The organism is Escherichia sp. MOD1-EC6842 (assembly GCF_002965705.1).
Taxonomy (GTDB): domain Bacteria; phylum Pseudomonadota; class Gammaproteobacteria; order Enterobacterales; family Enterobacteriaceae; genus Escherichia; species Escherichia ruysiae.
In genome coordinates, this window is sequence record NZ_PTRF01000017.1 from 57672 (window position 1) to 107588 (window position 49917).

47 protein-coding genes (1 of these 47 cut by a window edge) are annotated in these 49917 nt (G+C 51.1%); 24 read left to right on the top strand and 23 right to left on the bottom strand.

All coding sequences use genetic code 11. The features are described 5' to 3' along the window. From hslU to rraA, 3 genes are all read left to right on the top strand, one after another. Positions 1-745: the 3' portion of an HslU--HslV peptidase ATPase subunit gene (gene hslU / locus A7Z29_RS18135; protein ID WP_001293348.1), read on the top strand. 587 nt of this gene lie to the left of the window's left edge; only the last 745 of its 1332 coding nucleotides appear in the window; its start codon lies off the left edge, out of view; it ends in the stop codon at positions 743-745. A gap of 66 nt (positions 746-811) precedes the next feature. Next, positions 812-1738, top strand: coding sequence for a 1,4-dihydroxy-2-naphthoate polyprenyltransferase (menA, locus tag A7Z29_RS18140; RefSeq protein WP_105290589.1), 927 nt, complete (start codon positions 812-814; stop codon positions 1736-1738). Positions 1739-1830: 92 nt separating this feature from the next. Next, positions 1831-2316: a ribonuclease E activity regulator RraA gene (gene rraA / locus A7Z29_RS18145; protein ID WP_000872912.1), complete on the top strand. Its 486-nt coding sequence runs from the start codon at positions 1831-1833 to the stop codon at positions 2314-2316. A gap of 83 nt (positions 2317-2399) precedes the next feature. Here rraA and zapB read toward each other — a convergent pair whose 3' ends face one another. Next, positions 2400-2645 carry a septal ring assembly protein ZapB gene (gene zapB / locus A7Z29_RS18150; RefSeq protein WP_001296623.1) on the bottom strand — a complete coding sequence of 82 codons (246 nt, stop codon included), beginning with the start codon at positions 2643-2645 and terminating at the stop codon, positions 2400-2402. A 424-nt stretch (positions 2646-3069) separates the two neighbouring features. Between zapB and glpF the strand changes: the two genes are divergently transcribed. From glpF to fpr, 4 genes are all read left to right on the top strand, one after another. Then, positions 3070-3915 (top strand): glycerol uptake facilitator protein GlpF, encoded by an 846-nt coding sequence (gene glpF / locus A7Z29_RS18155; RefSeq protein ID WP_000084260.1) that lies wholly within the window; start codon positions 3070-3072, stop codon positions 3913-3915. Positions 3916-3937: 22 nt separating this feature from the next. Continuing rightward, positions 3938-5446, top strand: coding sequence for a glycerol kinase GlpK (gene glpK / locus A7Z29_RS18160; protein WP_000136801.1), 1509 nt, complete (start codon positions 3938-3940; stop codon positions 5444-5446). Positions 5447-5674: 228 nt separating this feature from the next. Then, positions 5675-6685 (top strand): class II fructose-bisphosphatase, encoded by a 1011-nt coding sequence (glpX, locus tag A7Z29_RS18165; RefSeq protein WP_001250654.1) that lies wholly within the window; start codon positions 5675-5677, stop codon positions 6683-6685. A gap of 96 nt (positions 6686-6781) precedes the next feature. Continuing rightward, positions 6782-7528, top strand: a complete 747-nt coding sequence (gene fpr, locus A7Z29_RS18170) for a ferredoxin--NADP(+) reductase (RefSeq protein ID WP_032226782.1) — start codon at positions 6782-6784, stop codon at positions 7526-7528. A gap of 4 nt (positions 7529-7532) precedes the next feature. Here the strand turns inward: fpr and uspD are convergent, their stop codons facing one another. The 3 genes from uspD to A7Z29_RS18185 all read right to left on the bottom strand — a co-directional run bounded on the left by uspD (position 7533) and on the right by A7Z29_RS18185 (position 8924). Further along, on the bottom strand, positions 7533-7961 hold the full coding sequence (gene uspD, locus A7Z29_RS18175; RefSeq protein ID WP_000323549.1) for a universal stress protein UspD: 429 nt from the start codon (positions 7959-7961) through the stop codon (positions 7533-7535). A gap of 11 nt (positions 7962-7972) precedes the next feature. Beyond that, positions 7973-8272 (bottom strand): DUF406 domain-containing protein, encoded by a 300-nt coding sequence (locus A7Z29_RS18180; protein WP_000655995.1) that lies wholly within the window; start codon positions 8270-8272, stop codon positions 7973-7975. A gap of 211 nt (positions 8273-8483) precedes the next feature. After that, positions 8484-8924, bottom strand: coding sequence for a DUF805 domain-containing protein (locus tag A7Z29_RS18185; RefSeq protein ID WP_000155269.1), 441 nt, complete (start codon positions 8922-8924; stop codon positions 8484-8486). 100 nt (positions 8925-9024) lie between these two features. On the opposite strand from A7Z29_RS18185, the gene A7Z29_RS18190 reads away from it, so the two are divergent. Continuing rightward, entirely contained in the window at positions 9025-9624 is a 600-nt protein-coding gene (locus A7Z29_RS18190) for a YiiQ family protein (RefSeq protein WP_000834910.1), read from the top strand. A 107-nt stretch (positions 9625-9731) separates the two neighbouring features. Further along, positions 9732-10499 (top strand): triose-phosphate isomerase, encoded by a 768-nt coding sequence (tpiA, locus tag A7Z29_RS18195; RefSeq protein ID WP_001216323.1) that lies wholly within the window; start codon positions 9732-9734, stop codon positions 10497-10499. A gap of 55 nt (positions 10500-10554) precedes the next feature. Here tpiA and cdh read toward each other — a convergent pair whose 3' ends face one another. The 5 genes from cdh to cpxP form a co-directional block, all read right to left on the bottom strand. After that, on the bottom strand, positions 10555-11304 hold the full coding sequence (gene cdh, locus A7Z29_RS18200) for a CDP-diacylglycerol diphosphatase (RefSeq protein ID WP_032226783.1): 750 nt from the start codon (positions 11302-11304) through the stop codon (positions 10555-10557). Between the two features lie 104 nt (positions 11305-11408). Continuing rightward, positions 11409-12398: a sulfate/thiosulfate ABC transporter substrate-binding protein Sbp gene (sbp, locus tag A7Z29_RS18205; protein ID WP_001045694.1), complete on the bottom strand. Its 990-nt coding sequence runs from the start codon at positions 12396-12398 to the stop codon at positions 11409-11411. A 313-nt stretch (positions 12399-12711) separates the two neighbouring features. Continuing rightward, on the bottom strand, positions 12712-13674 hold the full coding sequence (gene pfkA, locus A7Z29_RS18215) for a 6-phosphofructokinase (protein ID WP_001355350.1): 963 nt from the start codon (positions 13672-13674) through the stop codon (positions 12712-12714). Between the two features lie 180 nt (positions 13675-13854). Continuing rightward, positions 13855-14757: a CDF family cation-efflux transporter FieF gene (gene fieF, locus A7Z29_RS18220; RefSeq protein WP_001076752.1), complete on the bottom strand. Its 903-nt coding sequence runs from the start codon at positions 14755-14757 to the stop codon at positions 13855-13857. Between the two features lie 148 nt (positions 14758-14905). Next, on the bottom strand, positions 14906-15406 hold the full coding sequence (gene cpxP / locus A7Z29_RS18225; RefSeq protein ID WP_016158830.1) for a cell-envelope stress modulator CpxP: 501 nt from the start codon (positions 15404-15406) through the stop codon (positions 14906-14908). Between the two features lie 149 nt (positions 15407-15555). Between cpxP and cpxR the strand changes: the two genes are divergently transcribed. After that, a complete protein-coding gene (gene cpxR / locus A7Z29_RS18230; RefSeq protein WP_001033722.1) occupies positions 15556-16254 on the top strand; it encodes an envelope stress response regulator transcription factor CpxR in 699 nt (232 codons plus the stop codon). After that, on the top strand, positions 16251-17624 hold the full coding sequence (gene cpxA / locus A7Z29_RS18235; protein ID WP_000580416.1) for an envelope stress sensor histidine kinase CpxA: 1374 nt from the start codon (positions 16251-16253) through the stop codon (positions 17622-17624). Before cpxR ends, cpxA begins: the two co-directional genes overlap by 4 nt. A 100-nt stretch (positions 17625-17724) precedes the next feature. On the opposite strand, the gene yiiM is transcribed toward cpxA, so the two are convergent. Continuing rightward, positions 17725-18399 (bottom strand): 6-hydroxyaminopurine reductase, encoded by a 675-nt coding sequence (yiiM, locus tag A7Z29_RS18240; protein ID WP_105279439.1) that lies wholly within the window; start codon positions 18397-18399, stop codon positions 17725-17727. A 152-nt stretch (positions 18400-18551) separates the two neighbouring features. Here yiiM and A7Z29_RS18245 point away from each other — a divergent pair, with 152 nt between their 5' ends. Next, entirely contained in the window at positions 18552-19442 is an 891-nt protein-coding gene (locus A7Z29_RS18245; protein ID WP_000139747.1) for a dihydrodipicolinate synthase family protein, read from the top strand. Positions 19443-19498: 56 nt separating this feature from the next. On the opposite strand, the gene kdgT is transcribed toward A7Z29_RS18245, so the two are convergent. After that, complete coding sequence (gene kdgT, locus A7Z29_RS18250; RefSeq protein WP_024191187.1) at positions 19499-20482, bottom strand: 2-keto-3-deoxygluconate transporter; 984 nt, start codon at positions 20480-20482, stop codon at positions 19499-19501. Between the two features lie 259 nt (positions 20483-20741). Next, a complete protein-coding gene (sodA, locus tag A7Z29_RS18255) occupies positions 20742-21362 on the bottom strand; it encodes a superoxide dismutase [Mn] (RefSeq protein ID WP_010345169.1) in 621 nt (206 codons plus the stop codon). Between the two features lie 284 nt (positions 21363-21646). Here sodA and rhaT point away from each other — a divergent pair, with 284 nt between their 5' ends. Then, positions 21647-22681, top strand: coding sequence for an L-rhamnose/proton symporter RhaT (gene rhaT, locus A7Z29_RS18260; protein ID WP_000063528.1), 1035 nt, complete (start codon positions 21647-21649; stop codon positions 22679-22681). Here rhaT and rhaR read toward each other — a convergent pair. Both rhaR and rhaS read right to left on the bottom strand, forming a co-directional pair. After that, positions 22678-23526, bottom strand: coding sequence for an HTH-type transcriptional activator RhaR (gene rhaR / locus A7Z29_RS18265; RefSeq protein ID WP_105290591.1), 849 nt, complete (start codon positions 23524-23526; stop codon positions 22678-22680). The genes rhaT and rhaR overlap by 4 nt on opposite strands. A 72-nt stretch (positions 23527-23598) precedes the next feature. Continuing rightward, a complete protein-coding gene (rhaS, locus tag A7Z29_RS18270) occupies positions 23599-24435 on the bottom strand; it encodes an HTH-type transcriptional activator RhaS (protein ID WP_000382766.1) in 837 nt (278 codons plus the stop codon). 287 nt (positions 24436-24722) lie between these two features. Here rhaS and rhaB point away from each other — a divergent pair, with 287 nt between their 5' ends. The 5 genes from rhaB to rhaM all read left to right on the top strand — a co-directional run bounded on the left by rhaB (position 24723) and on the right by rhaM (position 30325). After that, positions 24723-26192, top strand: coding sequence for a rhamnulokinase (rhaB, locus tag A7Z29_RS18280; RefSeq protein ID WP_105290592.1), 1470 nt, complete (start codon positions 24723-24725; stop codon positions 26190-26192). Next, on the top strand, positions 26189-27448 hold the full coding sequence (gene rhaA, locus A7Z29_RS18285; protein ID WP_000211489.1) for an L-rhamnose isomerase: 1260 nt from the start codon (positions 26189-26191) through the stop codon (positions 27446-27448). Before rhaB ends, rhaA begins: the two co-directional genes overlap by 4 nt. Positions 27449-27969: 521 nt before the next feature. Then, complete coding sequence (gene rhaD / locus A7Z29_RS18290) at positions 27970-28794, top strand: rhamnulose-1-phosphate aldolase (protein WP_105290593.1); 825 nt, start codon at positions 27970-27972, stop codon at positions 28792-28794. A gap of 71 nt (positions 28795-28865) precedes the next feature. After that, complete coding sequence (gene fucO, locus A7Z29_RS18295) at positions 28866-30014, top strand: lactaldehyde reductase (protein ID WP_105290594.1); 1149 nt, start codon at positions 28866-28868, stop codon at positions 30012-30014. Then, positions 30011-30325 carry an L-rhamnose mutarotase gene (gene rhaM / locus A7Z29_RS18300; protein WP_000619490.1) on the top strand — a complete coding sequence of 105 codons (315 nt, stop codon included), beginning with the start codon at positions 30011-30013 and terminating at the stop codon, positions 30323-30325. Before fucO ends, rhaM begins: the two co-directional genes overlap by 4 nt. Positions 30326-30365: 40 nt before the next feature. Here the strand turns inward: rhaM and A7Z29_RS18305 are convergent, their stop codons facing one another. The 8 genes from A7Z29_RS18305 to A7Z29_RS18340 form a co-directional block, all read right to left on the bottom strand. Continuing rightward, positions 30366-31760: a carbohydrate porin gene (locus tag A7Z29_RS18305; protein WP_105290595.1), complete on the bottom strand. Its 1395-nt coding sequence runs from the start codon at positions 31758-31760 to the stop codon at positions 30366-30368. Between the two features lie 768 nt (positions 31761-32528). Beyond that, positions 32529-34067 (bottom strand): aldehyde dehydrogenase AldB, encoded by a 1539-nt coding sequence (aldB, locus tag A7Z29_RS18310; protein ID WP_000183978.1) that lies wholly within the window; start codon positions 34065-34067, stop codon positions 32529-32531. Positions 34068-34231: 164 nt separating this feature from the next. Continuing rightward, entirely contained in the window at positions 34232-35383 is a 1152-nt protein-coding gene (gene yiaY, locus A7Z29_RS18315) for an L-threonine dehydrogenase (RefSeq protein WP_105290596.1), read from the bottom strand. 188 nt (positions 35384-35571) lie between these two features. Beyond that, a complete protein-coding gene (selB, locus tag A7Z29_RS18320; protein WP_105290597.1) occupies positions 35572-37416 on the bottom strand; it encodes a selenocysteine-specific translation elongation factor in 1845 nt (614 codons plus the stop codon). Next, the gene (gene selA / locus A7Z29_RS18325; RefSeq protein WP_000206252.1) at positions 37413-38804 is read right to left on the bottom strand and encodes an L-seryl-tRNA(Sec) selenium transferase; all 1392 of its coding nucleotides are present in this window, start codon (positions 38802-38804) and stop codon (positions 37413-37415) included. The genes selB and selA overlap by 4 nt, the downstream gene beginning before the upstream one ends. A gap of 97 nt (positions 38805-38901) precedes the next feature. Then, positions 38902-39510 (bottom strand): glutathione S-transferase, encoded by a 609-nt coding sequence (locus tag A7Z29_RS18330; protein ID WP_000779792.1) that lies wholly within the window; start codon positions 39508-39510, stop codon positions 38902-38904. A gap of 70 nt (positions 39511-39580) precedes the next feature. After that, a complete protein-coding gene (locus A7Z29_RS18335) occupies positions 39581-40717 on the bottom strand; it encodes an HlyD family secretion protein (RefSeq protein ID WP_000364946.1) in 1137 nt (378 codons plus the stop codon). Between the two features lie 2 nt (positions 40718-40719). After that, complete coding sequence (locus A7Z29_RS18340; RefSeq protein ID WP_000479623.1) at positions 40720-41082, bottom strand: DUF3302 domain-containing protein; 363 nt, start codon at positions 41080-41082, stop codon at positions 40720-40722. Positions 41083-41618: 536 nt separating this feature from the next. On the opposite strand from A7Z29_RS18340, the gene mtlA reads away from it, so the two are divergent. From mtlA to mtlR, 3 genes are all read left to right on the top strand, one after another. Further along, on the top strand, positions 41619-43532 hold the full coding sequence (mtlA, locus tag A7Z29_RS18345; protein ID WP_000093249.1) for a PTS mannitol transporter subunit IICBA: 1914 nt from the start codon (positions 41619-41621) through the stop codon (positions 43530-43532). 229 nt (positions 43533-43761) lie between these two features. Continuing rightward, positions 43762-44910, top strand: a complete 1149-nt coding sequence (gene mtlD, locus A7Z29_RS18350; protein ID WP_000645415.1) for a mannitol-1-phosphate 5-dehydrogenase — start codon at positions 43762-43764, stop codon at positions 44908-44910. Further along, positions 44910-45497, top strand: a complete 588-nt coding sequence (gene mtlR, locus A7Z29_RS18355) for a mannitol operon repressor MtlR (RefSeq protein WP_105290598.1) — start codon at positions 44910-44912, stop codon at positions 45495-45497. The genes mtlD and mtlR overlap by 1 nt, the downstream gene beginning before the upstream one ends. Before the next feature lie 10 nt (positions 45498-45507). Here mtlR and yibT read toward each other — a convergent pair whose 3' ends face one another. Beyond that, complete coding sequence (gene yibT / locus A7Z29_RS18360; RefSeq protein WP_000517102.1) at positions 45508-45717, bottom strand: protein YibT; 210 nt, start codon at positions 45715-45717, stop codon at positions 45508-45510. A gap of 269 nt (positions 45718-45986) precedes the next feature. Here yibT and A7Z29_RS18365 point away from each other — a divergent pair, with 269 nt between their 5' ends. The 3 genes from A7Z29_RS18365 to A7Z29_RS18375 form a co-directional block, all read left to right on the top strand. Next, a complete protein-coding gene (locus A7Z29_RS18365) occupies positions 45987-46349 on the top strand; it encodes a YibL family ribosome-associated protein (protein WP_000665680.1) in 363 nt (120 codons plus the stop codon). Between the two features lie 490 nt (positions 46350-46839). Further along, positions 46840-47523, top strand: a complete 684-nt coding sequence (locus tag A7Z29_RS18370; protein WP_000867584.1) for a SadB/YajI family lipoprotein — start codon at positions 46840-46842, stop codon at positions 47521-47523. A 43-nt stretch (positions 47524-47566) separates the two neighbouring features. After that, a partial coding sequence (locus A7Z29_RS18375; protein ID WP_286135394.1) for an ESPR-type extended signal peptide-containing protein occupies positions 47567-49917 on the top strand: 2351 nt, incomplete at its 3' end.

Below are 49917 nucleotides of genomic sequence, written 5' to 3' on the forward strand. Positions count from 1 at the left end.
CAGCCAGCTGCAGTCCATGTTCCAGAACCTGGGCGGTCAGAAGCAAAAAGCGCGTAAGCTGAAAATCAAAGACGCCATGAAGCTGCTGATTGAAGAAGAAGCGGCGAAACTGGTTAACCCGGAAGAACTGAAGCAAGACGCTATCGACGCCGTTGAGCAGCACGGGATCGTGTTTATCGACGAAATCGACAAAATCTGTAAGCGCGGCGAGTCTTCCGGTCCGGATGTTTCTCGTGAAGGTGTTCAGCGTGACCTGCTGCCACTGGTAGAAGGTTGCACCGTTTCTACCAAACACGGGATGGTCAAAACTGACCACATTCTGTTTATCGCTTCTGGCGCATTCCAGGTAGCGAAACCGTCTGACCTGATCCCGGAACTGCAAGGTCGTCTGCCGATCCGCGTCGAACTCCAGGCGCTGACCACCAGCGACTTCGAGCGCATTCTGACCGAACCGAATGCCTCTATCACCGTGCAGTACAAAGCACTGATGGCGACCGAAGGCGTGAATATCGAATTTACGGATTCCGGTATTAAGCGTATCGCGGAAGCGGCATGGCAGGTGAACGAATCTACCGAAAACATCGGTGCACGCCGTTTACATACCGTTCTGGAGCGTTTAATGGAAGAGATTTCCTACGACGCCAGCGATTTAAGCGGTCAAACTATCACCATTGACGCAGATTATGTGAGCAAACATCTGGATGCGTTGGTGGCAGATGAAGATCTGAGCCGTTTTATCCTATAATCGCGTTCAATCATTTTCATCATTGTTTGATGGGGCTGAAAGGCCCCATTTTTATTGGCGCGTATTATGACTGAACAACAAATTAGCCGAACTCAGGCGTGGCTGGAAAGTTTACGACCTAAAACCCTCCCCCTCGCCTTTGCTGCAATTATCGTCGGGACGGCGCTGGCATGGTGGCAAGGTCACTTCGATCCGCTGGTCGCCCTGCTGGCACTGATTACCGCCGGGCTATTACAGATCCTTTCTAACCTCGCCAATGATTACGGCGATGCCGTCAAAGGCAGCGACAAACCTGACCGTATCGGACCACTACGTGGTATGCAAAAAGGGGTTATTACCCAGCAAGAGATGAAACGGGCGCTCATCATTACCGTCGTGCTCATCTGTCTCTCCGGACTGGCGCTGGTCGCAGTGGCGTGCCATACGCTGGCCGATTTTGTCGGTTTCCTGATTCTTGGCGGGTTGTCGATCATTGCCGCTATCACCTACACCGTGGGCAATCGTCCTTATGGTTATATCGGTCTGGGTGATATTTCCGTACTGGTTTTCTTTGGCTGGTTGAGCGTGATGGGGAGCTGGTATTTGCAGGCGCATACGTTGATTCCGGCATTGATCCTTCCGGCGACCGCCTGTGGCCTGCTGGCAACAGCGGTTCTGAATATTAATAACCTGCGTGATATCAATAGCGACCGCGAGAATGGCAAAAATACACTGGTGGTGCGCTTAGGTGCAGTAAACGCGCGTCGTTACCATGCCTGCCTGCTGATCGGCTCACTGGTGTGCCTGGCGCTGTTTAATCTCTTTTCGCTGCACAGCCTGTGGGGCTGGTTGTTCCTGCTGGCAACGCCGTTACTGGTGAAACAGGCTCGTTATGTGATGCGTGAAATGGATCCGGTAGCGATGCGACCAATGCTGGAACGCACTGTCAAGGGCGCATTACTGACTAAATTGCTGTTTGTTTTAGGGATATTCCTAAGCCAGTGGGCAGCATAACTGACAAATATCAATTAACAATTGATGATTTTGCCAACAACCCACATAGCGCGATATACTGAAAATTCTCGCAGCAACTGAATGTTAAGCCTATGAAATACGATACTTCCGAGCTTTGTGACATCTATCAAGAAGATGTCAACGTCGTGGAACCGCTGTTCTCCAACTTTGGTGGACGGGCGTCGTTTGGCGGACAAATCATCACGGTAAAATGTTTCGAGGACAACGGGTTGCTGTATGATCTGCTCGAACAGAATGGTCGTGGTCGTGTTCTTGTCGTCGATGGCGGTGGTTCTGTTCGTCGCGCACTGGTCGATGCTGAACTGGCGCGTCTGGCAGTACAAAATGAATGGGAAGGCCTGGTCATTTACGGCGCGGTGCGTCAGGTAGATGACCTGGAAGAGCTGGATATCGGCATCCAGGCGATGGCGGCAATTCCGGTCGGTGCTGTTGGCGAAGGCATTGGCGAAAGCGATGTCCGCGTCAACTTTGGCGGCGTCACCTTCTTCTCCGGCGACCATCTCTATGCCGACAATACCGGGATTATTCTTTCTGAAGATCCGCTGGATATCGAGTGATAAAAAAGGCACCGCAAGGTGCCTTTTTTCTGCGTTACCTGTTGCCTACACAGTAAATCAATTACGCGAAAGATGAAGCGTAATCAGACCTCTTCCATGCGACCCAGCAGGGCCTGCAGACGTTCCTGCCAGCCGTTCTGCTGTTCTTTCAGATGGTTGTTCTCACGCTCCAGCTCTTCGCGCTGATGCTGGGCATTTTGAACTTCCTGCGACAGTGAGTTGTTCTTTTCTTTCAGCTCTTCGATTTCCATCTGCAACAAAGTGATGGTATCAATCGCCTGCTGTACTTTTGCTTCCAGTTTCTCAAACACTTCTAATGACATTGTCATACCTCTCCTGAATTGCAAGGCGTTGATGGATATATATCCTCGTCCCGATTATCGGTGACGCCTTAATAAATACGTGCACGTTTTCGTTAGCTCCGATTGTATGAAGCCGCGCCATCTCTGTCCAGCAGCACGCCTTGCAGATTCCGGTTTGCCACACTTTTCATCCTTCTCCTGGTGACATAACCCACGTGAATCGAAAATGTTAAAAAATTTGTTGCAAGAATGATTTAACAAACGTGCATCATGTAAGAAGATGTGAAACAAATGGCGCGATAACGCTCATTTTATGACGCGGCACACACATTTTGATTTCGATATTTCTCGTTTTTGCTCGTTAACGATAAATTCACAGGATGCCTACAAGCATCGTGAACGTCAGTGACTTTCACGCTTACAACAAACATTAACTCTTCAGGATCCGATTATGAGTCAAACATCAACCTTGAAAGGCCAGTGCATTGCCGAATTCCTAGGAACCGGGTTGTTGATTTTTTTCGGTGTGGGTTGCGTTGCAGCACTTAAAGTCGCTGGTGCGTCTTTTGGTCAGTGGGAAATCAGTGTCATTTGGGGACTAGGGGTGGCAATGGCCATCTACCTGACCGCAGGGGTTTCCGGCGCGCATCTTAATCCCGCTGTCACTATTGCGTTGTGGCTGTTTGCCTGTTTCGACAAGCGAAAAGTTATTCCTTTTATCATTTCACAAGTTGCCGGTGCTTTCTGCGCTGCGGCATTAGTTTACGGGCTTTACTACAATTTATTCCTCGACTTCGAACAGACCCATCATATTGTTCGCGGCAGCGTCGAAAGTGTTGATCTGGCGGGCACATTCTCTACTTACCCTAACCCTCATATCAATTTTGTGCAGGCTTTCGCAGTTGAAATGGTGATTACCGCTATTCTGATGGGGCTGATCCTGGCGCTCACGGACGATGGTAACGGTGTACCGCGTGGGCCATTGGCACCGTTGTTGATTGGTCTACTGATTGCGGTCATCGGCGCATCTATGGGTCCATTGACGGGCTTTGCCATGAACCCAGCACGTGACTTCGGTCCGAAAGTCTTTGCCTGGCTGGCGGGCTGGGGCAAGGTCGCCTTTACCGGCGGCAGAGACATTCCTTACTTCCTTGTGCCGCTTTTTGGCCCTATCGTTGGCGCGATTGTAGGTGCATTTGCCTACCGCAAACTGATTGGCCGCCATTTGCCTTGCGATATCTGTGTTGTGGAAGAAAAGGAGATCACAACTCCTTCAGAACAAAAAGCTTCACTGTAATGTGACTACGGGACAATTAAACATGACTGAAAAAAAATATATCGTTGCGCTCGACCAGGGCACCACCAGCTCCCGCGCAGTCGTGATGGATCACGATGCCAACATCATTAGCGTGTCACAGCGCGAATTTGAGCAAATCTACCCAAAACCAGGCTGGGTAGAACACGACCCAATGGAAATCTGGGCCACCCAAAGCTCTACGCTGGTAGAAGTGCTGGCGAAAGCCGATATCAGTTCCGATCAAATTGCAGCTATTGGGATTACTAACCAGCGAGAAACCACTATCGTCTGGGAAAAAGAAACCGGCAAGCCTATCTATAACGCCATTGTCTGGCAGTGCCGTCGTACCGCTGAGATCTGCGAGCATCTCAAGCGCGATGGCATGGAAGAGTACATTCGTAATAACACCGGTCTGGTCATTGACCCGTACTTCTCTGGCACCAAAGTGAAGTGGATCCTCGACCATGTGGAAGGCTCCCGCGAGCGTGCGCGTCGTGGTGAACTGCTGTTTGGTACGGTTGATACCTGGCTAATCTGGAAAATGACTCAAGGTCGCGTTCACGTGACCGATTACACCAACGCGTCTCGCACCATGTTGTTCAACATCCATACTCTGGACTGGGACGACAAAATGCTCGACGCACTGGATATCCCGCGCGAGATGCTGCCTGAAGTGCGTCGCTCTTCGGAAGTGTACGGTCAGACCAACATCGGCGGTAAAGGCGGCACGCGTATTCCGATCGCCGGGATCGCGGGTGATCAGCAGGCGGCGCTATTCGGTCAGTTGTGCGTTAAAGAAGGGATGGCGAAGAATACCTATGGTACAGGCTGCTTTATGCTGATGAATACCGGTGAGAAAGCGGTGACATCAGAAAATGGCCTGCTGACCACCATCGCCTGTGGCCCGACTGGCGAAGTGAATTATGCGCTGGAAGGCGCGGTATTTATGGCGGGCGCGTCCATTCAGTGGCTGCGCGATGAAATGAAACTGATTAGCGACGCCGACGATTCCGAATACTTTGCCACCAAAGTGCAAAATACCAACGGCGTATATGTCGTTCCGGCCTTTACCGGCCTGGGCGCGCCGTACTGGGATCCGTATGCGCGCGGGGCGATTTTCGGTCTGACTCGTGGGGTGAATGCTAACCACATCATCCGCGCGACGCTGGAGTCTATTGCTTATCAGACGCGTGACGTACTGGAAGCAATGCAGGCCGACTCCGGCATTCGTCTGCACGCACTGCGCGTGGATGGCGGCGCGGTGGCGAACAATTTCCTGATGCAGTTCCAGTCTGACATCCTCGGCACGCGCGTTGAGCGCCCGGAAGTGCGCGAAGTGACCGCATTGGGTGCAGCCTATCTTGCTGGTCTGGCGGTTGGCTTCTGGCAGAACCTTGACGAGCTGCAAGAGAAAGCGGTGATTGAACGCGAGTTCCGCCCTGGCATCGAAACCACCGAGCGTAATTACCGTTACGCAGGCTGGAAAAAAGCGGTTAAACGCGCGATGGCGTGGGAAGAACACGAGGAGTGATGCCAGGCATCTGAACGATTGCCTGATGCTGATCGCCTGATGCGACGCTTACGCGTCTTATCAGGCCTACGAGCCGATGCCATTTTGTGTAGGCGGGATAAGGCGTTCACGCCGCATCCGGCATCATGCAGACTCTGAAACCGTGCGGGGGCAACCCCGCACACATCAATAATCCCTCCCTTCCCCTGTGCTACACTTCGCGCCATTCCTTACTGCTTAGAGTTTGCTATGAGACGAGAACTTGCCATCGAATTTTCCCGCGTCACCGAATCTGCGGCGCTGGCTGGCTACAAATGGTTAGGACGCGGCGATAAAAACACCGCTGACGGCGCGGCGGTAAACGCCATGCGTATTATGCTCAACCAGGTCAACATTGACGGCACCATCGTCATTGGTGAAGGCGAAATCGACGAAGCACCGATGCTCTATATTGGTGAAAAAGTCGGTACTGGTCGCGGCGATGCGGTGGATATTGCTGTTGATCCGATTGAAGGCACGCGCATGACGGCGATGGGTCAGGCTAACGCGCTGGCGGTACTGGCTGTGGGCGATAAGGGCTGCTTCCTCAATGCGCCGGATATGTATATGGAGAAGTTGATCGTCGGACCTGGTGCCAAAGGCGTCATCGACCTGAATCTGCCGCTGGCGGATAACCTGCGCAATGTTGCGGCGGCACTCGGCAAACCGTTAAGCGAACTGACGGTCACTATTCTGGCGAAACCGCGCCACGACGCGGTTATCGCAGAAATGCAGCAACTCGGCGTGCGCGTATTTGCCATTCCTGATGGCGATGTCGCAGCCTCGATTCTCACCTGTATGCCAGACAGCGAAGTTGACGTGCTGTACGGTATTGGCGGCGCGCCAGAAGGTGTGGTGTCTGCGGCGGTGATCCGCGCATTAGATGGCGACATGAATGGCCGTCTGCTGGCACGTCATGACGTCAAAGGCGACAACGAAGAGAATCGTCGCATTGGCGAGCAGGAGCTGGCGCGCTGCAAAGCAATGGGCATTGAAGCCGGTAAAGTACTGCGTCTGGGCGATATGGCGCGTAGCGATAACGTCATCTTCTCTGCCACCGGTATCACCAAAGGCGATCTGCTGGAAGGGATTAGCCGCAAAGGCAATATCGCGACAACCGAAACGCTGCTGATTCGTGGTAAGTCACGCACCATTCGCCGCATTCAGTCGATTCACTATCTGGATCGCAAAGACCCGGAAATGCAGGAGCACATTCTCTGAGTCATTTGATCGATTGAGCCTTCCAGTCCTTCGGGACTGGAATTTTTTTGTCCGGAGAACGAAGATAAGGCAAGTCAATCAAAACAGGAGAGAAACATGGCTGATTGGGTAACAGGCAAAGTCACTAAAGTGCAGAACTGGACCGACGCCCTGTTTAGTCTCACCGTTCACGCTCCGGTACTTCCATTTACCGCCGGACAATTCACCAAACTTGGCCTTGAAATTGACGGCGAACGCGTCCAGCGCGCCTACTCTTACGTTAATTCTCCCGACAATCCCGACCTGGAGTTTTATCTGGTCACCGTCCCTGATGGCAAATTAAGCCCGCGACTGGCGGCGCTAAAACCGGGTGACGAAGTGCAGGTGGTTAGCGAAGCGGCTGGCTTTTTTGTTCTGGATGAAGTACCAGATTGCGAAACGCTATGGATGCTGGCAACCGGTACAGCGATTGGCCCTTATTTGTCGATTCTGCAATTAGGCAAAGATTTAGATCGCTTCAAAAATTTGGTACTGGTTCACGCCGCGCGTTATGCCTCCGACTTAAGCTATTTGCCACTGATGCAGGAACTGGAAAAACGCTACGAAGGAAAACTGCGCATTCAGACGGTTGTCAGTCGGGAAACGGCAGCGGGCTCACTCACCGGGCGAATACCGGCGTTAATTGAAAGCGGTGAACTGGAAAACGCGGTTGGACTGCCAATGAATAAAGAAACCAGCCATGTGATGCTGTGTGGTAATCCACAGATGGTGCGCGATACGCAACAACTGCTGAAAGAGACCCGGCAGATGACGAAACATTTACGTCGCCGACCGGGTCACATGACAGCGGAGCATTACTGGTAAGCGGTTACTTGTCGATAAATGGCACGATCAAGAGATCCGCACTCAACTTATTGATCATCCCGCGATATGCCGGCATCAAACGGTTGATAAACGAGTGGTGGTGACCACAAACAAGGAGGTCACACTGCTCTTTTTGCATAATTTCCAGCAGTGTTTCCGGCATTTCTCCGCGCTCAATGCGCAGTTTCGTTTTCGGCCACTGAATATTTTTCGTCAGCTTATACAGTTTGTTATCTGACTTATCTTTCAATAGTTGAAGAATATCTTCTGTTGCGGGGAAGTAGATACCCGGATACAACTCACTTAAGCCATCATCAATATGAATTAACGTCAGATGAGCGTCATTATGTCTGGCGAGATCCAGGGCTTTGTTCACCAGTAGGGCATCTTCTTCATTCCCGGAAATTGCCACGCCAATGTGTTTATAAGCCATGTTTAACTCCATTAACCAAGTGAACGCAGTGATAACTCAAAAATAATCATCTCGGCCTGGCATGAGAAGGTGAAAGCTGCATCAAGCTCGACTTGCCCCTCCAGATCTTTAATCTTATAGGCCACGCTGGCGCCTTCATCCGCAGAGGATGCAGTGGCTGCAAGCTCTTTCAGTTTGGTCATAAAGGACTCTGCTTCTTCGCGGGTAGCAAAAAAGCGCGAAAGTTTGCTTGTACAGTTGTCGTTATCAATCACCGTACCGATATCAATCGCACATCCTTTAGTACTGCATTTATCTACGACATCTTTCATAGGGCACCTCTGTATATTCGCCTCTCTGTCGATTGCCACTTAAGAATAATGCGCCGTTAAGGGAAGAACAAACAAGTAATGATCTTATGGATTACCATTTTTTTTGATATTGATTAAGGTAAGGAAATGAGGGAGATTTTCCGGGTATCGTCATTTGCAATATGGAAATAACGATACCGGATAAAAATAGCAATAAGAGATATATTGCGGATTAATGGCTTGATTTATTCTCAGACTTATACTTTACGTCCAGGGTATCTTTACCAAATTTATTTGCGCCCTGGGTGCCGACAAATGCGCCAAGATCGATAAGCATCATCACCAGAATCAACGTCGGAATAAACCGCCCCACCGCCCATTGCCACACGCCCGGTAAAATCGCCCAGTTACCCGCCAGAAGCATCCACGCTACAATCATCAGAAATGCCCATGCGCCAGAACGCCCACGATCGTGCAGTCGTTTCACCGTCACTGCCGCTGTCGGCCATAACAGGCACACAAGGCAAAACGCGGCGGTCTGGATATCGAGTAATTTTTTAGCCGCCAGTGAGAAAAGCACCAACATGCCAACGATCCAAAGGCCAATCCAAATCCAGAAATCGCGGCGTCCAATACGCCCTTTAAATGAGAATAACCATTGCTGTATGGTCATGTAAGTTCCTTGATGGTTGTCTTTTCCAGGATTCTACCCTTTTGACAAGGGCGACAGATATCGTTTTAATCGAACCCAGTCATAACAAAAGGTACTGCCGATGAAGTCAGGGTGTTCAGTGTTTTTTCTCTTATCTACCGTGTTATCCGTTAGTGCAACGGTGCACGCACAATCGCCTGGCACGGCAACGACAGCGCCCTACCTGCTGGCTGGCGCCCCCACTTTCGATCTCTCCATCAGCCAGTTTCGAGAAGACTTTAACAGCCAGAACCCCAATCTGCCACTGAACGAATTTCGTGCCATCGACAGCAGCCCCGACAAAGCCAACCTGACTCGCGCCGCCAGTAAAATTAACGAGAACTTGTATGCTTCCACGGCGCTTGAGCGCGGCACCTTAAAAATCAAAAGCATTCAAATTACCTGGCTGCCAATCCAGGGGCCAGAGCAAAAAGCCGCTAAAGCGAAAGCCCAGGAATACATGGCAGCAATGATCCGCACACTCACCCCGCTGATGACCAAAACACAAAGTCAGAAAAAGCTGCAGTCACTCCTTACGGCGGGGAAAAACAAACGTTACTACACTGAGACAGAAGGCGCGTTGCGCTATGTTGTCGCGGACAACGGCGAAAAGGGGCTGACCTTCGCTGTTGAACCGATTAAGCTGGCGCTATCTGAAACGCTGGAAGGGTTGAATAAATGACAAAAAGCAAAGCCTTTGCGCCGATGAATCTCTATACTGTTTCACAGACCTGCTGCCCTGCGGGGCGGCCATCTTCCTTTATTCGCTTATAAGCGTGGAGAATTAAAATGCGACATCCTTTAGTGATGGGTAACTGGAAACTGAACGGCAGCCGCCACATGGTTCACGAGCTGGTTTCTAACCTGCGTAAAGAGCTGGCAGGTGTTGCTGGCTGTGCGGTTGCAATCGCACCACCGGAAATGTACATCGATATGGCGAAGCGTGAAGCTGAAGGCAGCCACATCATGCTGGGTGCGCAGAACGTGGATCTGAACCTGTCCGGCGCATTCACCGGTGAAACCTCTGCTGCTATGCTGAAAGACATCGGCGCACAGTACATCATCATCGGTCACTCTGAACGTCGTACTTACCACAAAGAGTCTGACGAACTGATCGCGAAAAAATTCGCTGTGCTGAAAGAGCAGGGTCTGACTCCGGTTCTGTGCATCGGCGAAACTGAAGCTGAGAACGAAGCGGGCAAAACTGAAGAAGTTTGCGCACGTCAGATCGACGCAGTGCTGAAAACTCAGGGTGCGGCAGCATTCGAAGGCGCAGTTATCGCTTACGAACCAGTATGGGCAATCGGTACTGGCAAATCTGCAACTCCGGCGCAGGCGCAGGCTGTTCACAAATTCATCCGCGATCACATCGCTAAAGTTGACGCTGATATCGCTGAACAAGTGATCATCCAGTACGGCGGTTCTGTAAACGCGTCTAACGCTGCTGAACTATTCGCTCAGCCGGACATCGACGGCGCGCTGGTTGGCGGAGCTTCTCTGAAAGCTGACGCCTTCGCAGTGATCGTTAAAGCTGCAGAAGCGGCTAAACAGGCTTAAGTCTGACAGGTGCCGGATTTCACATCCGGCACTTAACTTTTCTTAACTGCTTGCCTTAACGCAAAATCTCACACTGATGATCCTGAATCTCCTCGGCTGAAGCACGATTCAGCGTCAGCAGATTACGCTGTGTCGCCAGTAATACAAACGAGTTGTCACTCTGCCGTACCATCGCCAGCCCGTAACTTCCCATATGTTCCCGCGCTTCTGGCACTTCTTCCGCCAGCATCATAAACGGACTACGTTGTACCAGTTCGCTTTCGGTTACCCGACGCGCCAGATATTCATGCCCTTGTAATCCGCCCGGCAGCGGCAACCAGCGGCTGCTGATGTTCGCCAGGTTATTATCCAGTTGTTCGCGCACATCAGGACGGATGCAAGAGATATGAATATGAAAATGGTTTTGCGTGCGTCCCGTTCGGGAGTTAATCGCCAACGAGACCGCGCGATCGGGAACCGGCTGACCATATTTTTTACTCATAAAATCACGCGCCTGCCAGGCCAGCCAAAAGAAGTTCGGCGTTGCAGGATCGGTCAGCAAAGGACTTTCAGTGCCGTTAATACGATACGTTGGCATCAACAGATATTGCAGTGGTCCGTTAATGTCTTTTAAAACCACATATCCGGCATCGGGTTTGACTTCCACACATGGCGAAGGATTTTGGTTTTGCTGCTGGTTGGGCAAACATTGCTCAAGGACAATCTTACGTAACACATCCGAATCACCGGTAAATTTCCAGTAGCCGATACCCGCAGCAACGGCGATAACTATCATCACCAAAATGAGAATAACCGTTTTTTTCATCGTTTTTTCCCTGTACCTCAAAGAGATGCAAGGGTAACGCAAAATCGCGACAAATAAAAAACCCGGTCGCGAGATGCCACCGGGTCTGGTTATCGTCAACAAAATTAACGTTTGCTGATTTGGTCAAACGTACCGCCGTTAGAGAAATGCTCTTTTTGCGCTTTCGTCCAGCCGCCGAACTCTTCATCAATGGTGAATAACTTCAGCTTCGGAAAAGCATTTTCATACTTTTTCGCCACGTCAGGATCGCGCGGACGGTAATAGTTTTTGGCTGCAATCTCCTGACCTTCTGGCGAGTAGAGATATTTCAGATAGGCTTCTGCCACCTCTTTGGTGCCTTTTTTCTCCACCACTTTATCGACAACCGATACCGTCGGCTCCGCGAGAATAGACTCACTCGGCGTGACGATTTCGAACTTATCTTTCCCCAGTTCATTCGTTGCCAGCAGTGCTTCGTTTTCCCAGGCGATCAGCACGTCACCAATCCCGCGCTCGACAAAAGTATTTGTTGAACCACGCGCACCAGAGTCCAGCACTTCCACGTTTTTATACAATGACTGCACAAAATCCTGCGCCTTTGCCTGATCGTTATTGTTGTGGTGCAGGGCATATCCCCACGCCGCCAGGTAGTTCCAGCGTGCACCGCCAGAGCTTTTCGGGTTAGGCGTGATTACCGAAACACCCGGTTTAACCAGGTCGTTCCAGTCATGGATTTGCTTCGGATTGCCCTTACGAACCAGGAAGACAATGGTGGAGGTATACGGCGCGGAGTTATCCGGCAGACGTTTGATCCACTCTTTATCAATTCGACCACGTTCAGCAATCGCATCTACGTCGTAAGCCAGCGCCAGCGTAACAACGTCAGCTTCTATCCCGTTGATTACCGATGTTGCCTGTTTCCCTGAACCACCGTGCGACTGACGAATCACCACGTTATCGCCGGTTTGCTGTTTCCAGTGGGCGCTGAAGGCTTTGTTGTATTGTTCGTATAACTCGCGCGTTGGATCATACGAAACGTTAAGTAACTGAATATCCTTTGCCATCACGCTGGTCGCTGCCAGCAAAAATGTTAATCCTACGCCCCACTTGTTCATCGCCCGGCTCTCTTATGTTGTGTTGTGATAAGCAAAGCGTGCCAGAAGGTGAACCAAACATTAAAGAATAAAAAAAGATTGGCTATAACTTGTGGGTATATGTTGGGGAGTTAAAAAGGCGGAAGAAATCCGCCTCATATTGCTGACAAAGTGCGCTTTGTTCATGCCGGATGCGGCGTGAACGCCTTATCCGGCCTACAAAATCTTGCAAACTCAATAGATTGCACAATTCATGTAGGCCTGATAAGCGAAGCGCATCAGGCATTTTTGCTTCTGTCATCGGTTTCAGGCGAAAGAAATCTGCCCGAAATCATTAATACAGTTTTTTCGCGCAGTCCAGCCAGTCACCTTTGAACGGACGCTTCATGTTTTCGATAGCGTCGATGATGTCATGGTGAACCAGTTGTTCATTCTGAATACCTACGCAGCGACCGCCGTAACCAGCCAGTAGCAGTTCAATAGCGTAAGCGCCCATACGGGAAGCCAGAATACGGTCGTAAGGCACCGGAGAACCACCACGCTGGATGTGACCCAGCACAGTTGCGCGGGTTTCACGACCGGTTTCTTTCTCGATGAAATGCGCCAGTTCGTCAACATCACACATATGTTCGGTAATCGCCACAATTGCGTGTTTTTTACCTTTCGCGATACCCGCTTTGATTTCATTTACCAGGTCATCGCGGCTGAATTCAACTTCCGGAACCACCACAAATTCACAACCACCGGCAATGGCCGCAGCCAGCGTCAGATCGCCACAGTAACGACCCATCACTTCCACCACAGAAATACGCTGGTGAGAAGAAGAGGTGTCACGCAGACGGTCGATGGCTTCCACAACGGTGCTCAGAGCAGTGAAGAAACCGATAGTGTAGTCAGTACCTTTGATGTCGTTGTCGATGGTGCCCGGCAGGCCGATGCACGGGAAGCCCATTTCGGTCAGACGCATTGCACCCATGTAGGAACCGTCACCGCCGATAACCACCAGCGCATCGATACCACGTTTTTTCAGGTTTTCGATAGCCACGGCGCGGATGTTCTCGTCGCGGAATTCCGGGAAGCGCGCAGAACCGAGGAACGTACCGCCACGGTTGATCATGTCAGACACGCTGTAACGGTCTAGCTGTACCATACGGTCTTCATAGAGACCCAGATAGCCGTCATAAATGCCCATTACTTCCAGACCTTCTGTCAGCGCAGAACGAACAACCCCGCGAATTGCGGCGTTCATGCCTGGCGCATCACCGCCGCTTGTCAACACACCGATTTTCTTAATCATGACTACCTCTGAACTTTGGAATGCAAAATGAAATCTGTTGCCGGAAGTCTTCTTGCACATCGAAGTGATCCAACGAATGTGCAAATAGTATAACAATCACTTCCTGCTGAATTGATTCAGGTCAGGCCAAATGGCGGTATTTTATACACAAAATGCGGGTCTGGCTCTCTTTTATACTGATTATGAAAGCATAGACCGTTTACCCTCCCTGGGTACGACGGAACAAGGGTCCTGATGAATAATCACATCCGATCCCGGAAAACGCCGTAAAATAGCCTGCTCTACCTGATCCGCCACCATATGCGCCTGAACCAAAGGCAGAGAGTCTTCCATTTCCAAATGAATCTGAATAAAGCGGGTCGGCCCTGACTGCCGCGTACGAAGATCGTGAGCGCCGCTAACTCCCGGCCAGGAAGTCACGATATCAATAATTTCTTGCCGTTCCTCATCGGGCAGCGCGCGATCCAGTAATGACTGTACCGCCTCATACCCCATGCGTAACGCGCTATATAAAATATAGATGCCGATTCCCAATGCAAACAGGGCATCAGCACGATGCCAGCCATACCAGGACAACCCCAGCGCCAGCAGAATCGCACCGTTCATCATAACATCGGACTGATAATGTAGCATATCTGCCCGCACTGCCTGGCTCTGTGTCCTGCGCACGACCCAACGCTGAAACGAAACAAGGATAATCGTACAAATCAGCGCCACAATAGTCACGAGAACCCCGACGCCGGGGTCTGTCATCGGCGTCGGAGAAACCAAATGCTGAATACCAGTCAAAAACAGGAACAGCGCCGAACCGGAGATAAACATACTTTGCGCCAGCGCCGCGAGGGACTCGGCTTTACCGTGACCAAACGAGTGATTGTCGTCGGCAGGTTGCAGCGAGTAACGCACCACCAGTAAATTCGTCAACGACGCGCCAATATCCACCAACGAATCCACCAGCGCGGCAAGAATACTCACCGAACCGGTATACCACCATGCAAAAATTTTAATCAGCAATAGCAGCGAAGCCATCGCCGTCGCAGCAATCGCCGCCCGGCTGACCAGCCGTCCATAAGATTGATTCATAAATACTCCCGCTATCAACTGACGGTAGTATAACGGAAGCAAATCATCTGCAATGCATCAAGCAACAGGCAAATTGAAGATAAAAAAAACCCCCACATCATGTGGGGGAAGACAGGGATGGTGTCTATGGCAAGGAAAACAGGGTTTACTACTGGGAACGTGAGTTGCTACTACTCAATAGCTTCAACGATGAACTTTTTTGCCATTGCGTCACGTCGCGCAACTGCTCCATTCGTTGTTGATGTTTCTCGTTTAAAACCGCTTGCTGCTCTGGCGTTAACAGGTGATACATTTGGTTGCGGACTTTAGCCATCTCAACCTGGCGAGCGATCTGTTCTTTCGCCATTTTTTCTGCCTGAGCGCGCACAGCGTTTTCATCAAAATTTTCTGCGGTGACAAGGCGATGCATTGTCTCCACTTCGCTAACATTAACAGGAGGCTGTTCGTGCCGGGCCTGTTGCATAAGATCTCGCATCTGCTGACGCTGATGTTCGGTTAAACTTATGCCGTCGAACATATGGCTCTGCGTACTGCGCTGCGCAAGTTCTTCGCCCGGATGCCAGTTATCGCCTGAACCGACTTCAGCAGCGTGGCTTAATGAACTGACTGCCAGCGTTGAGGCCATGACGGCAGCGGTAACTATGCGCATCATTTGCTCCCAAAATCTTTCTGTCGCGATTTAACGATAGAGAGTTTACGATTCAGGCTGCAAACATGCGTCAGGGGGTGTAAAACAACGTAAAGTCATGGATTAGCGACGTCTGATGACGTAATTTCTGCCTCGGAGGTATTTAAACAATGAATAAAATCCTGTTAGTTGATGATGACCGAGAGCTGACTTCCCTGTTAAAGGAGCTGCTCGAGATGGAAGGCTTCAACGTAATTGTTGCCCACGATGGGGAGCAGGCGCTTGATCTTCTGGACGACAGCATTGATTTACTTTTGCTTGATGTCATGATGCCGAAGAAAAATGGTATCGACACATTGAAGGCACTTCGCCAGACACACCAGACGCCTGTCATTATGTTAACGGCACGCGGCAGTGAACTTGATCGCGTCCTCGGCCTTGAGTTAGGCGCTGATGACTATCTCCCGAAACCGTTTAACGACCGTGAGCTGGTGGCTCGTATTCGCGCGATCCTGCGCCGTTCCCACTGGAGCGAGCAACAGCAAAACAACGACAACGGTTCACCGACGCTTGAAGTTGATGCCTTAGTGCTGAATCCAGGCCGTCAGGAAGCCAGCTTCGATGGGCAAACGCTGGAGTTAACCGGTACTGAATTTACCCTACTCTATTTGCTGGCACAGCATCTGGGTCAGGTGGTTTCTCGTGAACACTTAAGCCAGGAAGTGCTGGGCAAACGCCTGACGCCTTTCGACCGCGCTATCGATATGCACATCTCCAACCTGCGTCGTAAGCTGCCGGATCGTAAAGACGGTCACCCGTGGTTTAAAACCTTGCGTGGTCGCGGCTATCTGATGGTTTCCGCTTCATGATAGGCAGCTTAACCGCGCGCATCTTCGCCATCTTCTGGCTGACGCTGGCGCTGGTGTTGATGTTGGTTTTGATGTTACCCAAGCTCGATTCACGCCAGATGACCGAGCTTCTGGATAGCGAACAGCGTCAGGGGCTGATGATTGAGCAGCATGTCGAAGCGGAACTGGCGAACGATCCACCCAACGATTTAATGTGGTGGCGCCGTCTGTTCCGTGCCATTGATAAGTGGGCACCACCGGGGCAGCGTTTGTTACTGGTGACCACCGAAGGCCGCGTGATTGGCGCAGAACGCAGCGAAATGCAGATCATTCGCAACTTTATTGGCCAGGCCGATAACGCCGATCACCCGCAGAAGAAAAAGTATGGCCGCGTGGAACTGGTCGGTCCGTTCTCCGTGCGTGATGGCGAAGATAATTACCAACTGTATCTGATTCGTCCGGCCAGCAGTTCTCAATCCGATTTCATTAACTTACTGTTTGACCGCCCGCTATTACTGCTGATTGTCACCATGTTGGTCAGTACGCCGCTGCTGTTGTGGTTGGCCTGGAGTCTGGCAAAACCGGCGCGTAAGCTGAAAAACGCTGCCGATGAAGTCGCCCAGGGAAACTTACGCCAGCATCCGGAACTGGAAGCGGGGCCACAGGAATTTCTTGCCGCAGGTGCCAGTTTTAACCAGATGGTCACCGCGCTGGAGCGCATGATGACCTCTCAGCAGCGCCTGCTTTCTGATATCTCTCACGAGCTGCGCACGCCGCTGACGCGTCTGCAACTGGGTACGGCGTTACTGCGCCGTCGTAGTGGTGAAAGTAAGGAACTGGAGCGTATTGAAACCGAAGCGCAACGTCTGGACAGCATGATCAACGACCTGTTGGTGATGTCACGTAATCAGCAGAAAAACGCGCTGGTGAGCGAGACCATCAAAGCCAACCAGTTGTGGAGCGAAGTGCTGGATAACGCAGCGTTCGAAGCGGAGCAGATGGGCAAGTCGTTTACCGTTAACTTCCCGCCTGGGCCGTGGCCGCTGTACGGCAACCCGAACGCCCTGGAAAGCGCGCTGGAAAACATTGTTCGTAATGCCCTGCGTTATTCCCATACGAAGATTGAAGTGGGCTTTGCGGTAGATAAAGACGGTATCACCATTACGGTGGACGACGATGGTCCTGGCGTCAGCCCGGAAGATCGCGAACAGATTTTCCGTCCGTTCTATCGCACTGATGAAGCACGCGATCGTGAATCTGGCGGTACAGGTCTGGGGCTGGCGATTGTCGAAACCGCCATTCAGCAGCACCGTGGTTGGGTTAAAGCTGAAGACAGCCCGCTGGGCGGTTTACGGCTGGTAATTTGGCTGCCGCTGTATAAGCGGAGTTAAACTCCGCGCAGGCCGGATAGGCGTTTACGCCGCATCCGGCGTTTGAGCAGGATGCCTGATGCGACGCTGATCGCGTCTTATCAGGTCTACTCTTCGGGGGTTATTTCCCCCACAAACGCCGCGAATTATCTTCAATCTTGCCGCTAAGTCGGCGCTTCTGCATCGTCCGCGTCCAGCTTTTCGACAGCCCGGCAGCGGAGAGTAAACGGTGATACTGCTCGTCATCAAACGGCATATGCCATGCGATAGCTATTGCCTCCTGCACGGTGACATCGCTGACGCGAGAAACCAGCTCCAGCGGAGCATCCGCAGATACCAACCCCGGCGCAATCACGCTATACAGCCAGCCAACTTTACCGGCGTTTTGCATCAACTGCGCCATATCGCTGATGTCAAAATGGTAATTGAGTTTGTAACACGGGGAGCGCGGCTGGGTGACCTGAATTAATGCCTCACCCCAGCGGAAAATATCACCAATATAAACATTGCTTTCCGTCAGGCCGTCGGTTGAGAGGTTTTCACCAAACGCAGGCGCAACAAACAAATCTGCCTGTTCAGGAAATTCCCGCGCCCAGAAGAGATAATGCTCGCGAGGATAATGACACAGCGCCCTGTCCGGCCCACCGTGAACTATTTTCTCTGCCTGCTCGTCACCTTCCAGCCCCAGCTCTGTCAACATCAACTCGCCATCGACCTGGATTTTCGCAATCGCGCTGGGTTTGCTTTCGGGATAAGCCTGTATTTTGCCTGTGTATACATCAACCGGATATCGCATCTGTTCCCTCTCCACCGAGAAATTTCCCCATTAGACCATATTTATTTTACGTCAGGCGCGCAAAATGAGAGCACGGTTCACATGACGACGTCTTAGAAATGTTATCAATGAGATGAATTTGAAACGCCATTTCATTATCAGGAGTGTACAACGTGACCGAGCAAACACAGTTTTCTGGCGTCTGGTGTCCTTCCATTACGCCAATGGATAAAGACGGTAATGTGGATCTTAACGGACTGAAGAAGCATCTGCAGCGGCTAACAGAAGCCAATATTGATGTGATATTGCTGATGGGCAGCATTGGTGAATTTGCCTCTTTCACTCTCGAAGAGAGACTCATACTTATCCGCGAAGCGCGTTCCATGAGCACATTAAAAATGGTCGCTAACGTTTCTTCCACCTGCACACACGATGTGCTGATGATGGCGCAAGAGGCGTATCGCACAGGCTATGATGCAGTGATGATCCTCCCGCCTTACTACTACGGCCAGACGGCAAAACAATTATTAAGCTATTTCCGCCATCTGGGTCGCGAATTACAGGGCAAATGGTTCGCATATAACTTCCCGGCAAGAACCGGTTGTGATTTAACCCCTGACCTGGTCGCCACGCTGGCGAGTGAATTTCCTGACTTTGCCGGAATTAAAGATACCGTCGATTGCCAGTCACACACCCGCAGCATGATTCAGGCAACCCAGGCAGTTCGTTCTGATTTTGCAGTGCTTTCGGGCTATGACGAGTATTACATTCCTAATCTGCTGGCAGGCGGCGCGGGAATAATATCCGGCCTGAACAACGTTATGCCGGAGCTGTTTGTCGAAGCCCGTGAAGCCTTCAAACGCGGCGACCTGGCGGCTTTACCAGAGATTCAGCAACAGATTGGCACTTATATGTCCATCTACGCCATTGGTGAGGATTTTGTCACTACTATCAAGACGGTGGTATCGCGTAAGTTTGGCTATTGCACTGGCGTATCACGCAATGCGGGTGGTGAGTTAAGCGAAAGTGAATGTCGAACGATTGATGAAGTCTTTGTCAGATAACGCAAAAGGCCGGATGACTACAAATCATCCGGCCTCTTGATTTATATGGATGGAGATTACTTCACCGTACCCAATATTTCGATTTTCGCCGCTCTGGCTTTAACTTTGCGCGACCAGACAGAAGTCAGAATCGGCACCAGAATCGAGGTCACAATCACTGACGTCGCCACCAGCGAAGTTGCCGCTGGCGCCATTGGTTTAAAGGCGGGGATCATTTCAGCAATCAGTACCGGCGTCGCCACCGCAGCACCGGCAGAACTGGAAGCCGCGATTCCGGCTGTACCATCGCCACCGCCAATCAATTTATCGGCAATAATCAACGGAATACCGGTCACGACGATCACCGCCACACCCAGCAAGATCCCCAGCAAACCGGTCTGAGCAATCACGGTTAAATCAATGGTATTGCCCAGCGCAAAGGCAAAGAACGGGATCAGCGTCTGTACGGCTTTGCTGAAAAATTCTCGCAGCTCAGGGTCAAGGTTCCCTAACGCAAAGCCGACGAGGAACGGTAATACCGCACCGACGAAAACATGCGGTTCAAACGATGCAATCCCGGCAGTCCCCAGAATAATCATCGTCATAAGCGGCCCGGATTCCAGCGACATTAATACAAACGCCCCGGCCTCTTCTTTAGTGCCATACTGCTGCATGATCGAAGCGTAAAGTCCGCCGTTGGTCATATCCATCGCCGCCACCAGCGCCAGCGTTGAAAGTCCGGCAAAGAATCCAACTTCAACACCATGTTCAGGAATAATGCGTGAAGCAATTGCCGCAACCACCCACGCCACAGCAATTTTAGTTACCACCAGCGTACCGGATTTACGCAATACCGTTCCCGTCGCACTTAATTTTATCGATGCCCCCATGCAGAAAAACCACACCGCCAGAATCGGCACCGTGCCGGTAATCATTCCATTTGTGAATGAACCAAAGTATTTTCCCGCCCCTGGCGAGAAAGTGTGACACAGTGCGCCAAGGAACAGCGGGACGAGCATCATCCCTCCTGGGATTTTCTCTATCGTGTGTTTTATCTGCATTTTCATCACCTATCGGCATATTTTTATAGGCTGATGCATAAGTCCTTCACGATGCATCAGTGTTGATGGAAATGAAGATAGACATTCAACAGAGCAATAAAAGTGATCAAAACCACATCAATTGAAACGTTGTTTTATTTTTATAGGATCATTGTTTTTATTTTGAAATTGATCACAAAAAAACCACCGCTATGTGCGATGGTTTGTTTTTTATGCTGAAAAACGGCGTAAACGCCTCATTGCAGTAGGCAATATGCGATTATTTTTTCGCCGCGAAACGTGCCGCAGCTTCGTCCCAGTTCACCACATTCCAGAACTCTTTGATGTAGTCCGGACGGCGGTTCTGGAATTTCAGGTAGTAAGCGTGTTCCCACACATCCAGACCCAGAACAGGGAAGCCGGAAGCGCCAGAAATGGCTTCGCCCATCAGCGGGGAGTCCTGATTAGCAGTAGAAACCACCGCCAGTTTATCGCCTTTAAGCACCAGCCATGCCCAGCCGGAACCAAAGCGGGAAGCTGCCGCTTTCTCAAATTCTGCTTTGAAGTTATCAACGGAACCGAAATCACGTTCGATAGCCGCTTTCAGGTCGCCCTGCAAAGTCGTGCCTTTTTTCAGACCTTTCCAGAACAGGCTGTGGTTGGCGTGACCACCAGCGTTGTTGCGCAGCACGGTTTTTTTGTCTGCTGGCAGCTGATCCAGTTTGGTGATCAGCTCTTCAACCGGCAGGTTGGCGAATTCTGGCAGGCTTTCCAGCGCCGCATTGGCGTTGTTGACGTAAGTCTGATGGTGCTTGGTGTGGTGGATTTCCATGGTCTGCTTATCGAAGTGCGGTTCCAGGGCATCGTAAGCATACGGCAGGGATGGCAGGGTATAGCTCATATTCATCTCCAGTATTGTCGGGCGGCCGATTGTTAATGCCGCGTAAGCAGTTGGTTCATTATAGTTAATTAAATGATATTGAAAATGATTATCAATGCCGTACTTTTCATAGGGGAATGGTTTTGCAGGGAAATGTCCGAGATGTGAACCAAATCACCCACTTAATGCCGTGATTGCCAGTAAATCGACAACGGCGGCAACAGGCGAAAGGTTAATCGACAGCACGATTTTTACACTCATCTCGTCGGAGATGTGACGCGACGAAAAATGATGAGGATAAGAAGATGAGTAACGCGATTACGATGGGGATATTTTGGCATTTGATCGGCGCGGCCAGTGCAGCCTGTTTTTACGCTCCGTTCAAAAAAGTAAAAAAGTGGTCATGGGAAACCATGTGGTCTGTCGGTGGGATTGTTTCGTGGATTATTCTGCCGTGGGCCATCAGCGCCATGCTACTACCTGATTTCTGGGCATATTACAGCTCGTTCAGTCTCTCTACCCTGCTGCCTGTTTTTCTGTTCGGCGCTATGTGGGGGATTGGTAATATCAACTACGGTCTGACCATGCGTTATCTCGGCATGTCGATGGGGATAGGTATCGCCATTGGCATTACGTTGATCGTCGGTACGCTGATGACGCCAATTATCAACGGCAATTTCGATGTGCTGATTAACACCGACGGTGGGCGCATGACGTTGCTCGGCGTACTGGTGGCGTTGATTGGCGTGGGGATTGTGACTCGCGCCGGGCAGTTGAAAGAGCGCAAAATGGGCATTAAAGCCGAAGAGTTCAACCTGAAAAAAGGGCTGGTGCTGGCGGTAATGTGCGGCATTTTCTCTGCCGGGATGTCTTTTGCGATGAACGCCGCAAAACCGATGCATGAAGCGGCTGCCGCGCTGGGTGTTGATCCACTGTATGTCGCTCTGCCAAGCTATGTTGTCATCATGGGTGGCGGCGCGATCATCAACCTCGGTTTCTGTTTTATTCGTCTGGCAAAAGTGAAAGATTTGTCGCTAAAAGCCGACTTCTCGCTGGCAAAACCGCTGATCATCCACAACGTATTGCTCTCGGCACTGGGGGGGTTGATGTGGTATCTGCAATTCTTTTTCTATGCCTGGGGACACGCCCGCATTCCGGCGCAGTATGACTACATCAGTTGGATGCTGCATATGAGTTTCTACGTATTGTGCGGCGGTATCGTCGGGCTGGTGCTGAAAGAGTGGAACAATGCGGGACGCCGTCCGGTTACCGTATTGAGCCTCGGTTGTGTGGTGATTATTGTCGCCGCCAACATCGTCGGCATGGGCATGGCAAGTTAATCTTTCTGGGAATTGCGATGACGCCACTGGCTGGGCGTCATCCCGGTCTCCCGGGTAAACACCACCGAAAAGTAGTTACTGTCTTCAAAGCCACATTCTGTCGAAATATCACTGATTAACAGGCGGCTATGCTGGAGAAGATATTGCGCATGGCACACTCTGACCTGCCGCAGATATTGATTGATGGTCATCCCGGTCTGCTGGCGAAATTGCTGGCGCAAGACGCGTTCACTGCACGCCGCCTCATCACAGAATTTATCCAGCGCAAAAGGACTTTTCAGGCTGGCCGCCAGTCGGGTAATCAGCTTATCCAGCAACGTTTCGCTGGATGTTGGCGGTAACGAATCACTGGTGTAGCGATGACGTTTCAAAAGCATCACCAACTGCCCGAACAGTAACTCCGCCATTTCGTTGGCAAACGGCGCGGGCTGATTGCTTTCGTGCTCAAGCTGCCCGATAACCTGCCGCACCAGCGCCATGCCCGCACTGCCTAAACGCCAGTGTGGTTGTCCTGCGCTGGCGTTAAACCCTGGAATCGCTCCCTGCCAGTCGAGATTAAGCGTCAGCCGCTCCGGGCAATAAATAATGTTCTGCAAAACCAGATCGTTAACGGAAGCGTAGGAGTGTTTATCGTCTGCGTGGATATAAAAGAGATCGCCACGAGTAATACGATGAGGACGATCGTTGAGCACGTGCAAACCGTTACCGCGCCAGACGATCACCAGTTCACAAAAATCATGTGTATGCTCGGCAAAGACATCCTGCGGATAACGATCAGCCACAGCGACCGCCTGCTGTTCGCTGGCAAAAAAATCTTTTTTACGAAGGACAAACTGATGAGCCACCGTGCCACCTCAGCCAGAAGACGTGTTTGATTATTCATAAACTGGCGTGGAAATACGTTGAGAAGATTCGCGTTATTGCAGAAAGCCATCCCGTCCCTGACGAATATCACGCGGTGACCAGTTAAACTCTCGGCGAAAAAGCGTCGAAAAGTGGTTACTGTCGCTGAATCCGCAGCGATAGGCGATGTCAGTAACGCTGGCCTCGCTGTGGCGTAACAGATGACGCGCTTTCACCAACCGTAAACGGTTAAGGTAACGCTGGGGCGTCAAACCAGTTTGCTGTTTTAACTGACGATGCAATGTACGTAGTGACAAAGAAAATTGATCCGCCATCATTTCCCAATTCACCTCGTCGGCAAAATGCTCTTCCAGCCAGGCCAACAACAAGTTCAGACGCGATTCGCGACTTTCCATGCTCTCCTGCAAACTGTTTTTACGCAGCAAGAGCAGTAATTGCATAAACAAAATCTCACCGCTGGCTTTCGAGGGTAAATCATTCGTTCTTTCCTGCTGTTCCAGTTGCGAAACCAGTTGCCGTACCTGCTGCAATATGCTGTGGCTCACGCGCCAATGGGACGGATATTGCCCGTCTTGTTCTTGCGGCAGAAGCTGATGCAGCCCGGCGAGAAACTGAAATCTATCCGGTGAGCGATACAGCACATTGGTCAAATACAGATTGTCCGTATGTTCGTATAAATGCCGATCATGATCGCGCACGAAACAGATTGTTCCACCGGAGATGGTATAAGGCTGCCCATTGAAAATGTGGATACCCGTGCCGTGTTCGACAATCACAATCTCATGGAAATCATGGTGATGTTCAGGAAAATCCACCTGTGGAAGCCGGGGTTCTATTGCCACAGACACGTTACCAGACGGAAAAAAATCCACGCAATGTAATACGTCCATATAAACCTCCTGATGCCGTCAACATGGCGGAATAGTAATCAAGCGATTTGGTTCTTACCTTAAATTTTCGACAGCAAAACACGTAAAAAATGTCTATTTTTCAAGATAAAGCGTGATTTTTCAGAAAATGCGGCAAACATCACACCACCACAATTCTGAAAATTGTGAACGCTATCACGTTCATCTTTCCCTGGTTGCCAGTGGTGTATTTTCCTGTCAGTAACGAGAAGGTAGCGAAGTCGGGCGCTTCTTAGACTGGGCGTAATGAAACCTAGAAGGATCTCATTATGACCTTTCGCTACTGCGTCGCTGTTGATCTCGGCGCATCCAGTGGGCGCGTAATGCTGGCGCGTTACCACCGTGAATGTCGCAGCCTGACGCTGCGTGAAATCCATCGTTTTACCAATGGGCTGTATTACCAGAGCGGTTATGCCACCTGGGATGTCGATAGTCTGGAAAACGCCATTCGCTTTGGGTTAAACAAGGTGTGCGAGGAAGGGATTCGTATCGATAGCATCGGTATTGATACCTGGGGCGTGGACTATGTGCTGCTGGATCAACACGGTCAGCGCGTCGGTTTACCGATTGCCTATCGTGATAGCCGCACTCACGGGCTGATGACATTGGCACAGCAGCAACTCGGCAAACGCGATATTTATCAGCGTAGCGGCATCCAGTTTCTGCCCTTCAATACGATCTATCAGTTGCGTGCGCTGACGGCGCAACAACCTGAACTTATTCCACAAATCGCTCACGCTCTGCTGATGCCGGATTACTTCAGTTATCGCCTGACCGGCAAGATGAACTGGGAGTACACCAACGCCACGACCACGCAACTGGTCAATATCAATAGCGACGACTGGGACGAGTCGCTACTGGCGTGGAGTGGGGCCAACAAAGCCTGGTTTGGTCGCCCGACACATCCGGGTAATGTCATAGGTCACTGGATTTGCCCGCAGGGTAATGAGATTCCGGTGGTCGCCGTTGCCAGCCATGATACCGCCAGCGCGGTTATCGCCTCGCCGTTAAATGGTTCACGCGCCGCGTATCTCTCTTCTGGCACCTGGTCATTGATGGGCTTCGAAAGCCAGACGCCATTCACCGATGATGCGGCGCTGGCAGCCAACATCACCAATGAAGGCGGGGCGGAAGGTCGCTATCGGGTGCTGAAAAATATTATGGGCTTATGGCTGCTTCAGCGAGTGCTTCAGGAGCGGCAAATCAACGATCTTCCGGCGCTTATCGCCGCGACACAGGCACTTCCGGCTTGCCGCTTCATCATCAATCCCAATGACGATCGCTTTATTAATCCTGACGAGATGTGCAGCGAAATTCAGGCAGCGTGTCGGGAAACGGCGCAACCGATCCCAGAAAGTGATGCTGAACTGGCGCGCTGTATTTTCGACAGTCTGGCGCTGCTGTATGCCGACGTACTGCACGAACTGGCGCAGCTACGCGGTGAAGACTTCTCTCAACTGCATATTGTCGGCGGCGGCAGCCAGAACGCACTGCTCAACCAGTTGTGTGCCGATGCCTGCGGTATTCGGGTGATCGCCGGGCCAGTTGAAGCCTCGACGCTCGGCAATATCGGCATCCAGTTAATGACGCTGGATGAACTCAACAATGTGGATGATTTCCGTCAGGTCGTGAGCGCCACCGCGAATCTGACCACCTTTACCCCTAATCCTGACAGTGAAATTGCCCACTATGTGGCGCGGATTCACTCTACACGACAGACAAAGGAGCTTTGCGCATGACCACTCAACTGGAACAGGCCTGGGAACTGGCGAAACAGCGTTTCGCGGCGGTAGGGATTGATGTCGAGGAGGCGCTGCGCCAACTTGATCGCTTACCCGTTTCAATGCACTGCTGGCAGGGCGATGATGTTTCTGGTTTTGAAAACCCGGAAGGTTCGCTGACTGGTGGGATTCAGGCCACAGGTAATTATCCGGGTAAAGCGCGTAATGCCAGCGAGCTACGAGCCGATCTGGAACAGGCTATGCGGCTGATTCCGGGGCCGAAACGGCTTAATTTACATGCTATCTATCTGGAATCAGACACGCCAGTCTCGCGCGATAAAATCAAACCAGAGCATTTCAAAAACTGGGTTGAATGGGCGAAAGCCAATCACCTCGGTCTGGACTTTAACCCCTCCTGTTTTTCGCATCCGCTAAGTGCCGATGGCTTTACGCTCTCGCATCCCGACGACCGCATTCGCCAGTTCTGGATTGACCACTGCAAAGCAAGCCGTCGCGTTTCGGCCTATTTTGGCGAGCAACTTGGCACGCCATCGGTGATGAACATCTGGATCCCGGATGGCATGAAAGATATCACCGTTGACCGTCTCGCCCCACGCCAGCGTTTACTGGCTGCGCTGGATGAAGTGATCAGCGAAAAGCTGAACCCTGCGCACCATATCGACGCCGTTGAGAGCAAATTGTTTGGTATTGGCGCGGAGAGCTACACGGTTGGCTCCAATGAGTTTTACATGGGGTATGCCACCAGCCGCCAGACCGCTTTGTGTCTGGACGCCGGGCACTTCCACCCGACAGAAGTTATTTCCGACAAGATTTCCGCCGCCATGCTGTATGTTCCGCAGTTGCTGCTGCACGTCAGCCGACCGGTTCGCTGGGACAGCGATCACGTGGTGCTGCTGGATGATGAAACCCAGGCGATTGCCAGTGAGATTGTCCGTCATGACCTGTTTGACCGGGTACACATTGGTCTCGACTTCTTTGATGCCTCCATCAACCGCATTGCCGCGTGGGTTATTGGCACGCGCAATATGAAAAAAGCCCTGCTGCGTGCGTTGTTAGAACCGACAGCCGAACTACGCAAGCTGGAAGCAGCGGGCGATTACACCGCGCGACTGGCGCTGCTGGAAGAACAAAAATCGTTGCCGTGGCAGGCGGTGTGGGAAATGTATTGCCAGCGTCACGATACGCCAGCGGGTAGCGAATGGCTGGAAAGCGTGCGGGCTTATGAGAACGCAATTTTGCGTCAGCGCGGGTAAACACCGCCGGATGCGGCGCGAGCGCCTTATCCGGCCTACGGGTCGAATGACCGTGCGGGCTGTCACCCTCACCCCGACCCTCTCCCTGAAAGGGCGAGGGAGAAAACCGCAGCCCCCTCCGGCAACGGAGCTAAACACTGCACCGTCCCCTCTCCCTGAAAGGGCGAGGGAGAAAACCGCAGCACCCTCCGGCAACGGAGTTAAACACTGCACCGTCCCCTCTCCCTGAAAGGGCGAGGGAGAAAACCGCAGCACCCTCCGGCAACGGAGTTAAACACTGCACCGTCCCCTCTCCCTGAAAGGGCGAGGGAGAAAACCGCAGCACCCTCCGGCAACGGAGTTAAACACTGCACCGTCCCCTCTCCCTGAAAAGGCGAGGGAGAAAACCACAGCACCCTCCGGCAACGGAGCTAAACACTGCGCCAGACAGTCCCCTCGCCCCTTTGGGGAGAGGGTTAGGGTGAGGGGAACAAGCCGCACCATGTATCAACAAGGCAACCGAATTTACAGGAACACAGAACATGCAAAACATTACCCAGTCCTGGTTTGTCCAGGGAATGATCAAAGCCACCACCGACGCCTGGCTGAAAGGCTGGGACGAACGCAACGGCGGCAACCTGACGCTGCGCCTGGATGACGCCGATATCGCGCCATATCACGACAATTTTCACCCACAACCGCGATATATTCCGCTCAGTCAGCCAATGCCTTTACTGGCAAATACACCGTTTATCGTCACCGGCTCCGGCAAATTCTTTCGTAACGTCCAGCTCGATCCAGCCGCCAATTTAGGCGTCGTAAAAATCGACAGCGACGGCGCGGGCTACCATATTCTCTGGGGGCTAACCAACGAAGCCGTCCCAACTTCTGAACTTCCGGCACACTTTCTCTCCCATTGCGAACGCATTAAAGCCACCAACGGTAAAGATCGGGTAATCATGCACTGCCACGCCACCAACCTGATCGCCCTCACCTATGTGCTGGAAAACGACACGGCAGTCTTCACCCGCCAACTGTGGGAAGGCAGCACCGAGTGCCTGGTGGTATTCCCGGATGGCGTTGGCATTTTGCCGTGGATGGTGCCCGGCACGGACGAAATTGGCCAGGCCACCGCGCAGGAAATGCAAAACCACTCACTGGTTCTCTGGCCTTTCCACGGCGTCTTCGGCAGCGGTCCGACGCTGGACGAAGCGTTTGGCCTGATCGATACCGCAGAAAAATCGGCGGAAGTGTTGGTGAAAGTGTATTCGATGGGCGGCATGAAAAAGACCATCAGCCGTGAAGAGTTGATAGCCCTCGGCAAGCGTTTCGGCGTCACCCCGCTGGCAAGCGCACTGGCGCTTTAACACCCCGTTTCGCATCTGGCGGCGCGGGTTATGCCGCCGGACAGAAGGATTTGATCTTAAGGAGAATAATCATGAGTTTTATGTTGGCATTACCGAAAATCAGCCTGCATGGCGCTGGGGCAATTGGCGATATGGTAAACCTGGTTGCGAATAAGCAATGGGGAAAAGCACTGATCGTTACCGATGGGCAACTGGTTAAATTGGGATTGCTGGACAGTCTGTTCACCGCGCTGGATCAACACCAAATGTCTTACCACCTATTCGATGAGGTCTTTCCAAACCCCACCGAAGAACTGGTGCAAAAAGGCTACGCTGCATTTCAGGACGCCGCATGTGACTACATTATTGCTTTCGGTGGCGGTAGCCCGATTGATACCGCAAAAGCCGTAAAAATCCTTACCGCTAATCCCGCACCTTCTACGGCGTACTCTGGTGTTGGTAAAGTGACAAACCCCGGCGTACCGCTGGTGGCGATCAATACGACTGCCGGAACCGCCGCTGAGATGACCAGCAATGCGGTGATCATCGACACTGCGCGGCAAGTGAAAGAAGTCATCATCGATCCGAATATTATTCCAGATATTGCGGTGGATGATGCCAGTGTAATGCTGGAGATCCCTGCCTCCGTTACCGCTGCCACCGGTATGGATGCACTGACTCACGCAGTTGAAGCCTATGTTTCTGTTGGTGCACATCCATTAACCGACGCCAACGCGCTGGAAGCTATCCGCCTGATTTCTCTGTGGCTGCCGAAAGCGGTAGAAGATGGTCATAATCTGGAAGCCCGTGAACAAATGGCATTCGGGCAATATCTGGCGGGAATGGCTTTTAACAGCGCGGGACTGGGGCTGGTTCACGCACTGGCGCATCAGCCCGGAGCTACCCACAAGCTGCCACACGGGGTGTGTAATGCCATCTTGTTGCCAGTAATCGAAAACTTTAACCGCCCGAATGCCATCGCTCGCTTTGCCCGTATCGCCCAGGCGATGGGTGTCGATACGCGCGGGATGAGTGATGAAGCGGCAAGTCTGGAAGCAATTAATGCCATTCGAGTCTTGAGCCATCGCGTGGGCATACCTGCGGGATTTAGTCAGCTTGGCATCAGCAAAGAGGATATCGAAGGCTGGTTAGATAAAGCCCTGGCCGACCCATGCGCACCATGTAATCCGCGTACCGCCAGCCGCGACGACGTGCGTGAGCTTTATCTGGAGGCGTTATGATCCGCAAAGCGTTTGTTATGCAAGTCAACCCGGACGCTCACGAAGAGTATCAGCGTCGGCATAACCCGATCTGGCCGGAACTGGAAGCGGTGTTGAAGTCACACGGCGCGCACCATTACGCCATCTACCTCGACAAAGCACGTAATTTACTTTTTGCCACGGTAGAAATTGAATCTGAAGAACGCTGGAATGCGGTTGCCAATACGGATGTTTGCCAACGATGGTGGAAACATATGACCGAGGTGATGCCCGCTAATCCGGATAACAGCCCGGTCAGCAGCGAGCTGCAAGAAGTCTTTTATCTGCCTTAATGAGTTGCGGTGCCGGAAAATATCCAGCACCGCGCCTTCATCAGAAGAAGTATTTAAAGCGAACGCGTGCGCCGTAACGGTCATCAGTCTCGTCGCCGTGTTTCTTATCGCCGTCGCTATCCAGAATGGAGTAATAAGTACCAAGGTAAATATTAAAGTTCTCCATATCCATCACGTTGGCGAACTGATAAGACGCATGAATGGTGTGAATGGTGTACGTCCCTTCATCATCAATCCAGCAGTCGTTATCACAAACTACGCCACTAAATTCATCAATCTTATTGTGCGCGTAGATATAACCCAGCTCGAAACGTTTCCACAGCGCGTTGATCCCGGCAGTGAAATCTTTCTCATTATTGGCATCTAAATAGGCGGTATTAAGATTAACCACAATACCATTTTCCGGATCGGTTTTCAGGCCGTTCCAGGTCATGCTCATGCCATAGCCGGTACGATCGGACTGGTCGACAAAATTACCCTTACTATCGGTATAACCGTAAGCATTATTCACCACGTTCGCTTCCATCGCTGCGGAAACGGTTAATTCATCCGTCGGCGACCAGGCAATTACCGGGCGCAGGTAAGCGACATTTTTCTGCTGCTCCATATCGCGGCCATGATAATTGCCATCGTTATATAAAGATGTTCCGTCTTCCAGTAACGTGTTTAATTCAAAATACCAGTTATCGAGTTGTTTGCTGACAAGGAAATTACCGCCAGCGTTAGAACGCCCGCGCCCCTCTTTCATCATATAGATATAACCGCTGCCATCGTCATAAAGATCGTTCGCAGTATTACCTGAATGCTCAACAAAGGTATCCTGATTTAGCGGGAACATATCGTAGGCTTCAAAGCGCCCTACTTTGACTCTCCAGTCATTTTCTTTGCCAAAGAAGAATACAGCGTCATCGATATTCACTGAACCGTGCATATCCCCCAGCGGCTGTGCGGAGAATCCGGCAAAATAACCGTTATCCAGCTTTCGCATACCGTCAAAGCCTAACAGAATACGGCCATTGAGATTCCACTGTTCATTGGTAGGATCGCTATTCATATCGGCGTTGGTCATTGCCAGCAGGCCATGATTGCTTTCCGCGTCCATATTAAATTCTACGTCGCCGTAGATTTTCAAATCGCCATAACCTGAAAGCAAAAGATTAGGAGATGACGCGTTTTTCTTTGCAGATTCCGCAGCAGCCTGACCATTTACTGGCGTATTACCCTGCGCGGATTTAATTTCGCGAATTTCGGCTGCCTGTTGTGTCTGAAGCTGTTTTACCTGGCTTTCAGCTTTTGTTGCCCGCATTTCCGCCGCTTCCAGCCGCTCCTCCAGCAATGCCATGCGTTGTTCCAGCGTTAAATGCTGTGTTTTTGCCATACCGGTACTACATGCCAATAATAAACCGATGGCTAAAGATAACGTCGATTTTTTCATTATTTACGTTCCCTGAAATAAAGGATGCCCTACGCTTTCCAAAAGGCGTGCGTATATCGAAAAATATAAAAAATTGTTTTAATAGGATGTGCACTTTCGATTTTAATGCAACATCAGCAAGCCAGCGAATAGTATCCCGCCACAAAAGACGAGTAAATCTACTGATTTCCTGGAACGTGAGGAATATAACAATAGTGTCGTTTTTAACTAAATATCATAAAAAATATTAGATATGATTTCTGCTAATTCATAAACAATAAAAATAAATAGCGTTGTACAGAAACACTTTAGATATTTAAACATTCATCAAATCATTAAAAAATGGTTTTTTATTTGCGACATTTATTTTACCCACCAATATGTGTCCTGCTCCGCAAAATGTGCCTTTCTCTCTTCCTTACATTGTCACAGCTTCACGGTATATCGCCGCTTATCACTCTCATTACAATCAACGAAAATAAGTTTAAAGGGGGCTAATATGAATATTCGTAAGAAGAATCACGGTGTGCAGTAATTTGTAGAAAAGATGCTCTTAATTTAGTTCAGTGAATGCTCAGCCCCAGGAGACGTAAACATTTGAACCGATAAGACACGCAAGCGTCGCAGATAGTGATAACGTGCGCTTTGCTTATGCCGGATGCGGCGTGAACACCTTATCCGGTCTACAAAATCATGCAAATTCAATATATTGCATGAGCCATGTAGGCCTGATAAGACACGCAAGCGTCGCATCAGGCAATGAATACCCAATGCGACCAGCTTCTTATATCAGAACAGCCCCAACGGTTTATCCGAGTAGCTTACCAGTAGACACTTGGTTTGCTGATAATGCTCCAGCATCATCTTATGGGTTTCGCGTCCGATGCCCGACTGTTTGTAGCCGCCAAACGCCGCATGTGCCGGGTAAGCGTGATAACAGTTGGTCCACACGCGCCCGGCCTGAATGCCACGCCCCATCTTATAGGCCAGATTACCGTTACGACTCCAGACACCAGCGCCCAGGCCATATTGCGTGTCATTCGCCAGCTCCAGCGCCTCTTCCATCGTTTTGAAGGTGGTCACCGCCAGCACCGGGCCAAATATCTCTTCCTGGAACACACGCATATTGTTCTGACCAAACAGAATCGTCGGTTCGAGGTAGTAGCCGTCTTTCAGTTCCCCTTCCAGCAGCTTACGCCGCCCGCCGGTAAGCACATCCGCCCCCTCTTTTTTACCGATATCAATGTAATTGAGGATGGTTTCCAGTTGCCCGTGAGAAACCTGTGCGCCCATTTGCGTCACGCTGTCGAGCGGGTTACCGCTACGAATACTTTCAACACGGCGGATGGCGCGTTCCATGAAGCGTTCGTAGATAGACTCCTGCACTAAAGCACGGCTTGGACAGGTGCAAACTTCGCCCTGGTTGAAGGCGAACAATGCAAAGCCCTCCAGCGCCTTATCGAAGAAAGCATCTTCTTCATCCATCACATCGGCAAAGAAGATATTTGGCGACTTACCGCCCAACTCCAGCGTCACCGGAATAATGTTCTGCGTGGCGTACTGCATAATCTGCTGACCGACTTCCGTTGAGCCGGTAAACGCCACTTTGGCGATACGTTTTGAGGTCGCCAGATATTCACCGATTTCGCCGCCCGCACCGTTGACCACGTTCACCACGCCTGGCGGCAGTAAATCACCGACGATCTCCATCAAAAGCAACACTGAAAGCGGGGTAAGTCGTGCGGGTTTTAGCACCACGCAGTTGCCCGCCGCCAGCGCGGGAGCCATTTTCCAGCTCGCCATCAGCAACGGGAAGTTCCACGGGATAATCTGCCCCACCACGCCCAACGGTTCGTGGAAGTGATAAGCCACAGTTTCGCTATCGACTTCACTGATCCCACCTTCCTGCGCCCGAATACACGAGGCGAAATAGCGGAAATGGTCAATCGCCAGCGGCACATCGGCAGCACTGGTTTCGCGGATGGGCTTGCCGTTATCCCAGGTTTCTGCCGTCGCTAACAGTTCGAGGTTTTGTTCCATTCGATCCGCAATCTTAAACAGAATCGCCGCGCGATCCTGCACCGAGGTATGCGCCCATTTGTCTTTCACTTTATGCGCGGCATCCAGCGCCAGATCGATGTCGCGTTTGCCCGAAGACGCCACTTCGCACAGTAGCTGCCCGGTCACCGGCGTCAGGTTCTGGTAATACTCGCCGTCGGCGGGTGCTACCCATTCGCCGCCGATAAAGTTGTCATAGCGGGCTTTTAACTTGAGGGGGAAACCATACTCGCCGGGCTTAATCTGTGCTGAAGGGGGATTGTTGGTCATGGTAGTCTCCTTGCGGTGTGAGGTATAACAAGGGTAGACGTGACTGGCGAAATCTTCGCCAGCGGGTGATAGCTTTACGACAGCAATCACGAATTTACGGGCAAGGATTACAGAGATAGTTAAAAAAGCGGCTGACAATTTGCCAGCCGTTGTGGGAATGATGATTACATCGCAGCGCGATAAATCGCCACAATTTCTTCGTGAGTTGCCTGAATCGGGTTAGTAAATCCGCAGGCATCTTTCAGAGCATTGGTCGCCAGTACCGCGAAATCTTCTTCTTTCACGTTCAGATCGCGCAGACCTGCCGGAATATCGACTTTCTTCGCCAGTTCGCGGATAGCGTTAATGCAGGCTTCTGCACCTTCCGCGTCGTTTTTACCTGTCACGTTCACACCCATTGCAGCAGCGCAGTCACGCAGACGTGCAGCGGCTACTTTGCTGTTGAATACCTGAACGTGCGGCAGCAGAACGGCGTTACATACACCGTGCGGCAGATTGTAGAAACCGCCTAACTGGTGCGCCATCGCATGAACATAACCCAAAGACGCATTGTTGAACGCCATACCGGCGAGGAACTGGGCATAAGCCATCGCTTCACGCGCTTTCGCATTGCTGCCATCTTGTACGGCTAACGGCAGGTTTTCGGCAATCATGGTCACGGCTTTCAGTGCGCAAGCGTCAGTGATCGGCGTTGCGGCAATAGACACATACGCTTCGATAGCGTGTGTTAAGGCATCCATACCCGTTGCGGCGGTCAGTGACTTCGGCATACCGATCATCAGAGAGGAGTCATTGACAGAAAGCAGCGGAGTCACGTGTTTATCCACAATCGCCATTTTGATGTGGCGCGCTTCGTCAGTGATAATGCAGAAACGGGTCATTTCAGACGCAGTACCCGCCGTGGTGTTGATGGCGATCATCGGCAACTGCGGTTTTGCAGAGCGGTCAACGCCTTCGTAATCGCGAATATCACCGCCGTTGGCTGCCACCAACGCAATGCCTTTCGCACAATCGTGCGGAGAACCACCACCTAAGGAAATCACGCTATCGCAATTATTTTCTTTCAGCAGTTTGAGGCCTGCGGCGACGTTTTCCGTAGTTGGGTTAGGCTGGGTGCCATCATAAATAACGCTAAAAATATTGCGTTCTTCCAGTGCTTTTTGCACATCGCCCGCCATACCTAATTTCGTTAAAATATTGTCAGTAACAATTAATGTACGGGTAAAGCCATAGTCTGCCATCATATTCATTGCATCATTCAATGAATCAGCGCCGATGACATTCACTGAAGGAATAAAAAAGGTTGAAGCTGCCATAAAACACTCCTGGAAGAGTAAAAAGGGCTGGCAGATTACAAAGTATTTTCATTCGGAAATATGATCGACATTACCGTTTATCAAAATATTTTTAATAAAAAGCACGTTACATTCATCAAATAACGTGCTTCCTTAATATTAATAAGAATTTTGTATTAATTCATATTTATTATGAATTAATCATTTCCTTATTTTTCGGGAAATAATAATGCATCGCGCAATAAATGATCATTTCCACGACGCCGCGTAAAGCCAATGCGGTCAAAATATTCCAGAATCTGAATTGCCAGCTTTCGGCCTACACCTAAGCGATCGCGGAAATCCGCCGCGCAGGTTGAGCCACATTCCTGATCGAGATCGCGGATCATATTGGCAAATTCAACAATCCGATCATTACGGTAATAACGATCTTTGACGATCGCCGTAATTATCCCCTGCTGCGCCGCCTGCCGTAGTGTCAGCCGCATTGCCTGCTCGTCGGTTCCCGTCTCTTTTGCCAGATCACGTACCCACCACGGCTCGTCGCCAAACCGCGATTCCACTTTTTGCCAGATAGCCTGCTGCTCTTCGCTGAATCCGGCTTTATGATCAGGCAGATGCAGCCAACCGTGGTGGCTGTGGATATCGCCGCTTTCGCGCATCTTTTCAATCAACAACAGTACCAGAGCTTCATCTTCCATCGGCAACGCCATACGCCGCAGGCGCTCGCGCCCCGGACCTGGTTCATCGCGATGCTGCTCATGATAAGCCGCTAATGTGTCGAGGATTTTCCGCTGCCAGCGGGCGGCAACCGGCGCATTCAACAAGCTATAACCAGCCTGAATATAGCCAGGCTGTTGCAGCAGTTCGCGCATCCCTTCGCCGTTGAGCTGTCTCGCCCAGGCGAAATCGGCAAGATTCACCGCTCCGCGTTCCAGATGAACCGTCAGTGCATCGGCATCGCTTTGTGTGCGTGCAAGAGACGCCAGCCATTGCAGATATTCCGGCTTACGCTTACCGCGACGCGGCGGGTTAAGCATCACCACACGCGCCCCCGCCAGCGTGTTGCGAGCCGAGATATCGCGCAGCACTATGCGATCGTTATCCGCCAGCCACAGAGGCGTGTCGAACACCAGCTCGGCAAGGTTATCTTCCAGCAGCGAAACGCGCCCCGTAACGTGGCTGGCGGCGTGGTGAATATGCAGCGGCTGCCACTGGGTCAACGGTACATGAGTTTGTAGCTCGACAATCACCCGCGTGAACGGCTCCGGCGGCGCATCGGCAAGCAGCCAGTCGCCACGGTTAATCTGTTCTTTCTCCGCATCACCGGCGATGTTAAGCGCAATACGTTGCCCGGCATGGGCGGTTTCTGTTGGTTGATTTTGCGCATGGAGAGCACGCACGCGCATCGGCTTATTTACACCAGTCAGCCATAGTGAATCGCCTACCTTCACTTCCCCGCTTAACGCCGTACCAGTGACCACCAGCCCGGCACCTTTTACGGTAAAAGCGCGGTCGATAGCGAGGCGGAAAGTATGTTGGCTGGCGTGTTCACGTTCAGGCAACTGAAGCAGATGTTCGCGCAGGGCATCAATTCCCCGACCTTCGGTTGCTGCGGTGACAAACAGTTTTGCCTCAGCAAAACCGTATTCCCGCAGCACCTGCTTTACCTGACGTTCAACCTCATCAACACGCGCTTCGTCCACGCGATCGGCTTTAGTCAGCGCCACTGTCAGCATCGGGTTACCGGTAAGCTGCAAAATCGCCAGATGCTCACGGGTCTGCGCCATCACACCGTCATCGCAAGCCACCACCAGCAGCGCGTGATCGATACCACCCACGCCCGCCAGCATGTTGGAAAGAAACTTTTCATGACCGGGAACGTCGATAAAACCAGGCACGCGCCCATCTGGCTGCGGCCAGTAGGCATAGCCGAGATCGATGGTCATACCGCGCTTTTTTTCTTCCGGCAGACGGTCGGCATTTACGCCAGTAATCGCCTGCAATAAGGTTGTTTTGCCGTGGTCAACGTGTCCGGCAGTCGCAATAATCATTTCAACAACATCTCCATAAACCGTTGCTCATCTTCAAGGCAGCGTAAATCCAGCCACAATCGCCCGTCGTAAATACGTCCAATCACCGGAACTGGCAATTCACGCCAGCGGGCGGCTAATGCCTCAAGGTGGCTGCCACGTCCGTCATGGGGTGTAAACGTTAATGCCGCGCTCGGCAGGCGATCAACCGGCAGCGAACCACTGCCAATCTGCGAAAGACACGGCATAACCTGTACCGCAAACTCCGCGCCGTAATGTGCGGCAAGGGGAGCCTGTAAACGTTGCGCCTGGATTTGAATAACCTCTGCACTGCGAGTAAGCAGACGCAGGGTCGGTAATTTTTCGCTCAGTGCTTCGGGGTGCAGATAGAGACGCAGCGTCGCTTCCAGCGCCGCGAGGGTCATTTTATCCGCGCGTAATGCACGTTTCAGCGGATGGCTTTGCAGGCGGGAAATCATCTCTTTCTTACCAACGATGATCCCTGCCTGCGGCCCGCCTAACAACTTGTCGCCGGAGAAGCTCACCAGGCTGACGCCCGCTGCAATCAACTCCTGCGGCATCGGCTCTTTCGGCAAACCGTACTGGCTAAGATCGACCAGCGAACCACTGCCTAAATCAGTCACTACGGGAACATCCAGCTCTTTGCCGAGCGCCACCAGTTCCGCTTCATCTATCGCTTTGGTGAACCCCTGAATGCTGTAGTTACTGGTATGTACTTTCATCAACAGTGCGGTATTTTCATTCACCGCCTGACGATAATCACTGACGTGCGTGCGGTTGGTCGTCCCCACTTCGTGCAGGGTACAGCCAGCCTGACGCATGACGTCAGGGATACGAAACGCGCCGCCGATCTCCACCAGTTCGCCACGAGACACCACCACCTCTTTACCGCTGGCAGTGGCCGCCAACATCAACAATACCGCCGCCGCATTGTTATTGACGATACAGGCATCTTCCGCCCCCGTAATGCGGCACAGCAGTTGCGCCAGCGCGCGATCGCGATGCCCGCGTCCGGCGTCGTCCAGATCGTACTCCAGCGTCACCGGCGAACGCATAGCCTGCGCAACGGCTTCCACCGCTGCTTCCGCCTGTAAAGCTCGCCCAAGATTGGTATGCAGTACGGTTCCCGTCAGGTTGATCACCGGACGCAGCGCGCTCTGCGCTTCTTTCGTCAACCGGGCATCGACTTCTTGCGCCCAGTTCTCACACCACGCGGGCAGCGTCTGGCTGTCACGAATCACTTCTCGCGCTTCGTCAAGCATCTGACGCAGCAATTCCACCACGCGGGTGTGACCATAAGTATCACGCAAAGAAAGGAAGGAGCTATCGCGCAATAAGCGATCAATAGCCGGAAGTTGACTATAGAGGGAACGCGTTTCGGTTGTCATAGGAAACCTGGCTGATCAAGGCCCTCTCACACGGAGAAGGGCGTTTAACATAACCACGGATTGTAACGTGAGATGGGTCAGGAGGACATATCGCGCATCAAGCCTTTGGTGGTTCGGTGCGGGCAAAACTTTCGCGGCTAAACAAGTTTTCGACCAGTTTGACTAAGTGTGGGCGGTCAACACACCAGCCCGGCGCAACGCGGCGGAAATTGAGATATCCGACGGCACAGGCAATAGCGATCGTCGCCAGATTGACCGTATCGGTTTTGAGCGTGCCATCGACCAGATATCCTTCCAGCACATCCAGGCTACGGTTGATTTTCTCCCGCTGGCGTAACAATTCATCTTCAGACTGCTGCGCCGCCGGACGCGCCTGTTCGCGCACCGACACCAGCCCGGCATCCATAATGCCATCTGCCAGCGCCTCAATTTTGCGCACTCGCAACGACTCCAGCGGATCGCGCGGCAACATCGCCGGAGCGACATTCATTAATTCAATATATTCGGCAATGATCGGCGAATCAAACCAACATTCGCCCTCTTCGGTCACCAACACCGGCACTTTCCCTAACGGGTTAAATTGCGCCACGCCGTTGTCCGCGTTATAGGGCAGTTCATTAATAAATTCGAAAGTTATGCCCTTTTCTAACAACAGAATAGAAAGTTTGCGTACAAACGGGCTGGTGTAGCTACCGACGAGTTTCATGCCATGTCCTTTGTGCGAGGAAAAATATCAGTATGGCTCAGGCTCGCGCAAAACACAGGTGACATAAGTCTCAATGATCCAAATAAAGATAATGCATCCAACTGGTCATTCTCAGCAGCACTTTCCGCATCACCGAAACATGGCTGAAATGGTCGGAATAAACTGCCACCTGGGCGTAGATGCCGTCGGGTAAGGCATCGATATCAGCGTTAGGGTCGAGTTCAATGGTTCCCAGCACACCATCCGTTCCGGGCACGACCGTTAACGATTGCAGCACCCCCTGCGCCTGATACGAACCGCCAGGCACCACCGGCAAAATACTGGTCAGTTTGCCGTGGAATACCTGCCCAGGCAGCGCGTTAAACACCACTTCTGCTTCATCACCGGGTTTCAGACGTAACAGTGAATTTTGCCGGAACTGGGCGACGATTTGCCGTTTTTGCTCAGGGATGAAGACCATTACCGGACGCAGCGGTAAAGCTGCCGCGTAAGTGCCTGGGCGGATCAGTACCTGAGTAACGTAGCCGTTGCTCGGCGCGCGAATAATGGTTTGCTCAAGGTTATATTTCGCTTCGGTCAGTTGCGCCCTTAAGCTGACAATCTGTGATTGCTCACCGTTGACCATGCTGTCGAGCTGGCTCTGGATCTGCGCCTGCTCCGCCACCGAACCTTTCACCAGCGCATCCTGCGCGAGGAAATTCTGCCGCGCGTCGTCGATGTCACGTTCTGAGAACGGATTGACCGTCGCCTGGCTGCCTTTCAGATAACGTTGATAATTTTTAAACAGTCGGTCGCGCTCCGCTGAAACCTGAGTGGTGTTGGCCTGCGCTTCAGTGAGCTGCGCGCGCAGCGTTTTGATATTATGCGTCGCCGTCATCAAATCAGCCTGGAGTCTGTCTACTCGCGCCTGATAACGTACCGGGTCGAGCTTAAAAAGCACTTCGCCCTTTTGAATAAGCTGATTATTTTTGTCGGTGACTTCAGTCACGATCCCCGTCACCTGTGGCGTGATGGGGATAGCTATCACTGCCTTTTGCGCGGTAAAAGTGTAAGGATGGTTGTAGTTCATCAATAAAATCAAACCACTCACCAGAAACACGCCACCCAGCGCCGCCGTCGCCAGCGTCCACTGATTCACCGGAATGCGGAAGATTTTAAAGACCGCCCATGCCAGCGCCACGTAAGTTAAAACAATTAACAGATCCATAATCAGATCTCCGGGAACGTGGAATAGTCACTCTTTTTTTCAGCTGCAAGTTGGTGCTCCAGCCGGGAAATACGGTCAGAAAGTGCGGCGATTTCCGGGTCAGTTGCTTTCTCCTGCGACGCAACATGTGACTGCATTCCCCAGCCGCGCTCTGGCTGGTAAAGCGTTGCCCAGATCCACAGAAACGGCCAGATTACATGCAGGGTAAACAGACTTACCCAACCCGCCGTATGAATAGCGTCGGCGTGGGGATGGTTGCGCTTTTTGGCAATAAGATAGGGGATGTCATGTATCGCGATGATTCCATAAAAAATCACCAGAAAGACGAAGATCAGCACTCCCAACGCGAAGTAGTTTAGAAACATATCTGCCTCGGATTCACGCTTATCAGTGTTGTTTTTTGGCTGGCAGCCGGAAGGGAGTCAGGCTGATACTTTGACATTAATCTGCGTTTGCCAATCTCGCCATCACACCGAAGGATAATTTTAAAAGGCGATGAGTTGCTCAGTTACAAAACTGTCTTAAGGCAAAGTCAGAACATGTTGCAGATCACATCAGGTGAATTACCGAAGAAAATATCTTGTGATTCAGATCACAAAGATTCAACAAACCATCAAAATAAAATTGTGACATTACTCACATTTGAATGCCATTTTTAGCGAAAATCGCCGTCTTGTTGTTTTTTTACACAGTCATTTTGTGACGAACGTCACGTCAATTACCTCTCTACCCCCTATATTTATGTGACTGATATCACACAAAAGGCCGCCGACTGGACAGTTAACCGATTCAGTGCCAGATTTCGCAGTATCTACAAGGTCCGGCTACCTCTGCCGCCACATTAACAAAAAACCTCGGGCTTCCAGCCTGCGCGACAGCAAACATAAGAAGGGGTGTTTTTATGTCATCCGATATTAAGATCAAAGTGCAAAGCTTTGGTCGTTTCCTCAGCAACATGGTGATGCCAAATATCGGCGCGTTTATCGCGTGGGGTATCATCACCGCGTTATTTATTCCAACAGGGTGGTTACCGAACGAAACGCTGGCGAAGCTGGTCGGGCCGATGATCACTTATCTCCTGCCGCTGCTGATCGGTTATACCGGTGGTAAGCTGGTAGGCGGCGAACGTGGCGGCGTAGTCGGTGCCATCACCACCATGGGCGTTATCGTCGGCGCAGACATGCCGATGTTCCTCGGTTCTATGATTGCAGGTCCGCTGGGCGGCTGGTGCATTAAGCACTTCGACCGCTGGGTAGACGGTAAGATCAAATCCGGTTTTGAGATGCTGGTGAATAACTTCTCCGCTGGCATCATCGGGATGATCCTCGCCATTCTGGCCTTCCTCGGCATTGGCCCGATTGTTGAAGCCCTGTCTAAAATGCTGGCTGCGGGCGTTAACTTCATGGTTGTCCATGACATGCTGCCGCTGGCGTCTATCTTTGTTGAACCGGCGAAAATCCTGTTCCTCAACAACGCCATTAACCACGGTATCTTCTCGCCGCTGGGTATTCAGCAGTCCCATGAACTGGGTAAATCCATCTTCTTCCTGATTGAAGCGAACCCGGGTCCGGGTATGGGCGTGCTGCTGGCGTACATGTTCTTTGGTCGTGGTAGTGCGAAACAGTCTGCGGGCGGTGCGGCAATCATCCACTTCCTGGGTGGTATCCACGAAATCTACTTCCCGTATGTACTGATGAATCCGCGTCTGATTCTGGCCGTTATCCTCGGCGGTATGACTGGCGTGTTCACGCTGACTATCCTGGGCGGTGGTCTGGTTTCTCCGGCATCTCCGGGTTCTATCCTCGCGGTACTGGCGATGACGCCAAAAGGTGCTTACTTCGCTAACATCGCGGGTGTGTGTGCGGCGATGGCGGTCTCCTTCGTTGTCTCTGCTATTTTGCTGAAAACCAGCAAAGTGAAAGAAGAAGACGATATTGAAGCAGCAACTCGTCGTATGCAGGACATGAAAGCTGAGTCTAAAGGTGCGTCTCCGCTGTCTGCGGGCGATGTGACTAACGACCTGAGCCACGTGCGTAAAATCATCGTTGCCTGTGACGCCGGTATGGGTTCCAGTGCGATGGGTGCAGGCGTGCTGCGTAAGAAAATTCAGGATGCAGGTCTGTCGCAGATTTCGGTCACTAACAGCGCGATCAACAACCTGCCGCCGGATGTAGATCTGGTCATCACTCACCGTGACCTGACTGAACGCGCTATGCGCCAGGTGCCGCAGGCACAGCATATTTCGCTGACTAACTTCCTCGACAGCGGCCTGTACACCAGCCTGACCGAACGTCTGGTTGCTGCCCAGCGTCATACTGAAAACGAAGTGAAAGTGAAAGACAGCCTGAAAGACAGCTTTGACGATTCTAACGCCAACCTGTTTAAGCTCGGTGCGGAGAACATCTTCCTCGGTCGCAAAGCAGCCACCAAAGAAGAAGCGATTCGCTTTGCCGGCGAACAACTGGTGAAAGGCGGCTATGTTGAGCCGGAATACGTACAGGCGATGCTGGATCGTGAAAAACTGACCCCGACTTATCTGGGTGAGTCTATCGCAGTGCCGCACGGTACGGTTGAAGCGAAAGATCGCGTACTGAAAACGGGTGTCGTGTTCTGTCAATATCCGGAAGGTGTGCGCTTCGGTGAAGAAGAAGATGACATTGCCCGCCTGGTGATTGGTATTGCTGCCCGTAATAACGAGCACATTCAGGTTATCACCAGCCTGACCAACGCGCTGGATGATGAGTCCGTCATCGAGCGTCTGGCACACACCACCAGCGTGGATGAAGTGCTGGAACTGCTGGCAGGTCGTAAGTAATCCAGGCCCACCCTCTCCTCATGGAGACGGTGGGGCTGATTGCCTGATGCGCTTTGCTTATCAGGCCTACAAAACAAAGCGCAGTTTGTTAAATTTGCACGTTCTTGTAGGCCGGATAAGGCGTTTACGCCGCATCCGGCGCTGCCCCTCTCCACATGGAGAGGGTTTGGGTGAGGGAAAAGCCTCACCCCAGCCCTCTTGGGTAAAAACATTGATGAAGGTTAATACTATGAAAGCATTACATTTTGGCGCAGGTAATATCGGTCGTGGCTTTATCGGTAAACTGCTGGCAGACGCGGGTATCCAACTGACGTTTGCCGATGTCAATCAGGTGGTACTTGATGCCCTGAATGCCCGTCATAGCTATCAGGTTCACGTTGTCGGCGAAACCGAGCAGGTGGATACCGTTTCCGGCGTTAATGCCGTCAGCAGCATTGGCGACGACGTGGTTGATTTAATCGCCCAGGTTGATTTAGTCACCACCGCAGTTGGCCCGGTCGTGCTGGAACGCATTGCTCCGGCAATCGCCAAAGGGCTGGTAAAACGTAAAGAGCAAGGTAATGACTCCCCGCTGAACATTATCGCCTGTGAAAACATGGTACGCGGCACAACGCAACTGAAAGGCCATGTGATGAACGCCCTGCCGGAAGACGCCAAAGCGTGGGTAGAAGAACACGTTGGCTTTGTTGATTCCGCCGTTGACCGTATCGTACCGCCTTCAGCGTCTGCAACGAACGATCCGCTGGAAGTCACTGTTGAAACCTTCAGCGAATGGATTGTCGATAAAACTCAGTTCAAAGGCACGCTGCCGAACATTCCTGGTATGGAGTTAACCGACAACCTGATGGCGTTTGTCGAACGTAAGCTCTTCACCCTGAACACAGGCCATGCTATAACCGCGTACCTTGGAAAACTGGCGGGTCATCAGACCATTCGTGACGCGATTCTCGACGAGAAAATCCGTGCGGTGGTAAAAGGGGCGATGGAAGAAAGCGGCGCGGTACTGATTAAGCGTTACGGCTTTGACGCGGACAAGCACGCGGCGTACATCCAGAAAATCCTCGGTCGTTTTGAAAACCCGTATCTGAAAGATGATGTTGAGCGCGTAGGCCGTCAGCCGCTGCGTAAACTGAGTGCTGGCGACCGTCTGATCAAGCCGCTGCTGGGTACGCTGGAATATAGCTTGCCGCACAAAAATCTGATTGAAGGTATTGCCGCTGCAATGCACTTTTGCAGTGAAGATGATCCTCAGGCACAAGAACTGGCGGCGCTGATTGCCGACAAAGGCCCGCAGGCTGCGCTGGCGCACATTTCCGGGCTTGATGCCAACAGCGAGGTTGTCACCGAGGCAGTAACCGCTTATAACGCAATGCAATAATGATGAACCAGGCGCAGGACACCCTGCGCCCGAATAACAGATTGTCAGATATGCAGGCAACAATGGAACAAACCCAGGCCTTTGAAAACCGTGTGCTTGAGCGTCTGAATGCTGGCAAAACCGTGCGAAGCTTTCTGATTACCGCCGTCGATCTCCTGACCGAGGCGGTGAATCTTTTGGTGCTTCAGGTATTCCGCAAAGACGATTACGCGGTGAAGTATGCTGTAGAACCGTTACTCGACGGCGATGGTCCGCTGGGCGACCTGTCCGTGCGCTTAAAGCTGATTTATGGGCTTGGCGTAATTAGTCGCCATGAATACGAAGATGCGGAACTGTTGATGGCGCTGCGGGAAGAGCTGAACCACGACGGCAACGAGTACGCATTTACCGATGATGAAATTCTTGGGCCATTTGGCGAACTGCATTGCGTGGCGGCACTACCACCGCCGCCACAGTTTGAACCAATAGACTCCAGTTTGTATGCGATGCAAGTTCAGCGTTACCAACAGGCTGTGCGATCAACAATGGTCCTTTCACTGACAGAGCTGATTTCCAAAATCAGCTTAAAAAAAGCCTTTCAAAAGTAAGTACTTTCGCTTACTTCTCCTCTACCGGATTCGGCCGATAAAGTCGGCGATAATATTCCAGACGTTGTAGATATAACGGCACGCTTTCCTCAGGTATACCGGATGGAATCGCGTTACGGGGGGGAAGTTTATTCAGATACTCCCGGAACGCCTGGCTTGATGCCATGAAATCTACGGCTTTATCAATAAGAAGCGGAACGTTTTCACCTAATTTGCCCATAATAATATCTCCGTATTACCCCGCGCCGGGAAAGCGCGACCGCCGATTTTAGTTTAGATCCCGATAAAAATGACATTAAGGAAAACGTGCGAAATCCACAACGCTTGCCCTCACCTTCTGATTATATTGTTTATTAATCAATATATTATACGATTTTTGAACACAAGATTTGTTACCCGACAAAACTATTACAATGCCATCGGTTGTGAACAAAGCACCTCGTCGCGCATACTAGGGGCTATAAATTTATCTTTATCAGAAGCCATCCCATGAAAGAAGTCGAAAAAAACGAAATCAAACGTCTCAGCGATCGTCTGGACGCCATCCGTCACCAGCAGGCCGATCTGTCGCTGGTTGAAGCCGCAGACAAATATGCCGAGCTGGAAAAAGAGAAAGCAACTCTGGAAGCAGAAATTGCCCGCCTGCGAGAAGTTCACAGCCAGAAACTCAGTAAGGAAGCACAGAAGCTGATGAAGATGCCGTTCCAGCGCGCGATTACCAAAAAAGAACAAGCCGATATGGGTAAGCTGAAGAAAAGCGTTCGGGGGCTTGTGGTTGTACATCCGATGACCGCACTGGGTCGTGAAATGGGTCTGCAAGAGATGACCGGGTTCTCAAAGACAGCGTTTTAACCCTCTTACCTGTATATCTCCCTCACATCCCGCGTTTCTAAATGCGGGATGCAACAAATATCCTCCTCTTTTTCCTCTGTTTCCTCGTAGAGTCTACTTTTTACCAATGGCACTAAATCTGAAAATGCATTCAGTAAAAGGTTTGGTTCGACGCCTAAAAATGGAAGATATCATTCATAAAATAAAACTTTTGCCGTTATTTTTTCCATCCACATTCTAAAAACTCACCCAAAACATTTATTGTGTGAATATTAAATGAAAGCTATTTTTCTGCTTTAAATGCAGTGTTTGACATCTGATAACCCTCCTCATTAAAATCCGCCTCCCTAACACAATTAAACAATTTTAAAACTTAATAAATAATTTTCATAACAAATATATTCGCAACATTCATAAAGCCAGCCGTATAAATCGCAAAAGCATCAACCACAAATGGACACATCCCTTAGACCGCGTTGGTATCAGGGATGATATGTAAGGATAACTTTATATGAAAGTGAATAAATTATTGATAAGCGTCCTGGCGGCTTCGACAATACTGATGCTGTCAGGTTGTGACTATGTCGAAAAAAACAAAGTCGTTGATGAACTCACAAAACAACAAGAAGAACAAAAGGCCAGAATTGATCAACTCGAAAAACGACTAGAACAAGAAACCAAAAAGACAAACACCATTGAAAAACAAAGCATTAGTCTAATAAACAGTACAAAGCTGCTGGCTCAGGTAGTGAAAGAGATTAAGCATCAGCAAGATACATTTGTCTTTACTGAATTTAACCCCGATCAAACAAAATATTTCATTTTAAATAACGGTTCGGTAGGTATTGCCGGCAGGGTGTTATCTGTTGAAGCAATAGAAAATGGCAGTGTTATTCATATGTCATTGGCCAATTTATTAAGTATTCCCGTATCAAATATTGGTTTTCATGCCACCTGGGGCGGTGAAAGACCGGGTGATCTAAAAGAATATGCCAAATGGCAACAGCTACTATTTAGTACCACCATGAACTCCACGCTGAAATTATTACCAGGGCAATGGCAAGACATTAACTTAACGTTAAAAGGGGTGTCGCCCAATAACCTGAAATACCTGAAGTTGGCTATTAATATGCAGAATATCAACTTCGACAACCTTCCACCTGCTGATAACCGGCAGAAAAAAAGCAAAAAATAAATGCAGTCATTGCACTTATATCAAGGAATAGAGAGCAACAACAATGAACAAAATTTTTAAAGTTATCTGGAACCCTGCGACGGGAAGTTACAGCGTCGCCAGCGAAACGGCAAAAAGCCGTGGAAAGAAGAGCGGTCGCAGCAAGCTGTTAATTTCTGCGTTGGTTGCCGGTGGGTTGCTGTCGTCGTTTGGAGCGGGTGCTTCTATCGGTCTTGATGGTGGTGAGAGCATTGAAACTCCCGCAGAAACCGGTGACTGGATTGCTATCGGAAAGAATGCAAAAGCTACATCGACAACAATAGGGGAGGGAGGAGTCGCAATTGCAATAGGATCCAACGCGACAGCCAGTGGACAAGGAAGTACCGCATTCGGCTACAAGAGTCAGGCATCGGGTGATCGCTCCCTAACTATAGGGCAACAGTCTAAAGCCATGGGAGACAGATCCGCAGCATTCGGTAGCGGTGCAAATGCAACAGCAGATTATTCTCTTGCATTGGGGGGGGCCACCTATGTCGGTGGTGCATACTCCACTGCAATAGGTAGAGGTTCAAGAGCAGAAGATGGTGCTGATTATGCAGCTAGCCTTGGTTACCAGGCAATAGCCGCAGGAAAGTATAGTCTGGCACTCGGCTCGGATACAAAAGCCAATGCCATTGATAGCCTGGCATTTGGAAGACTGGCTTTAGCGAATGCCGATGGTGCCATTGCAATGGGTGCCGACGCTCAGGCAAATGGTTTATATAGCCTGGCATTGGGTTCAAACAGCATAGCTAACGCGGACAATACCGTTGCGCTCGGATATGGTGCCAATGCAGCCAAAGCTGGAGCAATGGCTTTCGGTCAGGCAGGAAAGGCAGATGGTGTAAATTCTATTGCGTTGGGTAATAACAGTCAGTCAAGCAGCGAAAACAGTATTGCGCTTGGACAAGAAAGCTTTGCCGGTTCTGAAAAAAGTATTGCGATTGGTAGCCTGTCCAGTGTAACAGGTGTCAACTCCGTTGCTCTGGGCACAGGTTCCACAGCGGTGGAAGATAATACTGTTTCAGTAGGTAACGACACGCTACAGCGTAAAGTTGTCAATATGGCAAAAGGTGATATTAGCAGTACCAGTACTGATGCCATCAATGGTTCACAGCTTTATGATATCAGTAAGTCAGTCGCAGACCGTCTGGGCGGCGGCGCCTCCGTGAGTACTGCCGGAGTTGTTAACGCCCCTAACTACAAACTGCAAAGTGGTACCTTTAATAATGTTGGCGACGCGTTAAAGGGTATTGATGATAATACATTACAATGGGACTCAGTTAAAAAAGTCTACAGCGCAAAACACGGTTCTGAGGCCACCAGCAAAATCACCAACGTTACGGCGGGTGAGCTGAACGCATCCAGTACCGATGCGGTTAACGGCTCGCAGTTAAAAACCACTAACGACAATGTGGCAACCAACACCACTAATATCAGCAACCTGACTGGCGATGTTGCTAACAACACCACTAACATCACTAACCTGACGAATGACGTTGCCGCCAACACCACCAATATCACTAACCTGACTGATACGGTGACTAACCTTGGTGAAGATGCGCTGAAATGGGATGACACCGCTGGCGTATTCACTGCCGCACACGGCACTGAAGCCACCAGCAAAATCACTAACGTTACGGCGGGTGAACTGACGGAGACCAGTACCGATGCGGTTAACGGTTCTCAGTTGAAAACCACTAACGATAACGTGGCAACCAACACCACTAATATCACCAACCTGACTGGCGATGTTGCTAACAACACCACCAATATCACTAACCTGACTGATACGGTGAATAGCCTCGGTGAAGATGCGCTGAAATGGGATGACGCCGCTGGCGTATTCACTGCCGCACACGGCACTGAAGCCACCAGCAAAATCACTAACGTTACGGCGGGTGAGCTGACGGAGACCAGTACCGATGCGGTTAACGGTTCTCAGTTGAAAACCACTAACGACAATGTGGCAACCAACACCACTAATATCAGCAACCTGACTGGCGAAGTTGCTAACAACACCACCAACATCACTAACCTGACGAATGATGTTGCCGCCAACACCACCAGTATCACCAACCTGACTGATACAGTGACTAACCTTGGTGCCGACGCGCTGGCATGGGATGACGCCTCAGGTGCATTCACCGCCGCACACGGCACTGAAGCCACCAGCAAAATCACTAACGTTACGGCGGGTGAACTGACGGAGACCAGTACCGATGCCGTTAACGGTTCTCAGTTGAAAACCACTAACGACAATGTGGCAACCAACACCACCAATATCAGCAACCTGACCGGCGAAGTTGCTAACAACACCACCAACATCACTAACCTGACGAATGATGTTGCCGCCAACACCACCAGTATCACCAA

What these genes read in the sequence shown, in the direction of transcription:
- A7Z29_RS18180 (WP_000655995.1), bottom strand. Translation starts at nt 8,272, where the DNA reads ATGAAAGATGTCGTAGATAAATGCAGTACTAAAGGATGTGCGATTGAT.
- cdh (WP_032226783.1), bottom strand. Translation starts at nt 11,304, where the DNA reads ATGAAAAAAACGGTTATTCTCATTTTGGTGATGATAGTTATCGCCGTT.
- yiaY (WP_105290596.1), bottom strand. Translation starts at nt 35,383, where the DNA reads ATGGCAGCTTCAACCTTTTTTATTCCTTCAGTGAATGTCATCGGCGCT.
- A7Z29_RS18370 (WP_000867584.1), top strand. Translation starts at nt 46,840, where the DNA reads ATGAAAGTGAATAAATTATTGATAAGCGTCCTGGCGGCTTCGACAATA.
- zapB (WP_001296623.1), bottom strand. Translation starts at nt 2,645, where the DNA reads ATGACAATGTCATTAGAAGTGTTTGAGAAACTGGAAGCAAAAGTACAG.
- cpxR (WP_001033722.1), top strand. Translation starts at nt 15,556, where the DNA reads ATGAATAAAATCCTGTTAGTTGATGATGACCGAGAGCTGACTTCCCTG.
- uspD (WP_000323549.1), bottom strand. Translation starts at nt 7,961, where the DNA reads ATGGCTTATAAACACATTGGCGTGGCAATTTCCGGGAATGAAGAAGAT.
- rhaA (WP_000211489.1), top strand. Translation starts at nt 26,189, where the DNA reads ATGACCACTCAACTGGAACAGGCCTGGGAACTGGCGAAACAGCGTTTC.
- menA (WP_105290589.1), top strand. Translation starts at nt 812, where the DNA reads ATGACTGAACAACAAATTAGCCGAACTCAGGCGTGGCTGGAAAGTTTA.
- A7Z29_RS18340 (WP_000479623.1), bottom strand. Translation starts at nt 41,082, where the DNA reads ATGTTTCTAAACTACTTCGCGTTGGGAGTGCTGATCTTCGTCTTTCTG.
- fucO (WP_105290594.1), top strand. Translation starts at nt 28,866, where the DNA reads ATGAGTTTTATGTTGGCATTACCGAAAATCAGCCTGCATGGCGCTGGG.
- mtlR (WP_105290598.1), top strand. Translation starts at nt 44,910, where the DNA reads ATGATGAACCAGGCGCAGGACACCCTGCGCCCGAATAACAGATTGTCA.
- A7Z29_RS18185 (WP_000155269.1), bottom strand. Translation starts at nt 8,924, where the DNA reads ATGACCATACAGCAATGGTTATTCTCATTTAAAGGGCGTATTGGACGC.
- fpr (WP_032226782.1), top strand. Translation starts at nt 6,782, where the DNA reads ATGGCTGATTGGGTAACAGGCAAAGTCACTAAAGTGCAGAACTGGACC.
- fieF (WP_001076752.1), bottom strand. Translation starts at nt 14,757, where the DNA reads ATGAATCAATCTTATGGACGGCTGGTCAGCCGGGCGGCGATTGCTGCG.
- yibT (WP_000517102.1), bottom strand. Translation starts at nt 45,717, where the DNA reads ATGGGCAAATTAGGTGAAAACGTTCCGCTTCTTATTGATAAAGCCGTA.
- glpF (WP_000084260.1), top strand. Translation starts at nt 3,070, where the DNA reads ATGAGTCAAACATCAACCTTGAAAGGCCAGTGCATTGCCGAATTCCTA.
- mtlA (WP_000093249.1), top strand. Translation starts at nt 41,619, where the DNA reads ATGTCATCCGATATTAAGATCAAAGTGCAAAGCTTTGGTCGTTTCCTC.
- A7Z29_RS18190 (WP_000834910.1), top strand. Translation starts at nt 9,025, where the DNA reads ATGAAGTCAGGGTGTTCAGTGTTTTTTCTCTTATCTACCGTGTTATCC.
- yiiM (WP_105279439.1), bottom strand. Translation starts at nt 18,399, where the DNA reads ATGCGATATCCGGTTGATGTATACACAGGCAAAATACAGGCTTATCCC.
- cpxP (WP_016158830.1), bottom strand. Translation starts at nt 15,406, where the DNA reads ATGCGCATAGTTACCGCTGCCGTCATGGCCTCAACGCTGGCAGTCAGT.
- A7Z29_RS18305 (WP_105290595.1), bottom strand. Translation starts at nt 31,760, where the DNA reads ATGAAAAAATCGACGTTATCTTTAGCCATCGGTTTATTATTGGCATGT.
- aldB (WP_000183978.1), bottom strand. Translation starts at nt 34,067, where the DNA reads ATGACCAACAATCCCCCTTCAGCACAGATTAAGCCCGGCGAGTATGGT.
- selA (WP_000206252.1), bottom strand. Translation starts at nt 38,804, where the DNA reads ATGACAACCGAAACGCGTTCCCTCTATAGTCAACTTCCGGCTATTGAT.
- rhaS (WP_000382766.1), bottom strand. Translation starts at nt 24,435, where the DNA reads ATGGACGTATTACATTGCGTGGATTTTTTTCCGTCTGGTAACGTGTCT.
- A7Z29_RS18335 (WP_000364946.1), bottom strand. Translation starts at nt 40,717, where the DNA reads ATGGATCTGTTAATTGTTTTAACTTACGTGGCGCTGGCATGGGCGGTC.
- rhaM (WP_000619490.1), top strand. Translation starts at nt 30,011, where the DNA reads ATGATCCGCAAAGCGTTTGTTATGCAAGTCAACCCGGACGCTCACGAA.
- sodA (WP_010345169.1), bottom strand. Translation starts at nt 21,362, where the DNA reads ATGAGCTATACCCTGCCATCCCTGCCGTATGCTTACGATGCCCTGGAA.
- glpX (WP_001250654.1), top strand. Translation starts at nt 5,675, where the DNA reads ATGAGACGAGAACTTGCCATCGAATTTTCCCGCGTCACCGAATCTGCG.
- selB (WP_105290597.1), bottom strand. Translation starts at nt 37,416, where the DNA reads ATGATTATTGCGACTGCCGGACACGTTGACCACGGCAAAACAACCTTA.
- rhaD (WP_105290593.1), top strand. Translation starts at nt 27,970, where the DNA reads ATGCAAAACATTACCCAGTCCTGGTTTGTCCAGGGAATGATCAAAGCC.
- pfkA (WP_001355350.1), bottom strand. Translation starts at nt 13,674, where the DNA reads ATGATTAAGAAAATCGGTGTGTTGACAAGCGGCGGTGATGCGCCAGGC.
- kdgT (WP_024191187.1), bottom strand. Translation starts at nt 20,482, where the DNA reads ATGCAGATAAAACACACGATAGAGAAAATCCCAGGAGGGATGATGCTC.
- A7Z29_RS18365 (WP_000665680.1), top strand. Translation starts at nt 45,987, where the DNA reads ATGAAAGAAGTCGAAAAAAACGAAATCAAACGTCTCAGCGATCGTCTG.
- cpxA (WP_000580416.1), top strand. Translation starts at nt 16,251, where the DNA reads ATGATAGGCAGCTTAACCGCGCGCATCTTCGCCATCTTCTGGCTGACG.
- rhaB (WP_105290592.1), top strand. Translation starts at nt 24,723, where the DNA reads ATGACCTTTCGCTACTGCGTCGCTGTTGATCTCGGCGCATCCAGTGGG.
- sbp (WP_001045694.1), bottom strand. Translation starts at nt 12,398, where the DNA reads ATGAACAAGTGGGGCGTAGGATTAACATTTTTGCTGGCAGCGACCAGC.
- mtlD (WP_000645415.1), top strand. Translation starts at nt 43,762, where the DNA reads ATGAAAGCATTACATTTTGGCGCAGGTAATATCGGTCGTGGCTTTATC.
- glpK (WP_000136801.1), top strand. Translation starts at nt 3,938, where the DNA reads ATGACTGAAAAAAAATATATCGTTGCGCTCGACCAGGGCACCACCAGC.
- tpiA (WP_001216323.1), top strand. Translation starts at nt 9,732, where the DNA reads ATGCGACATCCTTTAGTGATGGGTAACTGGAAACTGAACGGCAGCCGC.
- rhaT (WP_000063528.1), top strand. Translation starts at nt 21,647, where the DNA reads ATGAGTAACGCGATTACGATGGGGATATTTTGGCATTTGATCGGCGCG.
- A7Z29_RS18330 (WP_000779792.1), bottom strand. Translation starts at nt 39,510, where the DNA reads ATGAAACTCGTCGGTAGCTACACCAGCCCGTTTGTACGCAAACTTTCT.
- rraA (WP_000872912.1), top strand. Translation starts at nt 1,831, where the DNA reads ATGAAATACGATACTTCCGAGCTTTGTGACATCTATCAAGAAGATGTC.